Source organism: Pseudochryseolinea flava (genome assembly GCF_003286915.1).
GTDB classification, from domain to species: Bacteria; Bacteroidota; Bacteroidia; order Cytophagales; family Cyclobacteriaceae; genus Ohtaekwangia; species Ohtaekwangia flava.
Map to the genome: position 1 here is coordinate 115,344 of NZ_QMFY01000007.1, position 57,671 is coordinate 173,014.

33 protein-coding genes (2 of these 33 cut by a window edge) are annotated in these 57,671 nt (G+C 44.4%); 22 read left to right on the forward strand and 11 right to left on the reverse strand.

Annotated elements, in window-relative coordinates; all coding sequences use genetic code 11:
* The 12 genes from DQQ10_RS14800 to DQQ10_RS14855 form a co-directional block, all read left to right on the forward strand.
* Positions 1 to 416 carry the final stretch of a TonB-dependent receptor gene (locus DQQ10_RS14800; protein WP_112747664.1) on the forward strand. The gene continues 2,374 nt to the left of window position 1, outside the view, so 416 of the gene's 2,790 nt are visible here — the last part of the coding sequence; the start codon falls outside the window, past its left edge; the stop codon is at positions 414 to 416.
* 64 nt (positions 417 to 480) lie between these two features.
* Complete coding sequence (locus DQQ10_RS14805) at positions 481 to 1,524, forward strand: phytase (RefSeq protein WP_112747665.1); 1,044 nt, start codon at positions 481 to 483, stop codon at positions 1,522 to 1,524.
* Between the two features lie 50 nt (positions 1,525 to 1,574).
* A complete protein-coding gene (locus DQQ10_RS14810; protein ID WP_112747666.1) occupies positions 1,575 to 2,948 on the forward strand; it encodes an alkaline phosphatase PhoX in 1,374 nt (457 codons plus the stop codon).
* A 198-nt stretch (positions 2,949 to 3,146) separates the two neighbouring features.
* Complete coding sequence (locus DQQ10_RS14815; RefSeq protein WP_112747667.1) at positions 3,147 to 5,540, forward strand: serine hydrolase; 2,394 nt, start codon at positions 3,147 to 3,149, stop codon at positions 5,538 to 5,540.
* A gap of 179 nt (positions 5,541 to 5,719) precedes the next feature.
* Positions 5,720 to 6,088 (forward strand): tellurite resistance TerB family protein, encoded by a 369-nt coding sequence (locus tag DQQ10_RS14820; RefSeq protein WP_112747668.1) that lies wholly within the window; start codon positions 5,720 to 5,722, stop codon positions 6,086 to 6,088.
* Positions 6,089 to 6,189: 101 nt separating this feature from the next.
* Positions 6,190 to 9,396, forward strand: a complete 3,207-nt coding sequence (locus DQQ10_RS14825; RefSeq protein WP_112747669.1) for a ligand-binding sensor domain-containing protein — start codon at positions 6,190 to 6,192, stop codon at positions 9,394 to 9,396.
* A gap of 345 nt (positions 9,397 to 9,741) precedes the next feature.
* Entirely contained in the window at positions 9,742 to 10,473 is a 732-nt protein-coding gene (locus DQQ10_RS14830; RefSeq protein WP_112747670.1) for a LytR/AlgR family response regulator transcription factor, read from the forward strand.
* A gap of 259 nt (positions 10,474 to 10,732) precedes the next feature.
* Positions 10,733 to 15,892, forward strand: coding sequence for a glycosyl hydrolase family 18 protein (locus DQQ10_RS14835; protein ID WP_165823941.1), 5,160 nt, complete (start codon positions 10,733 to 10,735; stop codon positions 15,890 to 15,892).
* A gap of 98 nt (positions 15,893 to 15,990) precedes the next feature.
* Positions 15,991 to 19,467, forward strand: a complete 3,477-nt coding sequence (locus DQQ10_RS14840; protein ID WP_112747672.1) for an Ig-like domain-containing protein — start codon at positions 15,991 to 15,993, stop codon at positions 19,465 to 19,467.
* Positions 19,468 to 19,726: 259 nt separating this feature from the next.
* Positions 19,727 to 22,621 carry an Ig-like domain-containing protein gene (locus DQQ10_RS14845; RefSeq protein WP_165823942.1) on the forward strand — a complete coding sequence of 965 codons (2,895 nt, stop codon included), beginning with the start codon at positions 19,727 to 19,729 and terminating at the stop codon, positions 22,619 to 22,621.
* Between the two features lie 218 nt (positions 22,622 to 22,839).
* Positions 22,840 to 25,518: a PQQ-dependent sugar dehydrogenase gene (locus DQQ10_RS14850; RefSeq protein ID WP_112747674.1), complete on the forward strand. Its 2,679-nt coding sequence runs from the start codon at positions 22,840 to 22,842 to the stop codon at positions 25,516 to 25,518.
* Between the two features lie 100 nt (positions 25,519 to 25,618).
* Positions 25,619 to 26,464, forward strand: coding sequence for an SDR family NAD(P)-dependent oxidoreductase (locus DQQ10_RS14855; protein WP_165823943.1), 846 nt, complete (start codon positions 25,619 to 25,621; stop codon positions 26,462 to 26,464).
* Positions 26,465 to 26,484: 20 nt separating this feature from the next.
* On the opposite strand, the gene DQQ10_RS27955 is transcribed toward DQQ10_RS14855, so the two are convergent.
* Positions 26,485 to 26,643 carry a hypothetical protein gene (locus DQQ10_RS27955; RefSeq protein WP_165823944.1) on the reverse strand — a complete coding sequence of 53 codons (159 nt, stop codon included), beginning with the start codon at positions 26,641 to 26,643 and terminating at the stop codon, positions 26,485 to 26,487.
* Positions 26,644 to 26,889: 246 nt separating this feature from the next.
* Here DQQ10_RS27955 and DQQ10_RS14860 point away from each other — a divergent pair, with 246 nt between their 5' ends.
* The 4 genes from DQQ10_RS14860 (at position 26,890) to DQQ10_RS14875 (ending at position 40,125) form a co-directional block, all read left to right on the forward strand.
* Positions 26,890 to 29,511, forward strand: coding sequence for a DUF5916 domain-containing protein (locus DQQ10_RS14860; RefSeq protein ID WP_112747676.1), 2,622 nt, complete (start codon positions 26,890 to 26,892; stop codon positions 29,509 to 29,511).
* A 359-nt stretch (positions 29,512 to 29,870) separates the two neighbouring features.
* Positions 29,871 to 33,422 (forward strand): PKD domain-containing protein, encoded by a 3,552-nt coding sequence (locus DQQ10_RS14865; protein WP_165823945.1) that lies wholly within the window; start codon positions 29,871 to 29,873, stop codon positions 33,420 to 33,422.
* Positions 33,423 to 33,651: 229 nt separating this feature from the next.
* Positions 33,652 to 37,110 (forward strand): glycosyl hydrolase, encoded by a 3,459-nt coding sequence (locus tag DQQ10_RS14870; RefSeq protein WP_112747678.1) that lies wholly within the window; start codon positions 33,652 to 33,654, stop codon positions 37,108 to 37,110.
* Positions 37,111 to 37,215: 105 nt separating this feature from the next.
* Positions 37,216 to 40,125 (forward strand): ligand-binding sensor domain-containing protein, encoded by a 2,910-nt coding sequence (locus DQQ10_RS14875; protein WP_112747679.1) that lies wholly within the window; start codon positions 37,216 to 37,218, stop codon positions 40,123 to 40,125.
* A gap of 18 nt (positions 40,126 to 40,143) precedes the next feature.
* Here DQQ10_RS14875 and DQQ10_RS14880 read toward each other — a convergent pair whose 3' ends face one another.
* Together DQQ10_RS14880 and DQQ10_RS14885 are read right to left on the reverse strand one after the other, a co-directional pair.
* Positions 40,144 to 42,771, reverse strand: coding sequence for an ABC transporter permease (locus tag DQQ10_RS14880; protein WP_112747680.1), 2,628 nt, complete (start codon positions 42,769 to 42,771; stop codon positions 40,144 to 40,146).
* Positions 42,768 to 43,097: a PadR family transcriptional regulator gene (locus DQQ10_RS14885; RefSeq protein ID WP_112747681.1), complete on the reverse strand. Its 330-nt coding sequence runs from the start codon at positions 43,095 to 43,097 to the stop codon at positions 42,768 to 42,770. The genes DQQ10_RS14880 and DQQ10_RS14885 overlap by 4 nt, the downstream gene beginning before the upstream one ends.
* Positions 43,098 to 43,521: 424 nt before the next feature.
* On the opposite strand from DQQ10_RS14885, the gene DQQ10_RS14890 reads away from it, so the two are divergent.
* The 4 genes from DQQ10_RS14890 (at position 43,522) to DQQ10_RS14905 (ending at position 47,572) form a co-directional block, all read left to right on the forward strand.
* Positions 43,522 to 44,385 carry a sigma-70 family RNA polymerase sigma factor gene (locus DQQ10_RS14890; protein WP_112747682.1) on the forward strand — a complete coding sequence of 288 codons (864 nt, stop codon included), beginning with the start codon at positions 43,522 to 43,524 and terminating at the stop codon, positions 44,383 to 44,385.
* A 135-nt stretch (positions 44,386 to 44,520) separates the two neighbouring features.
* Positions 44,521 to 45,615: a saccharopine dehydrogenase family protein gene (locus tag DQQ10_RS14895; RefSeq protein ID WP_112747683.1), complete on the forward strand. Its 1,095-nt coding sequence runs from the start codon at positions 44,521 to 44,523 to the stop codon at positions 45,613 to 45,615.
* A gap of 23 nt (positions 45,616 to 45,638) precedes the next feature.
* Positions 45,639 to 46,022: a hypothetical protein gene (locus DQQ10_RS14900; protein WP_133259659.1), complete on the forward strand. Its 384-nt coding sequence runs from the start codon at positions 45,639 to 45,641 to the stop codon at positions 46,020 to 46,022.
* Between the two features lie 5 nt (positions 46,023 to 46,027).
* Positions 46,028 to 47,572 (forward strand): GMC oxidoreductase, encoded by a 1,545-nt coding sequence (locus tag DQQ10_RS14905; RefSeq protein WP_112747685.1) that lies wholly within the window; start codon positions 46,028 to 46,030, stop codon positions 47,570 to 47,572.
* A gap of 7 nt (positions 47,573 to 47,579) precedes the next feature.
* Here DQQ10_RS14905 and DQQ10_RS14910 read toward each other — a convergent pair whose 3' ends face one another.
* Positions 47,580 to 48,500 (reverse strand): hypothetical protein, encoded by a 921-nt coding sequence (locus DQQ10_RS14910; RefSeq protein ID WP_112747686.1) that lies wholly within the window; start codon positions 48,498 to 48,500, stop codon positions 47,580 to 47,582.
* 125 nt (positions 48,501 to 48,625) lie between these two features.
* On the reverse strand, positions 48,626 to 49,129 hold the full coding sequence (locus DQQ10_RS14915; protein WP_112747687.1) for a hypothetical protein: 504 nt from the start codon (positions 49,127 to 49,129) through the stop codon (positions 48,626 to 48,628).
* A 148-nt stretch (positions 49,130 to 49,277) separates the two neighbouring features.
* Here DQQ10_RS14915 and DQQ10_RS14920 point away from each other — a divergent pair, with 148 nt between their 5' ends.
* A complete protein-coding gene (locus DQQ10_RS14920) occupies positions 49,278 to 50,156 on the forward strand; it encodes a DUF4350 domain-containing protein (protein ID WP_112747688.1) in 879 nt (292 codons plus the stop codon).
* Here the strand turns inward: DQQ10_RS14920 and DQQ10_RS14925 are convergent, their stop codons facing one another.
* From DQQ10_RS14925 to gndA, 6 genes are all read right to left on the reverse strand, one after another.
* Positions 50,157 to 50,777, reverse strand: coding sequence for a DUF5034 domain-containing protein (locus DQQ10_RS14925; RefSeq protein ID WP_112747689.1), 621 nt, complete (start codon positions 50,775 to 50,777; stop codon positions 50,157 to 50,159).
* 59 nt (positions 50,778 to 50,836) lie between these two features.
* Positions 50,837 to 51,634, reverse strand: a complete 798-nt coding sequence (locus DQQ10_RS14930; RefSeq protein WP_112747690.1) for a hypothetical protein — start codon at positions 51,632 to 51,634, stop codon at positions 50,837 to 50,839.
* Entirely contained in the window at positions 51,631 to 52,236 is a 606-nt protein-coding gene (locus DQQ10_RS14935; RefSeq protein WP_112747691.1) for a DUF5034 domain-containing protein, read from the reverse strand. Before DQQ10_RS14935 ends, DQQ10_RS14930 begins: the two co-directional genes overlap by 4 nt.
* A gap of 205 nt (positions 52,237 to 52,441) precedes the next feature.
* Complete coding sequence (gene pgl / locus DQQ10_RS14940) at positions 52,442 to 53,164, reverse strand: 6-phosphogluconolactonase (RefSeq protein ID WP_112747692.1); 723 nt, start codon at positions 53,162 to 53,164, stop codon at positions 52,442 to 52,444.
* Positions 53,164 to 54,687 carry a glucose-6-phosphate dehydrogenase gene (gene zwf / locus DQQ10_RS14945; RefSeq protein ID WP_112747693.1) on the reverse strand — a complete coding sequence of 508 codons (1,524 nt, stop codon included), beginning with the start codon at positions 54,685 to 54,687 and terminating at the stop codon, positions 53,164 to 53,166. Before zwf ends, pgl begins: the two co-directional genes overlap by 1 nt.
* A 46-nt stretch (positions 54,688 to 54,733) precedes the next feature.
* Complete coding sequence (gene gndA, locus DQQ10_RS14950) at positions 54,734 to 56,149, reverse strand: NADP-dependent phosphogluconate dehydrogenase (RefSeq protein WP_112747694.1); 1,416 nt, start codon at positions 56,147 to 56,149, stop codon at positions 54,734 to 54,736.
* 442 nt (positions 56,150 to 56,591) lie between these two features.
* On the opposite strand from gndA, the gene DQQ10_RS14955 reads away from it, so the two are divergent.
* A protein-coding gene (locus tag DQQ10_RS14955) for an XrtN system VIT domain-containing protein (protein WP_112747695.1) crosses the window boundary here: on the forward strand, positions 56,592 to 57,671 show its 5' end (the start). The gene runs 1,479 nt beyond the window's last position; the window shows 1,080 of its 2,559 coding nt (coding positions 1-1,080); its start codon is at positions 56,592 to 56,594; the stop codon falls past the right edge of the window.

Here is a 57,671-nt window from a genome sequence, read left to right on the forward strand (position 1 = left end):
GTATCGGTGTCTATGCGAACTACACGTTCACAAAATCGGAAGCCGAAGAAATTCCCGGGCGTGAAGGTGAAGAACTCGGATTACCCGGCACCGCAAAAAACATGTTGAATACCTCGCTGTCATTCGAATCGAAGAAGCTTGTATTACGCTTATCTCTTAACTACACCAGCGACTACGTTGATGAACTTGGAGAAAAGTCATCCAAGGATCGCTACTACGACAAACAAACTTTCCTCGACTTCAATGGCTCTTATACAGTGGCTCCAAAATGGAGGATTTTCGCAGAAGCAAACAATTTGACAAATCAACCGCTTCGCTACTATCAAGGTGTTCAAGCTAGAACTGCGCAATTGGAATACTACCGTCAGCGATTTACACTGGGTGTGAAATTCGATCTTTTCGATACTAAAGAATAATTGGTTGTTGGGTAACAAGGCCTGTCTGTGGTGGACAGGTCTTTCATTTTTTTAATTCGACCACATGAAAACAAAATATATCATGATTGCGCTTCTGTCAGCAGTGGGATGTAAGCAGTCAACGTCTACAGACAACACAACGATTATAAAACCGGCGATCATTACAGAACCTGTACTTAACGATAGTGATGATCCCGCTATCTGGATTAATAAAGAAAATTTATCCGAGAGTTTAATCATTGGAACTGACAAGGGGGGTGATCAAGGAGAAGGCGCGCTTTATGTTTTCAACCTTGAAGGCAAAATTCTCAAAGACAAAACATTTCCTATTAAACGTGCGAACAATGTCGACATCGCTTACCATGTTAAACTTGGTAACCAATTCGTAGACATTGCTATCTGTACGGAACGAAATACGAACTCCATTCGCGTCTTTAGCCTGCCTGACCTCAGGCCCATTGACAATGGTGGTATTGCAGTGTTTGAAGGAGATTCGTTACGCGCACCCATGGGAATTTCGTTGTATCAAACCCAAGGCACTACGTATGCCATCGTCGGAAGAAAGAATGGAACCAGTGGCACATATCTTTGGCAATATGAGTTACAAGACAGCAGCGGTTTTATCACGGGAAAAGTTGTTCGAAAATTTGGTAATTACAGTGGTAGAAAAGAAATTGAATCAATCGCCGTTGATCATGAGCTCGGGTATGTGTACTATTCAGATGAAGGTGTTGGCGTTCGAAAATATTATGCGCACCCCGACAGTAGCAATATTGAGTTAGCACTCTTTGCAACGACAGGTTTCGCGGCCGATCATGAAGGCATTTCAATTTATCAACTAACGGACAGCACAGGATATATTCTCGTTTCAGATCAACAAGCAAATCATTTTAAAGTGTTCACGCGCGAAGGAACTAATGGCAATCCGCATCAACATGCGTTGATCAAATCACTAGCCTTGTCGACAACAGAGAGTGATGGGAGCGAGGTTACAAGCATTGCTCTACCTGGTTTTGCTCACGGCTTATTTGTGGCGATGTGCGACGACAAGACGTTTCAGATCTATCGCTGGGAAGATTTGGCAGGTGGCGATTTAAAATCGCGGTGAATCAGATGTTTGAAAATCGTATCCTTGTAGCGCACTAACTAAAAATCACTATGCAATCACGAAGACGTTTTATCAAGAATAGCGGTATTGCTACTTTAGGTTTTTTAGGACTTCAACAATGGGCGTATGGCCTGCACGCTGAAACACCTGCAGCTGATGTTGGCTATGGGCCGTTGCTGCAGGATCCAAAGGGTATTATCGATCTTCCAAAAGGCTTTTCCTATAAGATCATTTCAAAGCAAGGCGATAAAATGTCTGATGGATTATTTGTTCCAGGACGTCCTGATGGTATGGGTACGTTTGCCGGTGCTGCAGGAAAGGTGATCGTGATTCGTAATCACGAAAATGACCCAGATAAATTGAAGTATGGCGCATTTGGAAATCAAAACGAACTATTACCAAATGTCGACATCACTAAATTTTACGATGCGGGAAAGAAGAAATATCCATCGCTAGGCGGTACAACGACCTTCATTTATAATCCTAAAACGCAACAGGTTGAGCAGTCATTCTTAAGTCTCGCTGGAACATCGCGGAATTGTGCCGGTGGACCAACGCCGTGGAAAAGTTGGCTCACGTGTGAAGAAACGACCGAAAAAATTGGTGGTTACGATGGATACGCAGAGCGAGATCATGGTTTTGTATTCGACGTACCTGCTACAGAAAAAATTCAGCTTGCGGCACCAACACCCATCAAAGCAATGGGGAGGTTTAATCATGAGGCCGTTGCCGTCGATCCGAAAACGGGTATCGTTTATTTGACAGAAGATATGGGTGACGGCGCAATCTATCGCTTCATCCCAACATCACCTGGAAACCTCTTGCAAGGAGGTCGATTGCAAGCGTTGGCGATTATTGGACAAAAAAGTTGTGACACACGAAACTGGAAATCAAATACGACATCATTTCCGATTGGAAAGACGTTTCAAACTTCGTGGGTCGATTTAGAGGACGTCGAATCTCCCAATGACGATCTACGCTATCAAGCTTATGAAAAAGGTGCGGCACGATTTGCTCGCGGAGAAGGCATGTGGTTCGGAAACAACGAAGTTTACTTTGCATGTACCAATGGCGGAAAGGAAATGAATGGCCAGATCTTTCGCTATAGACCAGGCTTGAATGAAGGGGATGGAAGCAAAGGTGGTGCGCTTGATCTTTTCATTGAAACACCAGATAAAGATGCGTTACAGAATTGCGACAACCTTACCGTCGCGCCATGGGGAGATGTTTTCTTCTGCGAAGATCATCATCATGCAAGGTTAATTGGTGTAACCCCAAGCGGTCAGTTGTATAAGTTTGGAGAAAACGTTGGCTATAAATCAGAATTTGCCGGTGGCGTATTTTCTCCCGATGGCAGTGTGTATTTCGTAAACATTCAAGATCCCGGACTCACCATCGCGATTACAGGCCCCTGGAAGCGATAACATCAGATCGACTTACCTTCGCCTATTGCGCACAAGTTCCCATCGCCAGTGTGATCATTTTTTTTAATGCTGTAATTTTCGGCAAGAATATTCGACTACTTCTTCGTAACTTTTTGGAATAGTATTTGTGTAGACCGAAACGTTGTTGTTGGCTAGTTCAATACGTTATATTCATTTTTAAATCCCCTTTCAACCATCATGAAAAATTTCACTATCCACAAGAGTTTCCTTATGGTCGTCGCATTGCTGATGATCGTCGAGGTCAGCATCGCACAAAAGAAGAAAGACAAGTCGCCATCCAAGGTCATTCTTACCTACAATGAGAAGAGCTTCGGTTCCTTCATGAAAGCGTGGTCAATCTTAGGACCACTTCCCGTGAAAGAAGGAACGGCAAATCCTGATGATGAAACACAACGGAAGTTTTTTGAGGAAGACATGATCCCAACCGTTGGATTAAAAGACGGAAGGCCATTGCCAAGCTTTCAGCATAATGGAAAAACACTCACATGGACTCCTTATGTCTCTCAAGACGACGTTGTAGAATTGGACGTCGTGTATCCGAATACGGACTATGCAGCTGTCTACGCCTGGGCTGAAATTACAAGTGAAGCCGAACGTCAAGTTTTTTTCGGTGTTGGCAGTGATGATGGAATTAAAATCTGGCACAACGAAAAACTCATCCATAACAATTGGATACCCCGCGGCATTACGAAAGACCAAGACTTGGTTGCCGTTAAACTTGTAAAAGGAAGTAATCGCATCCTTCTAAAAGTTCAAGATTTTCAACAAGGATGGGGCTATGCTGTTCGGGTGATGGACAACACCGCATTATCTGAAAAGCTAGTACAAGCTGCACGCAATGGTCAACTCGATGACATTAAGGTACTGATTGAGGCCGGTGTCGATGTTAATGGAAAAGACAAGAATGGTATCACAGCTTACGAAGCAGCAAAAATAGCTGGACGTGATGAGGCGGTTGCAGCTCTTACGGCAAAAGGCGCGCAACAGAAAGTCATGTTAACCGGTGAGCAGCTTGTTGATGCGACCTATAGTCATCTTGCAAAAAAACCTTCACCCGCTACAGTCGTATTGGTTTCACAGAACGGTAAGATTTTATTCCAAAAAGCATACGGCCTAGCCGACGTCGCTAAAAAAACACCTGCAACCCTAACAACTAAATTTCGCATTGGATCGATCACGAAACAGTTTACAGCGTCTGCTATTTTGAAATTGCAAGAAGAAGGAAAGATTAGTGTGAACGACAAGCTCTCCAAATTCTTTCCTGATTTTCCGCGGGCCCACGAAGTAACGATTCATCACCTGCTTACGCATACATCGGGAATTCACAGTTACACGGGTAAATCAGATTTCCTAGATCACGTAACAAAACCTATATCCAACGATGCCTTGCTTGCATACTTCAAAAATGATCCTTATGATTTTAATCCAGGTGATGAATACAGGTATAACAATTCAGGTTACTTTCTATTAGGTTATATCGTTGAAAAAGTGTCCGGCAAAACTTTTGCACAATACCTCGATGATACATTCTTTAAACCACTCGGCATGAAGAATACAGGAATTCACAGCGCTACGCTGAAACTTACTGAAGAGGCGAATGGTCATCAACCGGAAGGTGACGGTTACAAACTTGCTATGAATTGGGATATGTCATGGGCTGGTGGTGCTGGGGCTTTATATTCTACCGTAGGCGACCTTAACCTATGGAACGACGCGCTATTCGGCGGCAAAGTTCTAAAACCGGAGAGTATGAAAGCAGCATTCACCTCGGTTGTGCTCAACAATGGACGAACACCGGATTCCGGAAAATATGGTTATGGATGGGGAATCGCAGAATATCGTGGCACTGAATCTATCGGACACAGCGGCGGACTTCACGGATTCATCTCGCAACTATCACGTCTTCCTGCGCATAACCTCACCGTTGTAATTCTCACCAACACATCGCCTCCCGTTTCCGAATTTAATCCCAGTGTAATTGCTGAATATTTTATTTGGGATAAACTAGGTAAACAAAGTTCGTTTGCGCAGTCCGCATCCACGGGTGATGTTAAAGCTTATGAAGGACGTTACGATTTTGGTAATGGCGCCGTAATGATCATCACATCGAAAGACAACAATTTATTTGCTCAACTGAGTGGTCAACCCAACTTTCCGATTTTTCCACAAGGACAAGATGATTATTTCTGGAAGGTGGTACCAGCGCGAATTAAATTTGTCCGCAACGAAAAGGGAGAAGTTACACATGGTGATTTCGAGCAGAACGGTCAAAAATTAAAAGTCAACAAGTTAAAAGAAGAGACTATCGTGAAAGTAGATCCTGCGATATGGAAGAAGTATGAGGGCAAGTACAAATTTCAAGACCTGATCATCACGATTTCGACCAGTGACGGCAAGCTTCTCGCGCAAGCAACGAATCAGCCAACTTTTGAATTATTACCGGTCTCAGAACTCGACTATGTAGTAAGAGAATTAAATGCCAAACTTTCCTTCGTAAAATCAGAAGAAAAGATCTCACATATTGTTATCGATATGGGAGGGCGCAAATCTGATGCTTTGAGAATGGAGTAGCAATGGCCTATTTTTTAGGAACAAAGAATCCCTGCCAGAACCAGGGATTCTTTTTTTTGCTTTCTCGCAGCCAGAAACGCCCCATATCCGTGCCGTTGTAATTCAATGGCATTTCCATTTTAAAAGTTTTTAACGCTAATATTTATCATTATATTCGATACTGTTAAAAATCCTGACCAATGACCTTAGACCCAATTAAACTCGAACACTTCAGAAATTTAGTGTCGCTTATTGCAGCCGACGGAAAAATTGAAGACGTTGAACGTGTGGCGCTTTCAAAGATCGCATACGAGCGCGGTATCCCGTTAGATCGTTTTACAGTTATGCTTGACAAAGCCGACGAATACAAATATCTAATACCGCAAAATCATCATGATCGCGAAAAACAATTGCAAGAGATGATTGAGGTTGCATTGATCGACGGATATTTTGCACCTGCTGAATTGGAATTAATCACAATGGTTTCCGAAAAACTAGGCGTAGAAAAAACAAGACTCCACGATCTCATTAAAAGCTATCAACCATCCCCGAATGGGCACAGTGTGTGATGTGTGATCAAAAAAAATCCCTCCCTCAAAACTTTCTTTCTCTCTTTTGAACATCATATCAATTTTTATCAAGTATATTTCTCGTCCTAAACCACAGGAGTATGTACTCCTTCCAAAAAGAAATATTCTTTTTCATCCTATGCACTCTATTCTTGAATGCAACTAAGCTCTATTCCCAAGAGCGAGATATTAAGTTTCATCATATCACAGTAGACGAAGGCCTCTCCAGTAACACAGTCAATTGTATTATTCGCGACAGTCGTGGTTTTATTTGGATTGCTAGCGAGAATGGCGTGGGGCGTTACGATGGTTATTCGTTCACCAACTTTCGGCAAGAGAATGATTCCATTACCATCAGCTCGAACATCACGTACGTGATCTTTGAAGACGCTGAAGAACAATTGTGGGTTGGTTCAGAACGTGGATTAGATCTTTACAATCGTGAATTGGATCGTTTTGATAAACATTTTTTTCAGGGCATTCCCGTACGCGCCATATATCAAGATAGAAAAAAACAATTGTGGGTCGGAAGTGACGACGGCCTTTATCTTTTTGACAATGGGAAATTCATCAAGCCATTTAAAGAGATTTTCAATGCGAAAGATTTTATCTACAACACGATACCTTCAATAATCGAAGATCGTCAAGGCAACCTTTGGATAGGCTCGTCGAATGGCGCATACTTATACGAACACAAAACAAAAACCATAAAACATTTTTTGCATTCCAATACTGAGGCACATTCACTCAGTGAAAATAGCACTCGAAAAATTGTTGAAGATAAAAAAGGTCGCATCTGGATTTCAACGTACGGCGGAGGATTAAATCTCTATCAACCGACTACCAATGACTTTAAAGTATTCAAATACGACAGGAGAGATCCAAGAGGAATATCAAGTGACCTCATCCCAACACTTTGGGTAAACGAAGATGGTCGACTATGGATCGGTACTGATGGAAGAGGGATCGATATTTTCGATCCGGAGACAAATACTTTTCACCACGTGGTTCACTCGCCTTATAACTCTAAGAGTCTTAATAACAATGTCATTCGATCAATTAGTAGCGACAAACGCGGCGGTGTTTGGGTTGGCACTTATAATGGTGGTGTTAATTTTTTCAATCAAAATGCAGAGGCATTCTTTCATTACAAAGTGCCAACTATTAACGGCAATAGTTCGATTACCTCATTTGCAGAAGAAAGAAATGGAAATCTGTGGATAGGAACCGATGGCGGCGGGCTTTGTTACTTCAATCGCGTTACAGGTCAATTCGAGAATTATTACCACGAAGAACACAACGTAAACAGTCTTAGCGACAACCGTGTATTATCGTTATTGCTCGATGACGCCGGTACACTTTGGATCGGGACCTACCTTGGCGGCATCTCTCGCTATTTTCCTAAGCAACGGAAATTCATTCGGTATAAAGCTGGAGACGGCTCGGGATTAAGCGACAACATTATTTGGACCCTACTATTGGATCACAAGCGAAGAATTCTTGCGGGCACGAATTGGGGGCTGAACATTTTTGATTCCGAAAAACAAAAGTTCACGTACTTGGACATCAACAATTCTAATCTTAGTAATAATATGATTAGAAGTTTATACGAAGACGACAAACAACGACTGTGGATTGGAACGCAAGCAGGGCTTAATCTACTAGAGAAACCTTACAGCGCATTTGCTGTGATCAAAAGTGATCAGCAACAAGAAAAAGGCTTGAGTAATCATTGGATACGCACCATAAACCAAGATCATGCAGGAAATATTTGGATCGGAACGTTTTCTGGCGGTTTAAATCTCTTCGATGAAGCGTCATCGACATTTCAATCGTTCAGTGAAAGGGATGGTTTGCCTGATAATATTATTTCTGGAATTCTTGGCGACAACAATAACAACTTATGGGTTAGCACGGGTCGAGGGTTAGCATGCATGAATGGAAATAATAAAACCTTCAAGAGCTATACGGTTAGCGATGGGTTACAAGATTATCAATTCAACATTAACGCGTGTTTTAAGACCCAACGCGGCGAGTTTCTATTCGGTGGGAACAACGGTTTTACATTGTTTGTACCGGAAGTAATCAACCAAGTAGATAGCAACCAATATCCGCCGCAAGTAGCCTTTACTGGATTCAAAATATTCAATAAAGAAGTTGTGCCGGGCGGAGAAGGATCGCCATTGAAAATGCAGGTCAACGAGACTGAAAACATTTCGCTCGACTATGATCAGTCCATGTTGACGTTCGAATTTGCTGCACTTAACTTCATTCAACCAGAAAAGAATCAATACGCCTATCGGCTTCATGGCTTTGAAGACGAATGGAATGTTGTTGGCAACCAACGTTCTGCAACGTATACGAATTTAGATCCAGGTAAATACACCTTTCAAGTACGCGCTTCGAATAACGACGGTGTTTGGAACAACGAGGGTACATTACTCAAAATAACAATTCGACCGCCGTTCTGGGGAACATGGTGGTTCAAAACGTTCTTAGCACTGTTGGGTTTCACGGTAGCGCTCACGATCCTCAACATTATTCGTAAGCGTATCAGAGAAAAGATTAAAATCAATAAGCTCATCGCTGAACTTGAATTAAAGGCGCTTATTGCACAAATGAACCCGCATTTCATTTTCAATTGCTTGACATCGATTCAGGAATTGATCGTCGTTGATAAGCAAGAAGAAGCGATGCATTACCTTCATCAGTTCTCAAAACTGCTCCGAACAGTTTTACAATCATCTGACAAAAACTACATTCCACTAGATGAAGAACTCACGCTGCTTGAACTTTATTTAGAGCTGGAGTCGATGCGCTTTGACAAAGAATTTCACTATAAAATCAATGTAGACGATGCTATCGATACAGAAGAGATAGTGATTCCTTCCTTTCTACTTCAACCATTTGTTGAAAATGCGTTGTGGCATGGATTGATGCATAAAAAGGGCGACCGCAATCTTTCTGTTTCTTTTAGACTCGAAAGTGAGAGCATTTTATTGTGTACAATCAACGATAACGGTATTGGTCGAGAAGTGGCATCGAAGATCAAGAAACAACGCGTGAAAACATATCAGTCGATGGGCATCAAGATTATCCGGGAAAGGATGTCATTGATGAAAAAGCAAGATGCAGCATTTGACTTGAGGATCATTGACGAAAAGGACCCGCAGGGCAATGCAGCCGGAACAACTGTTATTGTGAGATTACCGCTCAAGGTATCGCCAGAAGTCAAAGCCGCAGAAATCGAACTTGATGCACTTTCCCGCGAAACGCAAATTTCGCTACAAGATCGCAAGACACCATAGCAAACAGCAATGTGTATTTGTCGTACACGTACCACTTAAACACATCAACATTCGTCAGTACATCATCACTACATCACCAGGCAAACACATCACGAACACATCATAGCGAAGTTGCAATGACGCGCACACGACACACATCTACAAGTCGGCTTCACATTCGACGGGTTATCGAAAAAGAAAAATTTGTTATTGTCATCATCGGTGTGATGCTTCTTTTTTTCCTATCTTGAATAGCTATCAATTGCACGGGAATTGTAATTGAAGTACGCGATACTTGATGAATTCCTCTCTCACTTCAAGTTTCGTCTAGAAAGTTATATACCAACACTTCCACAATAGATTTACATGATCAAGGCACTTATCATCGATGATGAGAGTAAGGCGCGTAACCTTTTGAAGGTAACAATGGAAAAAAACTTTCCTGGCGAATTTATGCTTGAGACGGCACAAGGTTCAGAAGACGGAATAGAAAAGATAAATCAGTTCAAGCCCGACCTACTGTTTTTAGATATCGAAATGCCGAACATGAGCGGCTTTGACCTTCTTGCCGCAACACCTGACCTTGATTGCAAAGTGATCTTCACGACCGCTTACAACCAATACGCTATACGCGCAATCCGGTATAATGCGTTGGACTATTTATTAAAACCGATCAACCCGGTTGAATTGAAAGATGCCATATCGCGTTTTCAGCAGCAAAAAAATAGAAAAGAAGTGTATAGTAAACAGCTTGAGAACTTCTTTTCAAATACAAAGGAAAAAAATCTCGCCATTACGACTTATGATGGGGTCGTGTTTCTTGAAGTCGATAAAATAATTCGATGTGAAGCAGACCTGAACTACACAAAGTTTGTATTGACCGATAACAAAACGTTTCTATCGTCGAAGACGCTAAAAGATTACGAAGACTTATTAACGACGGGAAATAATTTTCTTCGCGTGCACCGATCACATCTCGTTAATCTCGATTTTGTGTTGAAGTTTAGAAATGACGGTGGCCTAATTTTAAAAGACAATTCTACAATCCCCGTATCTCGTCGCCGAAAGGAAGAAGTGATGTCACGTCTTCATACCTGATTATTCCGGTAGTCACACCAGCCTTCATAGTCGACTGACTGTCGTGTATATTTTCTTTACATTTCTGTACGCCATTCATTGCGCCGCTTAATAATTGTAGGCAGCCATTCAATAACTGTTTTTTCTTTCCATTCATCAAATCATAACATTTATATAACAGCAGCGAGTCGCATCGATGAAAACATTGCGACAGCGGTTGTTACCTAAACCCAAAATTATTTTAGCTATGTTTTATTCTACGCTGAATCTAAACAGCTTGATGAGACGGACTCGCGCAGTTGGAATGGTGCTGGTTCTTTTCATGATGCTGATCTTTCAAGCTTCGCTGCGCGCCCAAGTCAACACGGGCGGAACCGCTACTACGGCAAATCACCAAAAGCAAATTGTCGGGTACATTACCAACTGGGATGCATGGAAGGCATCCGCGCACGGTGTACCGAGTGCTGGTGCTTATACACACCTTAATATCGACTACGCTAAGTACACCATTCTTAATTTTTCATTTTTCGGAGTAGCGAAAGATGGATCACTACATGGTGGCGATTATCGAAACAAACAAATTTACCAAGCTGGGCAAGTGCAAGAGCCGGCTCCATTGCTGCACGGAGGAGTATTTGATAGCTGGGACATGCATCTTATTCTTGGCGAGGTGGAATACAAATATGATTTCACAGACCCACGCGTCGCGGCTCAAGGATATGTAGCCGATGGTGCCGGATGGAGAAACACCAATACAACCTTGACAGGCCCGATGCCTATTCCGTTGAAGAAGGATGGTGGCGTGAAAGGACTTATCGAAATGGCACATCAGTATAATGTGAAAGTGATGGCATCAATCGGTGGGTGGAGTATGTGTAAACATTTTCCAGAGATGGCAGCGGACGCAACTAAACGCGCCAAGTTTATTGCGGATTGTCAACGCCTGATGACACTGGGCTTTGACGGTATCGATCTCGATTGGGAGTATCCAGGGCCTTATGAAGGAATGAACTTTACTGGAAGTCAAGCCGACTTTGCAAATTTCACGACGCTCGTTCAGCAAATTAGAAATGCGATCGGTCCAAATAAATTGATCACAGCTGCATTCACAGCATCGCCCGCAAAACTTCAGGGCTTCCAATGGTCAACGTTGTCGAACGTGATGAACTATTTCAACATGATGACTTACGACTTCAACGGAGGATGGTCAAACAAAGCAGGTCACAACTCACCGCTCTACGATTATCCGGGAGCAGAGTATGCGAATTTTAGTTGGGACGCATGCTATCAGGCCTTGGTCGCTCTTGGAGTACCTAGCTCCAAGATCAATATGGGCGCGCCTTTTTATGGGAGAGGCGTGGTGACCAATGGCCCAGCATCGCTTGGCGCACCAACGGCTAAATCACCACGAACCGTTGAGCCAGATGGTCCGATCAGCACAGCAGCGGACTACACCAATTGGTCGGCACACGAAGGCACCCCGTACTATGATTACATCATGAAGAACAAAGCCGGTTGGACCGAAGGTTGGGATGATAACGCAAAAGTGCCGTACCTGACAAAAGGAAATTATTTCTTGAGCTATGATAATGAACAGTCGATTGGACTCAAGGCACAGTACGTTGTAGACAAAGGATTAGCAGGTGTAATCGTATGGACAGTTTATGAAGACCTTGATATCAGCGGGACCTCAACCGATTTTGGACCTAAGCTCAAACGATATTCAAATGTAAAATCACCGCTCATTAATAAGATTAATGCTGTGTTCGCGTCAGGGAATGTAGGCTTGCCAACAGTTTCAATTACCTCGCCATCAAATGGCAGTTTAGTCCCTGTAGCAAGTAACGTGGCCATCAATGCGACGGCGGCCGATCCGGGAGGAAGTGTTGCTAAGGTCGAATTTTTCTTAGATGGCAGTAAAGTAGGAGAGGATACTTCCTCGCCTTATAGCTTTACAATCAACAACATTGTAGCAGGAAGTCATACAGTTCAAGCAAAGGTTACCGACAACGCGGGTAATACTGCAACAGCATCGGTATCAATCACAGCTGGGAGTAATAGCATCCCAGCAGGTTCAATTACTTCACCTGCGAATGGTTCTACTTATAGCACCGGTTCTACAATAACGATCACGGCTTCGGCGTCAGATAGTGATGGAACAATCACCAAAGTTGAATTCTTCCAAGGAACTACGAAGCTCGGCGAAGATACGTCAACTCCATACAGTTATGCGTGGGCAAATGTTGCTGCTGGATCATATGCGTTAACGGTGAAAGCGGTTGACAACGGTGGGGCTATTGGAACATCGTCAGTTGTGAATGTTACGGTGAGTGGTGAAACTTGCACTGCACCCGCTTGGGATGCAGCCGCGCAATATAATGGCAATACACAGGTGTCACGCGGTGGCAACATCTATCAGTCTAAATGGTGGACACAAGGTGACGATCCGCTATTGAAGAGCGGCCCCGATGATGTCTGGAAATTAATTGGTCCATGCGGCGGTGGCAATACGAATCCATCAGCATCGATTAGCACCCCAACCAACAACGCGTCGTTCATTGCACCAGCATCGATCACGATCAACGCTAGCGCTTCAGACAGTGACGGTACCATTTCGAAAGTCGAATTTTTTCAAGGTACAACGAAGCTCGGCGAAGACGCAACGTCTCCCTATTCTTATACTTGGGCAAATGTTGGCGCAGGAAATTACGCACTCACTGCGAAGGCAATTGACAATGCGGGGGGCACAGGCACATCGTCAGTCGTCAATATTTCCGTGACAACCTCTGGAAACCAAAATCCCACAGCAACAATTACATCGCCGGCGAACAACGCATCGTTCACAGCAGGGGCTACTATTAACATCGCTGCCAATGCTGCTGACGCGAACGGGTCCGTAACAAAAGTTGAGTTCTTTCAGGGTACCACGAAACTCGGTGAAGATTCATCATCGCCCTACACCTTTACTTGGGCGAACGTTGCCGCTGGAAGCTACGCACTTACTGTAAAAGCAACTGATAATCAAGGCGCGACCGGTAGCTCATCCGTTGTTAATATTAACGTGACTGGTGGCTCTGATATTTGCGCATCGACAGTTCAATATGTTGAGAACGGTGGATATGTTGCCGGAAGCATAGTCAAAAACTCCGGCGGTCAATATGAATGTAAGGGCTATCCTTATTCCGGATGGTGCAATGGCGCTGCCTGGGCTTACGCGCCAGGTACCGGTGCACACTGGGCCGACGCGTGGATTTTCAAAGCGAGTTGTACTGCAGGTGCGAGAATCGCGCAGACAAGTACAAATCAAGATGCTGCCATTCAAGCCACAAACTTTAAAGTCGTGGGATACATGCCATCATGGGCCGGTACAGCGGGCGAAATTCAATACAACAAACTAACGCACATCAACTATGCGTTCATCAGACCAACTACAACGGGTGGGCTAACAGCGCTCGACAATCCACAGAAACTCCGCGATATCGTTTCGCTTGCGCATGCCAACGGTGTACTCGTGGGTATAGCGGTAGGGGGATGGAGTGAACTTAATAACACTGACTTCCAAACGATGGCCGCCAACGCTGGGTATAGAAGTGCGTTCATCAACAACATCGTTTCGTTTATCAATACGTATGCACTTGACGGCGTTGATATCGATTGGGAATATCCAATCGACGGACAAGATCCTGCGAATTTCTCTACACTCATGAATGAACTTGGCAATGCAATGCATTCAAGAGGAAAGTTTCTAACGGCCGCGGTCTCTGCTCAAGGATATTATGCTAATGGTGTTTTAGCAAGCGTATTTCCAGCTGTCGACTTTCTCAACTTAATGGTGTATGACGGTGGAAGTGGCGCAGACCATTCACCGTATAGCCTCGCCGTTAGCTCATTGGATTATTGGGTAAACTCGCGTGGATTACCGGCATCCAAAGCAGTATTGGGACTTCCATTCTACGCACGCCCATCATGGAAACCATTCAGACAATTGGTTGCTGAAGGTGCTAATCCGAATTCAGACATTTACAACGGCGACTACTACAACGGTATCGCTACGATTAAAGCAAAAACAAACCTTGCCTTTGATAGAAATCTTGGTGGCGTGATGATGTGGGAGTTGTCGCAAGATGCAGTTGGAGCAAATTCACTGATCTCTGCCATCAAGCAAGTGATTGACGAAAGAACAGGAACACCACAGACGCAATCACCTTATGGTGGAACAGTGAGAAGCATTCCAGGAACAATCGAAGCAGAGCATTATGATATTGGTGGTGAAGGTGTCGCTTACCATGATCTCACGACCGGCAATGCGGGTACGGCACTCCGTTCCGACAATGTAGACATCGAGGCGTCAACCGACACCGGTGCAGGACATAATGTTGGATGGATTCAAGCAGGAGAGTGGTTAGAATACACCGTTAACGTGACGACAGCAGGTACGCAAAACATTCAAGTTCGTGTTGCATCAACCAGCGCTGGAAAAACTTTCCACCTTGAACTTGATGGTGCTAACATTTCAGGAACGCTTACTGTGCCTAACACCGGTGGATGGCAGACATGGGCGACGGTTACGGCTACAACGCCATCGCTATCCGCTGGCCAGAAAATATTACGAATTGTGATGGATGCTGGAGATTTTAACATCAACAAATTAATCTTCACGACTACAGGCGGCAATCCTCCACCAACTGTAAGTTTGACAGCACCAGTGAATGGTACAACGTACACCGCACCTGCAACAGTAGGGCTTGCAGCAAATGCCTCAGACAATGGCGCTGTGACAAAAGTTGAATTCTTCCAAGGGTCTACTAAACTTGGTGAAGATACTTCATCACCGTATACCTTTAACTGGACAAACGTCGCAGCAGGAACATATACACTGACAGCACGCGCAACGGATAATCTAGGCGCACAAACTACTTCGGGTTCTGTTTCAATCACGGTAAATCCAACGGGTGGGGGATCTTGTGCAACAACACCGCAGTATGTTGAGAACGGCGGGTACATCGCCGGAAGCCTCGTCAAAAATGCGGGAGGACAGTACGAATGCAAAGGATACCCTTATACAGGATGGTGTAATGGCGCAGCGTGGGCATATGCTCCTGGCACTGGATTGTATTGGGCCGACGCTTGGATCTTCAAGACTACTTGTACAACAGGACGCGCCTCGACAAGTGAGATCGCTGATGATAGTGGTGTAGACGTATATCCTAACCCTGGTACGCATGGTGTTGCTAAAATTACGATCACCTTTAGTGCTGACCCTGGCAACATAAAGATCCATCTTCAATCACTCAACGGCGTGTCAGTATACAACAACGACTATGGTGTTGTGCGCGATCGAAAAGCGGAGATCGAGATACCAAATCTTGCACAAGGAATGTACTTGATCAGGATAAGCAGTGGCGGAAAAACATATACGAAGAAATACCTAATCCAATAACCTAAACCAAACCCAGAGAAGGGAGGCGCAATGTCTCTCTTCTCTTTTTTCAATTGATTTACCTAACACCTAAACATGAGTCATAATTACCCAACTGTATGAAAGCAAAATTACTAACGTTAATGTGTTGTATGCTGATAACCTTCGGGCTAAGCGCACAATACAATTTTCCTTCTTGCTGGACCCCATGGACAGCAAACGCAAATGGATGGCCGCAAGGCACTCAAGTGTCTCACAAGAGCGGAAATTGGCAAGCCAAATGGTCTACGATCGCCGAGCCTGGTAGCAATGGCGATTGGACACTGGTCAGCAAGTGTGGTGATGGTGGCATAGGTCCAGATTACACCGGAGCGCAAAAAGTAATTGGCTACCTTCCATATTGGGTACCGGACTTTGACTTCGTGAACTACGACTACGGAAACGTAACACACATCAATATCGCATTCAACCTCTTCAAACAAAATAACAACAATTATAACAGTGCAGACTTTGCATCTATCGAATGGGGTGCTTTTCACAACAGGAAAGTAGACTCACTTCTCTTCGACTTAGGTGTACTTGCAAAAGCGCACGCAAAAGGAACGAAGGTAAGTGTTGCCATCGGTGGCGCCACTGATTTTGCATTCCTGTGGCTGATGCAGCGCTACTATAATGATGATGCAAAGCTTGAACAAATCGCCACATTCATTACGAACTACGTAAATACGAAAGGAATTGATGGCGTCGATCTTGATCTTGAATGTTGGTGGCCAGACGCGACCATTGCAGGTACAACAGAACAGGGTGGTCGCGTGCGTGGCGATAAGTGGGGCGGTCCTGATGCTGGTCCACACCCTGCTGGAACAGGTCTTGCAAAGCTTGCACAAAAGCTACGCGCAAAAATGCCAACTAAAATTCTATCGGCAGCCGTATTCGGAACTTCGTATTACGGAAACAACTATGATGACGCCCTCGCGCAATATCTCGACTACATTGGTTTGATGACGTATGACTTCACGGGATCATGGAATACATCTCCTGTCGGTCCTCATGCATCGTTATACAAAGTTCCACTCGGAACATACCAAGGACAATCTGCTGACAATCCAATCTACTCAGCAGAAGATGCGTTAGAATATTGGATGGGTATGGCACCTGCAGCGTGGAATCATGATGGTGGATTTAATGTACCGAAGGCAAAACTATGCATCGGCGTACCATTCTACGGCTACGATATGGCTACACGCAAACCGAATAATGCCAATGGCTTTATGGCTCCGAAATGGAAAGAGATTGTAGCAGAATTTCCAAATGCGGCAACCAGTTACGATCCCGCAGACACTCGACAACTAGGAGGTTATGTTGGCGCCAATGGCAAGAAGATCTACTTCGAAACACCGAAAGGCGCAGCAGAAAAAATTAAATACACTAAACGCTTCGGCCACCAGGGATTGATCATTTGGGAACTCACGGGAGATGTTGATTACAACAGTAGCAGCAGCATCTTGAAAGCTATCAAGAATGCCAATACAGACAATCCGCTACCTGTCGTAAACCTTACGGCACCGGCAAACAATGCCACGTTCACACCTGGCGCAAACGTAAACATCACTGCGACCGCTACCGACAATGGATCAGTAACGAAAGTAGAATTTTTCCAGGGTACCACTAAACTTGGCGAAGATCTCACTTCACCATATTCATTCGCATGGAACAATGTAGCCGCAGGAACGTACCAGCTCACGGCGAAAGCAACTGACAACCAAAATGCAAGCGCAACATCGAGCATTGTTCGTATTACTGTTGGAAACGCGGCGCCCACAGCAGCCATCACTACGCCTGCAAATAATAGCAGCATCTCAACAGGAACTACCGTGACGATCACGGCAACTGCAACCGACAGCGATGGTACAATTTCAAAAGTTGAATTTTTCACCGGCACGACCAAACTTGGTGAAGATACTAGTTCTCCTTATACGTTTGCTTGGACTCCAACTGCAGGAAGCTACCAACTCACTGCAAAGGCCACAGACAACGGAGGAGCTACTGGTACGTCATCAATAATAAATGTTAGCGTCGGAAATGCCGCACCTATAACAAGCATTACATCACCTGCAAACAACGCAACATTCGCTGCAAACTCAACGATTGCCATCACTGCATCCGCGACAGATAGTGATGGAACGATTTCAAAAGTGGAATTCTTCCAAGGCACAACAAAACTCGGTGAAGACACTTCGTCTCCATACACTTTCTCATGGGCAAATGTTGCCGTTGGTAACTACGCCCTTACAGCGAAAGCAACAGATAACGGTGGCGCAGTAACAACATCGGCAATTGTTAATATCTCGGTGACAGCTGCGTGTACCGCGCCGGAATGGAATGCACAAAGTCAATACAATGGCAACGCAGAAGTTGCTCGAAACGGAAATAGATACCAAGCTAAATGGTGGACACAAGGACAAGATCCATTGCTAAACAGTGGCCCCGATGACGTTTGGAGACTCCTTGGCCCATGTGGTCCTGGTGGTAACATCAGTCCGACAGCGACTATTACCAGTCCGACAAATAACGCATCGTTTACCGCACCAGCATCAATTACAATTAATGCGACCGCATCCGATACAGATGGCACCATTGCTAAAGTTGAATTCTTCCAAGGCAGCACGAAACTTGGTGAAGACACTTCATCACCTTATAGTTACACATGGGCGAACGTCGCGGCGGGAACATACACATTCACCGCTAAGTCTACAGACAACGGTGGGGCTACTGGAACATCATCTATCATCAGCATTACGGTAAGTCCTGCTGGAAATCAACTACCGAATGTGTCAATCACGGCACCCGCAAATAACGCGACCTTTACTGCACCCGCTTCGGTGGCCATTACAGCAAGCGCTACAGACACCGATGGCACAATCAGTAAAGTAGAATTCTTCCAGGGCGCAACCAAGCTTGGCGAAGACACTTCTTCACCCTATAGCTATACTTGGACTGGCGTCACCGCAGGCACGTATTCGCTTACCGCTAAAGCAACAGACAATGTTGGTGGTACCAAAACATCTGCTGCAGTAAGTATCACCATAAGCGGTGGTGGTGATAATTGCGTCACCGTTGCCCAGTACATTGAGAATGGTGGATATGTAGCTGGAAGTATCGTAAAAAATGCTGGCAACCGCTACGAATGTAAGCCACATCCATATACAGGATGGTGTAACGGTGCCGCTTGGGCGTATGCTCCTGGTGTCGGCGCGCATTGGTCTGATGCATGGACACTTGTTGGCAGCTGTACATCAGGTGCAAGACAAAGCGTATCGGAAGAAGTTGCATTGACCGACGACGACGGCATGTCGATGTATCCTAATCCAGGGAAATCAAATTCATCATCATTTAATTTGACATTCAGCGCAGATCCGGGTCCGTTAAACATCGAATTAAAAGATATCAATGGACGTCGTATCATCGCACGTCAAGGCGCAAAAGCAACGAAGAACGTTATTGCCGTTGAGACGCCAACGCTTTCACCAGGTGTGTACCTCATCCGTGTACAGGGTGAGCACAAAGCATGGCTTAGAAAATATTTGGTTCAATAGTTAATCATAGAGGCTGGAAGATCACGCGTGTCCGTCGTGGTCTCCGGCTTTTTCTTTTCGAGATATTCCTACAGTTACAGGGTGCTACCGCTACGAAAAGAAAACGCAGCACTAGTAATCTCATTTTCAATTCAGCACACATTTATTTTGTGCGAAACGCTCACGATTTATTTCAACTCAAGAAACCGACGTTAACCAACAGAAAATGTCGGCACATGTTCGAACAAAATCATTATTCAATAAGCACAACACCCAAAATATGAAAACCCTTACTACAAAATTATCACGGTGGCTCTTGATGACTTTGACTGTTATCATGACCGCTCTACTTCCGCATCTTGCTTCGGCGCAATTGGGATCGAAAGTGGTCGTCGGATACTTTCACAATTGGAACAACGCGCAAGCACCATACCATCGCCTCCGTGATGTGAATTCGAAGTACAATGTAATCAACATTGCATTTGCTACACCCGTATCTCACGGTGATATGAATATGACATTCGTTCCAACGCAACAATCAAAAGCGGAATTCATCGCCGATATTCGCGCGCTACAATCACAAGGGCGTCGCGTGCAGATTTCCATCGGAGGCGCTGATGCGCCGGTAGAATTAAAAACTGCCAATGATCGTAATAATTTCGTGGCAACGATGAAGACGATTATCGATGAATATGGATTCGATGGCTTTGACATCGACCTCGAAGGAACATCTGTTATTCTGGATGCCGGTGATAACAACTTCAAAACTCCAACAACGTCGAAAATCGCGAACTTGATTTCAGCATCGCGAGAGCTGACAAATTACTACCGTGGCCAAGGAAAGAATTTCTGGCTGACTGCAGCCCCTGAAGTTCAATATGTGCAAGGCGGATACGCAAATTATGGTACCGCATTCGGCGGCTATCTGCCAGTACTCTACGGAATCAGAGATCTTCTCACATTCGTTCACGTCCAGTACTACAACACTGGGACGCAAGTAGCACTTGATGAAAAAATCTACGCGCAATCAACGTCAGACTTCATCGTATCCATGACAGAAATGTTGTTACGTGGTTTCCCTGTCGGAAGAAACACAGGCAACATGTTTCCTGCATTGCGCCAAGATCAAGTAGCTTTCGGTTTACCTGCGACGGGTACAGGAGCGGCTCCCGCCGGCGGATATGTAACACCTGCTAATATCAACAGAGCACTAGACTATCTAACAAAAGGAATTTCGTACGGCGGTCAATATGTGACCATCGGAACGTACCCGAATATCCGAGGCATCATGACTTGGTCAATCAATTGGGACAAAACATTGAACGATGCATGGGTAAATAATGCTTACGCTTATTTCAGTAACACAGGAGGGAATATTTCGCCAAGCACAAGCATCAGCAGTCCGACCAACAACGCAACGTTTACACCCGGATCAACCATCGCCATCACTGCAACCGCTGTTGACTCCGATGGTACGATCAGCAAAGTTGAGTTTTACCAAGGCACCACAAAACTGGGAGAGGACACGTCGTCGCCTTATACTTTTAACTGGACAAATGTTGCGGCGGGATCATACGCTTTAACAACAAAAGCTACTGACAATTTAGGTGCGACGGGTACCTCAACCGTTGTGAATGTCGGCGTAGGCAATGCAAATCCTACCACATCAATAACATCACCGGCGAACAATACAACATTTACGCCTGGCACCAGCATTACGATCTCGGCTTCTGCTTCCGACCAGGATGGAACGATTAGTAAAGTAGAATTTTTTCAAGGTGCAACGAAGCTTGGTGAAGATACATCTTCGCCGTATTCATTCACTTGGAATAATGTGAGCGCTGGCAATTACACGCTGACAACGAAGGCAACAGACAATGCAGGTGGCACAGGCACATCTCAGGGTATCACCGTTTCCGTTTCCGCGGGTTGTAATGTCGCCGCGTGGAATGCAGCAACACAGTACAATGGAACCGCGCGTGTGTCGCGTTCAGGAAACATCTATGAAGCAAAATGGTGGACGCAAGGAGATGACCCATTGTTAAAAAGCGGTCCTGATGATGTGTGGAAATTAATTGGCCCATGTGGTAACAATGCTTCGCCTACGGCGTCAATCACTGCACCTGCAAATGGAGTTCAACTCACAGCACCTGCATGCGTAACGATTAACGTAACAGCTTCGGATAGTGATGGGGCTGTAGCAAAAGTAGAATTCTATCAAGGTAACACGAAGTTAGGTGAAGATACAACAACACCCTATAGCTTTAGCTGGTGCAACGTTGCCGCTGGAAACTATGCACTCACCGCTCGTGCAGTTGACAATCTTAATGCAACGGGAACCTCCGGTGTGATCAATATTGCAGTGAACAATGGAGGAAACGTAAGTCCGACAACATCCCTTACGTCGCCAGCGAACAATGCGACGTTCACCGCTGGAACCGCGATCGCACTTGCCGCGACGGCAAATGATACTGACGGAACAATCGTAAAAGTTGAATTCTTCGCTGGTGGAACAAAGCTCGGCGAAGATCTTTCTGCGCCGTACACCTTTAGCTGGACCAATGCAGCCGTTGGAACTTACAATCTCACATCGCGCGCCACCGACAACGCTGGGGCTACTGGCACCTCTGCCATTATAACGATCTCAGTTTCGACAACTGATAACTGCACTACTACGCCTCAATACGTCGAGAACGGTGGATACATTGCAGGAAGTATTGTAAAAAATGCGGGGAGTCGATACGAATGTAAGCCGCATCCTTTTACAGGCTGGTGTAACGGCGCAGCGTGGGCATATGCTCCGGGAACTGGTCTCTATTGGAGTGATGCTTGGATCTTGAAAGGAACGTGTAGTGGCGCAAGATCAGCTACTTCGGAACAGGTACTTCTTCAGGAGCAACCAAGCGAAGCATTCGATGCCGATGGATTGACTATGTATCCTAATCCATCAGTCGCTGGACAAGAAACTACCATCACGTTTACGTTCTTAGATGATCCAGGCATGATCGACTTTAGCCTTCGTGATGCTAACGGTGTGTCTGTGATGCAAATTGAAAACAAAGTCGTGAACCGGAATACATTTAGAACAACAATTTCCGGTTTGCCTGCAGGTGTATACATCATTCGCATTCGTAACGCTAAACGATCTTGGGTGAAGAAATACCTCGTTCAATAGTTTGCTTTCATGTACGCAAATTAGAAAGCTGTCTCAAACGAGGCAGCTTTTTTCATATAACCAAACGGACAAGAACTACTTAGGTATGTTAAATGCGAGAACAAAAAGCCTCATGCACCTCGGCGACGAAATCGGTCGATCACTGAACTGTACCTGCAAATGAGAACGGCCTTTGTTAAATTATAGGATACAAAGAATAATCATAACAATCTCCTCTCATGAAAAAACTGTACTCACCAAGGGTGAAGCATACCATCGGCATGCTTTGCCTATTCTTTTCCATGGCGACGGCCTATGCTCAAAATCTTCCTGCTGGCTTTAGTCGCGTAGCTGTAGCAAGCGGTATCAGCAGTCCCACGGTCATGGCATTCGCACCCGACGGAAGAATATTCGTTGCCCAACAAAACGGCGTGCTACGGATAATCAAAAATGGAACGTTGCTTACAACACCTTTCCTTTCACTAAGCGTAAACGCAAGCGGCGAGCGCGGCCTTATTGGTATCGTGCTTGATCCAAATTTTTCGACAAACAATTTTATCTACTTGTACTATACCGTATCATCGGGCACGCACAATAGGATTAGTCGTTTTACAGCCAACGGAGATGTCGTTGTACCAGGAAGCGAAGTCGTTGTATTGAATCTGGATCCACTCAGCAGTGCAACCAACCACAACGGAGGGGCTATGCATTTTAAGAACGGATTGTTGTATGTTGCCATTGGTGAAAATGCCAATGGATCTCATGCTCAAAATTTGGATACGTATCACGGAAAAGTTTTACGAATCAATCCCAACGGGTCTATTCCCCCCGGGAACCCTTTTACAACGGGAAGTGAACAACGTAGACGGGTTTGGGCTTACGGACTTCGTAATCCATATACATTCGATATTCAACCTGGAACGGGCCGTGTATTCCTGAACGATGTTGGCCAAGGGACATGGGAAGAAATTAATGACGCTACTTCCGGCGGACTAAACTTTGGCTGGCCAAGCGCTGAGGGTAATAGCACCAATCCTGCGTTTACGAATCCTGTCTATGCGTATCAACACGGAAGCGGAGATGGTCGTGGATGTGCCATTACCGGAGGTGTATTCTTTAACCCATCGAGCACGAATTATCCCACACAGTATGCAGGACGATACTTCTATCAAGACCTATGTAATCAATGGATCAATATGCTTGATCTTTCCACAACACCGGCTACCAGATTACCGTTTGCCACAAGTGTAGGAGGAAGCATTCTCAGCTTAGATGTAGGAACCGATGGTAACTTGTATTTTCTCGATAGAAACGGCGGGCACCTTTATAAAATCATTTACACGGTAAACAACGCTCCAACAATTGTAAATCATCCATCCAACACGACTGTTACCGCAGGGCAACCTGCCACATTCTCTGTTACAGCCACGGGTACCGCACCGCTCTCTTACCAATGGCAAAAGAATAATGTAAACATTTCCGGAGCAACGAATTCGTCTTTTACTATCACATCAACACAAGCCGCGGATGCTGGAAATTATCGTGTGTTAGTTTTAAACACAGCAGGCTCGGCTACAAGTAACAACGCGACGCTCACCGTCAACACATTCAATGCACCCCCCACAGCGCAGATCAATACACCAGTAGCCGGTACGTTGTATCGCGGTGGCGATGTCGTTAGTTTTTCCGGCGACGCGACCGATCCAGAGACAGGAACACTCCCGGCAAGTGCATTTACATGGTCCGTGACTTTTCATCACGACACGCACACCCATGATGGCCCGCCGATAGCCAGTGGTGTGAAGAGCGGCACGTTTACCATCCCAAACGCAGGGGAGACATCCGACAATGTTTTCTACAGGATCTACCTCATTGTGGAAGATGCTCAGGCACTAAGAGATACCGTCTATAGAGACGTGACACCACGCAAAACCACAATGTCATTTGCCACGCAACCTGCTGGGCTACAAGTCAGGCTTGATGGACAACCCCTCAATACACCAAGTTCTGTCGTCGGTGTTGAGTCAATACAGAGAACCATCGGCGTTGTAGAACCACAAACATTAAACGGTACCACTTACGTTTTCGATCGTTGGCTTCATGGTGGAAATGCATCACAAACAATCTCCACACCAATCAACGATGTTAGCTACACTGCAGTTTATAAAGTCTCAGGACTGCGTGCGCCGGAAAATCCAAGCAATACCGTGAACGGATTGACATATGACTATTATGAAGGAAGTTGGACTGCATTGCCAGACTTTCAAACACTCTCTGCTGTTGAACGTGGTCCAATTGCCAATGTCAATCTGTGGCCAAAAAATAGAGATGATGACTATGCATTTCGTTGGACAGGTTTCATCGATATACCAGCAGATGGAACGTGGACATTTTATACCAGTTCTGATGAGGGAAGCCAACTGTTCATTGGCTCTACGCTTGTTGTGAATAATGATGGATTGCATACACTTCGTGAAGCATCCGGAAGTATAGCGCTTGCGCGCGGTAAACATGCATTGACAGTAACGTTCTTTGAACAACTTGGAACAGCGAGCATCATCACGCGCTACGCTGGACCAGGTGTAGGGAAAAGAGTCATCCCGAATAGCGCATACCATAGACTCGCTAGCGCAACGGCATCATCGTTAGTAGAAAATTCCAACGACGCTATCCAAATTTATCCTATTCCTGCGCAACGTGACGTAACCGTTTCACTTGAAGCAACTGTTGGTGAGGAGATTTCCATCTCATTAATCAATTTACAGGGACAGCTAATATTCCAAAAGAAATTCTCCGCGAACGCCAACGGACCAAACGCGTTCACACTAGACATTGATGAGGTTCCTGCGAATCTATATCGCATTCAAATCCAGCAAGGTGAATTTTTGTATAGTCGCAATTTCGCGATTCGTCGGTAAGAAAAAACAATTCTTTCTCTCAAGGCCAGCCCAGCAAAAAGTTTGTGCGCTGGCCTTGTCTTTTGCACCCGTGCAGGCACGTGTTTTTCGAAACTCAAGTATGCGATTGATAACACTCTATTTTGTACTGATTTGTCTTTCAAGACCACATGCGTTTTGCCAGGAAAAAACGCATAGTACTGAACCTTACGCACTGGTGGCCGGAGGTAGCAAAGGTATTGAACACGCCATCGCCGAGGCACTCGCAAAACGAAAATTCAACCTTATACTTGTCGCGCGCCATTTGGATGCGTTGGAAAATGCAGCGCATCAACTTGAAGAGCGTTACGGCGTTGATGTGGAAATTCTCCAATACGACTTAAGCGAAGAAACATCGGCGGAAAAAATATCCACTTGGTGCATCGAACGTAAGATCCCATTGAAAGTGCTTTGTAATGTTGCAGGATACGGCGGCGTGAACGACTACCTCTCACTCCCGCTGGACACACTTCGTTACATGGTTAATCTCAATCTCGAATCGTGCATGGCACTCACACAATTATTACTTCCACTGCTGTCGCAAAATAAGCCGGCGTACGTTTTAAATGTATCAAGCATGGCCGGATTTGCACCGATCCCCTCAAAGAACATGTACTCCGCGACTAAATCGGCCGTGGTATTTTTTAGCTATTCTCTGAGAAATCAGCTTCGTAAAAAAGACATCAGCGTGAGTTGTCTTGCTCCCGGACCGGTGTACACAAAACCAAGCATAAAAAAAGACACGGAGTCAAAACTTGGCTGGCTCGGTAAAAAAATGGCAGTCCGTCCTCAGCGCGTTGGTGAAGTCTCTGTTAAACGAATGTTAAAAGGACGCATGCTGATAATTCCAGGCACACTTGCAAAAACAACATCGGTGCTCATCCGAGTTTTACCACGAGATGGGCCGCCGGTATTTATCATCAAGTAGGAAGTGATAAGTAGCGTTCTCTATTTTTTAATATCACCTAAAAGCGTAAATAAAATCCGTTCACTGAAATAACGTTTAGCACTCTTTAACGCCTGCGATAATTTAAATGTCTTTGTTTGTTTTTCATTCCATAATTCAGCGGGGGCGGAGATGAGCGTTTTAACTTGTGTTGAATTCATAAGACATGGATTTAAGCACCGACAACGAAAAATTAATGCCTACTAGTTCCATCTTGTACTGAGAATTTGAATCATCAAACCAAGTAAAATATTTTTTTTCGACAATATCCTGAACACAACGTGGCTATGGGCAACCAATCAAATAATAAAACCACCTATGTAAACGTTTTCAAAATCAATCTATAAAATTTGTAGTCTTGTAACCGACCTTAAAACCGGCGTATTGAAGTGCACAAGGTCAACCCCATGAAAGCATCGCTGCTCACATTTTTACTTTTGTCCTGTCATTTTTTTGCTTTTGCACAGACAGATTCAGTCCGTAGTTATACCACACGTCAACTAATAGGTGACGCTCCAAAGATCGATGGTTTTATTAATGATCCTGCCTGGGATCAAGTGCCATGGTCAACGGAAGATTTTATCCAACGTGAACCCGCAGCGGGAAAAGCTCCATCGGTCCAAACGCGATTTAAAATCTTGTATGATGCGAAGAATTTATACGTGGCGTTTAAGAACCTAGATCCTGAACCTGCTAAGATTGTAAAACGGATGTCACGGCGTGATGGCTTTGATGGCGACTTTGTCGAAATCAACATCGATAGCTACTTCGATAAACGCACAGCGTTCTCTTTTACTTCTTCTGTCTCTGGCGTGAAAGGTGACGAATACGTTTCAAACGACGGAAATGATTGGGATGCGAGTTGGGATCCCATATGGTATATGAAAACGTCAATTAACGAAGAGGGATGGATCGCTGAGCTTCGAATCCCATTAAGTCAACTTCGCTTCGCTGACAAGGAAGAACATACCTGGGGAATAAACATTACACGTCACTTCTTCAGAAACCAAGAGCGATCTAACTGGCAGTACATTGCACCTGATGCACCAGGTTGGGTTCATTTGTTTGGTGAGCTTCGCGGAATCAAAGGCATAAAGCCGCAGAAACAATTGGAGGTACAACCGTATATTGTTGCAAAAACTGAAACGTTTCAAAAGGAAGAAGGTAATCCGTATGTGACTGGAAAATCATCACGACTTGATGCGGGCCTCGATGCAAAAATTGGTATCACCAGCGATATTACATTAGACCTAACAGTCAATCCAGACTTTGGACAAGTCGAGGCTGACCCATCGCAAGTAAATCTATCCGCCTTTAGATTATTTTTTCAAGAGCAACGACCTTTCTTTATTGAAGGAAGTAACACACTAAATTTTCCGATCACAGATTTTGATAGCAACAACTTATTTTATTCGAGACGCGTGGGACGGCAGCCGCAAAATACACCGGATACCGATCCTGATGGCGATGACCATGTAAATGAGTATGTGAAAAAGAATAATCACACTACCATTTTGGGCGCAGCCAAGCTCACCGGAAAAAACAAGCATGGATTTTCGTGGGGAATTTTGGAGTCGGTTACAGCGAAAGAAACGACTGAGATCGACAGCTTAGGTTCAAAACGGAACGAGACAATCGAACCACTCACCAACTACTTCGTCGCACGCGCGCAGCAAGACATCAATCAAGGTAATACCATCGTTGGTGGAATGTTTACCGCCACGAATCGCGACATTCAAGATCCACAATTGCTTTGGCTTCATAAGCAGGCTTATTCAGGCGGCGCAGATTTTATTCATCATTGGCGAGATCGAAAGTATTATGTGAGCTTGAAAACTTTATTTAGTCACGTGAAAGGAGATCCGCAGGCAATCACGGCAACGCAACACGCATCGGAACGTTACTTTCAACGTCCCGACAATAAACACGCAAATGTAGATAGCTCACGCACGTCATTATCAGGAACAGGCGGTACTTTTGTTGGCGGAAGAAAAAGTGGAAGTTTCGTCTATGAAATCGGTTACACTTGGATGTCGCCCCAACTTGAATTGAATGACATCGGATTTCTTTCTCAAACAAATACAATGGGCCAGTGGATTTGGGTCCAATATCGGAAGCTCACACCATTCTCCATCTTCAGAGCTTTCCGGCAAAATTTTACGCAATACCAAAATTGGGATTTCGACGGCGAAAGTATGAATCGCGGTTACGAAATTTTCACACGCGCAGAATTTAAAAACTTTTGGATTGCTGGGCTCGGTGGAAATTATGAAACCCATGCCGTGTCGAACGCTGACTTACGCGGTGGACCTGCAATTCATTATCCAGGAACGCTGTCTTTTTGGACATGGGTAATGACTGACAACCGGAAGAAATTTCAGGTGTTTCTTAACCCACAATACAATGTCGGCTTCGATAACTATAAACGATCCATTACGCTAGATCTGGAATTCAATTTCAGGCCAACTAATGCCTTGGCAATTTCTATCGCGCCAAGTTTTCAAAAGAACAATAACAAATTGCAATATGTGAGTACGGTATCATCCACCGGTGCAGATAGGCATATCGTTGGCGAAATCGATCAAACCATTGCACGCGTTTCTTTGCGCATGACGTACATGATTACGCCAAACCTATCTATCCAATATTGGGGGCAACCCTTTGGCACATCCGGTAAATATTCCAATTTCAAAAAGATTACAGATGCTGATGCGAATGAATACGATCACCGATACAGCTTGATTGGTAATGATAAAATTCAATTGAATGAAGAGAGCTACGTGGTGGACGATGAAAATGGAAACTTCGAATTTGAGAATCCCAACTTCAACTTTGGGCAATTCAGGTCTAACATGGTGTTGCGATGGGAGTACATTCCAGGATCAACGTTGTTCTTAGTCTGGACACAGGAAATGAATGGTGCATTTTATGATACAACAACAGACCGTCACCGTCGTTATAGTTTTGATTTCCAGGATCGAGCACACAACATATTCTTGCTAAAGTATACCTACCGGTTCATTCTATAATACTTTGACTTGCAAATTAGGCCGAACAAAATACCTGAATTTTACCCCTTAAATGTTGTTCTTAGGTCGATGCGCAATCGTTTTCTGCTATTTCAAATTTTGCAACGAATAGATCCTTTATTGCAGCGTAATTCAATGAAATTAAGATTGAGTAGTGTTATTCATAAAATGCAGTAGTGCAAACGTAGTCGCAACGTAGCAAGATGCAGTCCCTTTTTTTCGTGCGGGGATTTTGGTAAGACAAATTTGGTAATGACATCCAGCAGGCCCTAAAGCATGATGGAGTCAAACCTAATAACCAAACTAAACCCAAACGCAAAATGATGCATTTCCAACGACTGTGTCAGAAAGCCTTGACCATGATCGCAATCACCCTGGTGATTCATGCGCAAGCCCAGACCTTAATCTGGCGTGATGAATTCAACAAAACAAAACTCGACGACGAAAAATGGACAAGGGAAGTCGGCGGTAGCGGATTCGGTAACGGAGAGCTTCAATACTATACCTCTGGTGAATCGAATGTTTTTATCGGCTCAAAAACCAACGCGTCCGACACTGGCTACCTCGTGATCGAAGCAAGAAGAGAGAACTATGGTATCGCTCCGGAAAACAGACAGTTCACGTCTGGTCGAATCAACACGTCCGGAAAATTCAATTTTAAGTATGGAACGATAGAAGCAAGGATGAAGCTTCCTAATCTGCAAAACGGTTTATGGCCCGCGTTCTGGATGCTTGGTGCGAATTATCCTTCAGTAGGATGGCCGCGCTCTGGCGAGATCGATATTCTAGAAGCAGGATTCAGAGACGACTGGCAAAACAATGTCGCCAATAGAAAGAACAACACCACCGTGCATTGGTTTCAAGATAATTTTCAAGAGATAGATCCCAATGCCCCAGGAAATGGCTGGTGGGGAAACGCTTCCGCCACAAACAGCATCACCATACCAGGAAACTTTAACGATAGCTTCCATAATTTCAAAATTGTATGGACGCCAACGAACATTATCGGATATGTCGACAATGTGCAATATTATAATTTTGCAATTCCGGCGAATGATGCCAACATTACTGAATTCAACAATCCGTTTTATTTTATCCTCAACCTTGCTGTTGGAGGATCAAACTTTGTAGGTATAACTGATCCGGCTCAGATAACGGCACCGCTACCCGCACAATTCCAAATCGACTACATCCGCGTTTATTCAAATACTAACACGGAGTTTTTTACAACACAAAATCTTCCTCGTCAAACAGGAACGTTTGGTGTGTTTACAGAAACGAAACCTGTCAACGGCTCTCTCGGGACTGCACCAAATATAGAAGTATGGAACAACCTCGCTGCAGCATCGACTACCGCTTTTGAAGGATCCAATGTTTTGTCGTTTACAGCAAACCCTGGAAACTGGTTCGGCATGGCCATTCCAACGGGTGCAACGAACATTAAAAACATGCAAAACTTTGTCGATGGCACACTTCGCTTTCACATGAAAACCACTTCTGCGTGGCCATTCTCTATTGGCGTCATTAGCACGATCAATGGCAACGCACAGGGCGGAACACAACAAAAGACTGTTCGTCTCGATCCTGCTGCAGGAAATCAATACGGACTTGTGCGCGATGGCGCTTGGCATGAAGTCGTTATTCCTTTGACCGCATTTGGAAACGTTGAGTTCCGTTCCATCAGCAACATGTTTTACATTGTTGGCGACAGTCCATCTTCACCAGTAACGTTTGCTATCGATAATGTTTATTGGCAAGATGGAACGAAGATCACACCACAGAACGGTGACTATGTTCTGTATAGCGATACCAAAACGGGTGTTGATAAATTCGATCAAGGTGTTGATGGTAACTTTTTTGTGTGGGAAGCAACCCTCACGCCACAAGCAACAACTCCTGCCGAAGGCAGCAACGCGCTTTCATTCGTGAATGCAAACAAAGGATGGTTTGGCGCCGCGTTCACAGCAAGCGCTATGCATAATTTAACGGCGTATAAAAACCCGAACGGAAAGCTTGTCTTCTCAATGAAAACATCTGACACGACAACACCTTTTTATATTGGTATGAAGAGTGGAACACGCGATGGAGAAGGGCAGAAGTGGATTTCCTTTGCACCAGGAACAACACCGTACGGCTTTCAACGGAACGGCACATGGCAAGTCGTGCAAATTCCTATGAGTGACTTTTCTGACGCGGTAAACTTGATGGAGGTAAATCAATTGTTCCAAATCCTTGGAACAGGAAACATCACAAACATTGCGATTGACAACATATACTTTACTGGAGGAAGCATCGCTGAACCTGATGGCAATGCTGCACCTGTGGTAAATGCAGGTGTTGACAAAAACGTTTCACTCCCAGCCAATAGCGTCATACTTAACGGTACGGCTACTGACTCCGATGGTACGATCGCGAGTTACACATGGACGCGACTGAGTGGTCCTAACTCGCCAACGCTCACAGGGGCAAATACTGCAAACCTCACCGCGAGTGGACTTGTTGCAGGAACTTATGTGTTCCGCCTGACAGCAACGGATAACCAAGGTGCTTCATCATTCGACGATGCGACGGTAACCGTAACATCAAATACGCCGCCGACAGCGAATGCAGGAACGGACAGAGCACTTACATTACCAACAAACAGTGTCGTCATTAATGGAACCGGCACTGATACAAATGGAACAATTACAGGCTATGCATGGACAATTATTAGTGGTCCAATCACACCTGCGCTTACCAATGCGAATACAGCGAATGTCACAGCAAGCAACCTAATTCAAGGTACTTATGTATTGCGACTTACAGTTACAGATAACGGCGGTCTTACAGGCACCGACGATGTGAATGTAGTTGTGAGCGGAAATTCTGGACACACAATCCCGGGCATTGTCCAGGCAGAAAGTTATTCAGCAATGAGTGGCGTTCAAACAGAAGCAACGGGCGATACCGGTGGCGGTACGAACGTGGGCTGGATTGAAACGGGGGACTACATGGACTATGCGGTTAACGTTGCCTCAGCGGGTAGCTATACCGTTAGATTCCGCGTTGCTGCACCGGCTACCGGAGGACAAATTCAATTGCGTTCTGGAACGACGGTGCTTGCCAGTTCAACCATAACCACCGCGACCGGCGGTTGGCAGACGTGGGCTACGTTGTCCACAACTGCCACCCTTGCGGCAGGAACCCAAACATTGCGCGTTTATGCAGCTGTTGGTGGATTCAATTTAAACTGGATTGAATTCGCGACTTCGACACCTGTGACAAACCTCGCATTAAACAAGTCCGTTGAAGTTTCTTCAACAGAAAATGCCGGGACACCTGGATCGGCCGCAGTCGATGGAAATGCTGCAACACGTTGGAGCAGTACATTCAGCGATCCGCAATGGATCTACGTGGATTTAGGCGCAACATATAATATCTCACGTGTGAAAATTACGTGGGAAACAGCATCGTCAAAAGACTATCAAGTTCAACTTTCTGCAAACACATCGTCATGGCCGACAGTACTGAAGACTGTTGCTGGGAATACAACACTTGTAAACGACCACACCGGTCTTTCAGGAAGCGGGCGTTACCTGCGCATCTATTCAACAGCGCGAAATACAGCATATGGCGTTTCCATTTTTGAACTTGAAGTTTATGGCGCATCGGGCGCACGTATCGCCACAGCAGAATACGATTCAGAAGAAGATAACATCACACTGTATCCTAATCCTGCGCGCAACATTGTTCACGTTGAAGGCGCAACCAACGGAACCCCTGTACGCGCATTCAACACTGCGGGTAGCAGAACCTTTTCATACATTGTTACTGAAGGTACTATCGATATCAGCAACCTTCCTTCAGGTGCTTACATTCTTGATTTCAACAATGGCATCAAAACCATTCGCAAGAAATTGATTAAGCAATAAGTTTTTAAAACCAATCCAATACCCAAGGCCAGCCAAGGAATCAGAGGTTCTTCTCTGATTCCTCCAGGCTGCGCATTGGAAACTTACGCTCATACGACATAAACGTAGAGCATCCTTACCTCGCTAAAATTAACGCTTGCCCCAACGACAGGGCTCAACGGCTGGTGGAACGCGTACGTCCAAGCTTTTATGATTGACTTCATGACTCTTACAATCAAACCAAACAAATATGAAAAGATCAATTCTTTATCTCCTGATCCCACTGCTATTGGGATCTGCTAGTTCCCTCGCGCAATCTGTCGTGCCCGTCGGCGCAGGCAGTTATGCATCATATCCGCCAACGCACGAAATGGATGGTGTGTTTACGAACATCGCTCAAAATGCGGAGATCGATGTGATGCCTGGCGATACACGAGCGATCCCGACTAACGATTGGTGGACGAATTTAATCTATGACGAAGGTGATCAAATAGGAGGACAACTATGGGCGATGCCACTTGTTGTAGATCCAACTCCCGATGGGCTGAACATCTTCAATCCCTTCAAATGGAATCCGGAAGGAACAAATCTCGGTGTAGATTATCCAGTTGTACTAAAAGGTTCGGGATTTGCCGCCACTAAATCTGTTGTAACGAACTGGTCCGATTGGTCCGTAGATGCGAGACTATTTCAAGACATCAACAACAAGTACATCAACTTTACATTGGCGCATGGTATCCCGTTTCTGTACACAAATGCGATTGGGTTCACGCCACAGATCGAATGCTATCACGGTGCCGCTTATTTAAACTCGTCGGGTACGCCCGTTGCATTTCCTTTCACGGGTGAATATTTTGTCATTCGCTATTGGGACACGTTCTATGGCGTGCATTTACCACCGGGCAGCACAGTCACACAAGGTGGCCCAACCGGAAACTTACTAACCGTTAATTTCGCTTCGGGTCAGAATTACCTCGTCTTCTCTGCATTACCCAACGCAGCCGCAGCAGCAACGGTACATCAATATGCATACGTTAAGCCAACAAACACAACAGTAAGCTACAACTACAACACCGCTGCAGGATCAATGACAACAACGTGGTCGTTAACAACAACAAACTTGCGCGGCGCAGCACAAACGAATGTCATCCAAGGATTCCTTCCGCATCAATACAGAACCGCCACATCATCGAATGTTGCCTACAATGGAATTACATTTAGTCAGTCACGTGGTCTTTTGCGAATGGCTACAGGAAATAACTTCTCATTCACGTATAAATTCAACGGGATACTGCCACATTACAAAGCACCACAGACAATCGCCGGTGAGACGACGCCTTATAATGCGACGCGCATGGCGACGTTGATTTCAAACTACACAACGGAAATTCAAAAGACCACGCCCTATGGCGCTGCAGACACTTACTGGGGCGGAAAAGATTTGGTACGGCTCGCGAAATACATGTTGATGGCCAAAGAGACTAATCATCCGCAGTACACAACGCTACTTACTATCTTAAAAAATTCATTAACAAATTGGTTCACATACACGCCAGGAGAAACGGAACGCTATTTTGCGTGGTACCCTAAATGGAAAGCGCTCATCGGCTTCAACGAAAGTTATTACTCTGGCGTATTCACCGATAATCATTTTCACTATGGATACTTCATCCAAGCCGCAGCATTGGTCGGCATGGCAGATCCAGCGTTCGTCAACCAATATTCTGCGATCTTAACAATGATTGCAAAACAATATGCTAACTGGGACAGGGCCGATGGAAATTTTCCATTCATGAGAACATTTGATCCGTGGATGGGGCACTCATACGCCGGCGGTGTATCCTCGCCAACGGGAAACAATCAAGAGTCAACCTCAGAGGCGATGCAATCGTGGCACGCGCTGTTTTTCTTGGGAGCACAGCTGGGGAATAATGGCATGCGAGATGCAGGGGCATTCGGCTACATGTATGAATCCAAAGCGACACTTGAATATTGGTTCAATGTGAACAATGATGTTTGGCCAGCATCTTACAACAGTGCACGCGATGTCGTCGGTATTCTGTGGCCTGGAGGTTATGTGTATGGAACATATTTTGGAATCGATCCGCAGTGGATTCACGGTATTCAAATGCTGCCCACGAGTCCAGGCTTTCATTATTTCAATCAGGGATTTACCAAATCACAGGCCAACGCATACTACGATCGCCTCATGGCTGAACTACTTTCTTTCAACACTGCACAGGGAAATACCGCGAGAACAGATGGTGGCGTTGTGACAGAAGCGGAGATCGGACATGATTGGGCAAACGTGCTCCTCGGTTATCGCATGATGTTTGATCCACAATACGTGACAGGAAAGTTGAATCAATATTGGAATTCGACAGATCAGGAAGAGCGAGATGTTGTTTTATATCCTTATGAAGGTGGTACGACGTACTACTATGCACATGCGCTGCAAAATTTAGGGGAGTATCAAACAACATATCATATGTCGATACCAACAAGTGCTGCTTACTTTAATGCTGCAACAGGACAAACAAATTATGTCGTGTATAACCCATCATCGTCGGCACAAACATGTATTGTCTATAACAACGGAGCGCAAGTCACTTCTTTCCAAGTGCCGGCGAACACATTGTATAGTTCGTTAGGAGGCACACCGCCTAATCCTTATACAGCCATTCCAGCAACATTGCAAGCGGAAAGTTATGCCGCGATGAATGGCGTTCAAACGGAAGCTACTACTGACGCTGGTGGTGGGCAAAATGTTGGATGGATCGATGCGGGTGATTGGATGGACTTCAACGTGAACGCAACATCCGCGGGTAGCTATACCGTTGGTTTTCGCGTAGCTGCACCAGCAACAGGTGGACAAGTTCAATTGCGTGCAGGCGCGACCGTATTGGCAACAGCAAATATTCCAGCAACAGGTGGTTGGCAAACATGGACAACCGTAAATACCGCCGTGAATTTGCCCGCTGGCAATCAAACGTTGCGAGTGCATGTGGTTACAGGAGGCTGGAATTTAAATTGGCTACACTTCGGAACGTCCGCACCAGTAGTAAACCTGGCGCTTAATAAACCAACAACTGTGTTGTCGACGGAAAATGCTGGTATGCCCGGATCGGCTGCCGTTGACGGTGACCCCGCCACGCGTTGGAGTAGTGCGTTCAGTGATCCGCAGTGGATATACGTAGACCTTGGTGCTACATACAGCATCAGTCGGGTAAAGATTACATGGGAAACAGCATCATCAAAAGATTACCAGGTGCAACTTTCAACCAGTACATCGTCTTGGCCAACGGTGTTAAAAAATGTGACCGGAAACACTACACTCGTAAATGATCACACTGGATTATCGGGGGCTGGCCGATACTTAAGAATTTACTCGACTGCGCGTAATACAGTGTATGGTATCTCGATTTTTGAACTTGAAGTTTACGGCAACACAGGTGCACGATTAGCAACACAGGAGGATAATGCTGGAGAGCAACTGGCCATGTATCCTTTGCCCGTGAAAGACAAACTCTTCGTTATCGGCGCTGATAAAGGCACAGAATTTATTATTCGGAACACAGCAGGCACACTCGCGATGAAAGGAAAAATTACCGACGATTACATCGAAGCTGGGTTACTCACACGCGGCATTTACATCATTGATGTAACCGTAAACAATAGATTGATTCGTAGGAAAATCATAAAAGAATAACGATCCGGAACTAACATTGGAGGGGATGCACAAACATCCCCTTCATTTTTTTACTACTTTACAAAATAGTATCTTGGAGGTTCGTCTCGCGAGAGAAACCCAACCATGAGTACCTTCTTGATTCGACACACCATAATCACATTTCTTATTTCCCTGGCCGTCCACGCTGGTGCGCAAATTCGTTTCGAAGGCATTCCTTACATTACAAACTATACACGCCAAGATTACAACTCATCGCCGTTTAACTGGGGAATCGTTCAAGACGCGCGCGGCATTATCTACGCAGCGAACAACTACCATCTTATGGAATTTGATGGAAATAATTGGCGTGTTAATCCTTTGCCTAACCGTACCGTTGTAAGATCGCTCGCCGTGGACAGCAAAGGTGTTGTATACGTCGGGGGGCAAGCTGATTTCGGGTATCTTAAACCCAATGCAAAAGGGGAGATGGTTTTTATCTCGCTCAAGTCAAAAATTCAACCGGAGCATCAAACCTTCGCTGACGTTTGGAAAATTTGTGTTACCGACATCGGCATTGCTTTCTGCACTTCTGCCGGCATATACTACTTACAGAATGATACGATTAAATTTTACAAGACTTCTGATAGAGTTGGGTTGGTATCTTTCTTCTATATCAGTCAAAGGCTATTTGCATGTTTCGGCGGCGAGGGGATTTTTGAATTAAAAAATCAAGAACTCGTATTCATTCCCAATAGCCAACAAATCGCCGCGCATCTCATCACAGGAATGCTCCCGGGCCCAGGAAATACAATTCTTTGTGTAACGCAAGAACATGGCATCTTTAGTTACGATGGCTATAGTCACTTTCAGTTGTGGACGCCACTCTCTCAAGATTTCTTACGCGGCAATAAAATCTCTTGCGCAGCGGCCATTTCTAAAGGATACGTGTTGGGTTCATCGCACAATGGGCTACTCATTTTAGACAAAGAAGGCAGGCCGGTGATGCACCTCAACAAAAAGAAAGGATTACAAAATGATGGTATCGAATACATCTATCCCGACAACAATGGCAACTTATGGTTGGCGCTTCGTGATGGGATTGATTATGTTGAGATCAATTCGCCCTTTACCATATTCAACTCCAAAAGCGGCATCTCCGGATCGGGCTTCACTTCTCTTCTACAAAATGACAAACTTTACCTCGGCACGAGTGAGGGCCTCTATGTAAAAACATGGGGTTCCAGAAAAGATCCATTAAGAGAATCACCTTTCCAAATCGTTGAAGGTTCCCAAGGGCAGACGTATAATTTACAGCACATCCAATCGATGTTACTGCTAACGCACAATCTGGGGCCATTCATTGTCAACAACAACAATGTAAAAAAACTCTCCTCACAAACTGGAGCCTGGTTGTTCCTGCCCGTACCGGGGCACCCAACATATTTGTTATGCGGAACCTATACCGGTCTAGATCTGTACAAACTTGAAAATGGAACGCCGGTATTTCAATGGAAAGTGAAAGGATTTGAGCAATCGGCTCGTGTAATGGAACTTGATGACGAAGGAAATATTTGGATAGCGCATGGTTACATCGGCCTATATAAAATCAAACTTTCTGAAGATCTGCGAGAAGCGGAGAGCACGGAATTCTACAACTCTAAGAGTGGCTTTCCATCCGATGTTTTTATAAATGTTTTTAAAGTAAACAATGAACTTGTTTTTCCGGGAGAACGCGGTGTTTTTAGATATAACAAAGAAAAGAATGTATTCGAGCCGCATGAGCAATACAACAATTTGTTGACAAAAACGAATCACACGCGTAAACTCGTAGAAGATGGCGAAGGGAATATCTGGTTCTCCAGTGCGGACGAGATGGGCGTACTCAAGAAACGGAATGGCGGTACAAATTACGAAATCACAAAAACGATATTTAACAAACTTCAAAGGCGTTTGGTTGGCGGATTTGAACACATTGCCTCGTACGATGATCACAACGTTATCATTGGTACCGACGACGGCTTTGTACACTTTGATCCATCACACAACTTTAACAATGATCACACCTTCTCCACAGTATTGCGAAAAGTAGAAATAACGGGAGAGCAAGATTCTTTATTATCCGGTGGCAGCTATTCAGCTTTCACGATGATGATAGGACATCAACAACCCGACAGTCTGCACCCTGTATTACCCTATGACCTAAACGCCTTACGATTTACGTTTTCCGCTACCTCATACGAAGATGCATCACGCGTTCAGTATCAATTTAAACTTGATGGCTACGAAACCAATTGGTCCGCCTGGACGCGATTGACCAGTAAGGAATACACCAACTTAAAAGAGGGCGACTACACGTTCTATGTAAAAAGTAAAGACATTTACAACCGCGAAGGTTCTATCTCAACATTTAAATTCACCGTGTTGCCTCCTTGGTATCGATCGTATGTCGCTTATGGCCTATATATCTTTTTAATATTACTGCTACTTTATTTTGTTAGCCGTTTCACAAAAGTGCAACAGCAAAAGACAATGCGTCTAAAAGAAATTCAACATCAAGAAGAGGTATTGAAAGCGGAAAAAGAAATCATCAAGCTCAATAACGAAAAACTAGAAAACGAACTTCAACATAAAAATAAAGAGTTAGCATCGTCAGCGATGCACATTGTGCACAACGTTGAGACTATTCAAAAAATAAAGACAGCGCTACTCGCAGCGATCGAAGCTGTCCAGGATAATGATGCAAAGTCGCACATGCGTAAAGTGCTGCGCTCAATTGCAAATGAAATAAGCTTGGAAAACAACTGGGAGCAATTTGAGCTACACTTCAATCAAATTCATCAGAATTTTCTGGTGCGGCTCCGAAAAGAATTTCCGGAGCTCACACACAATGACATCAAATTAATTTCCTACCTCAAGCTAAATCTCTCCAGTAAAGAGATTGCGCCATTGCTGAATCTTTCCGTTCGTGGTGTAGAAGCAAGTCGCTATAGAATCAGAAAGAAAATGAACCTGAATCCTTCCATCAATTTGACTGAGTTCATCTTGCGTTACTGATTGTCACACCCGGGATTCCTACTCATACCGCAAGGTGTCCACCGGTTTACTCCGTGCAGCGCGAATTGTTTGCGATAGCACTGTAACCCCACCGAGCACGACCATCACGATTAAACTTATAACAATCTCGACAATACCGACACGAATTGGATAGGCCGTTTGCAACCCAAGTAACACCTTATCGAATATAAGGTACGTAATGGGTATGGCTATTATCGATGCTACTAACATTAATTTCATAAAACCTTTCGATAAAAGGTATAATACTTCGCCATCGGTAGCACCCATTACTTTGCGCACGCCGACTTCTTTCGTGCGCGTCTCAACAGTATACACGACCATTCCAAGGAGTCCGAGACAAGAAATGGAGATTGCCAACAGGCCTAAGAACCCGCATATTTTGATCATGGAGAAATAGAAACTGTATGCATCCGCAAGTTCATCATCGAAGAAACGCGCCATAAATTTTTCCTCTGTCTTGAACGTATTCCAAATCGCCTGCATTTCATCGAACGACGCGGTAATATCAGTGCTACTAACTTTCAGATTCGCGTACTGAAAAAGAGTAGGATCATACTGAAAATAGAAACTACCTATCGATTCTCGCAGACTAGCGTAATGGAAATTCTTCAAGACACCGATGATTTTCTTCTCCTTACCGTCAACACCTGTAAAAGTCACTCCAGGCGCCGCAGACGGGTCTGCGATACGAAATGTTTTCAAAAATTCTTCATTCACGATAACATTTTGTTCTTGGACAGATTCAGCATCTGCAAAAGTTTTCCCCGCCAAGAGTGATAGTTCCATGTTCTGAATAAAATACTGATCCACCGACATAGAAGAAACTTCAACGGAGTCGGATGCATCTCTGCGCACCCATTCATTCGCAGTTGCAGCCGTTCCCAAAATCCCCGATGACATTGACACGGACTCGATCGATGATAATCGGGAAAATTCATTCTTGAATATCTGAGGGTCAACATCTTTAAGTTCAACATCGATAATATTCGATTGGTTGAATCCAAAATTATGATTTAGCGAAGCGCGATATTGATTCAAAACAATTACAACGGACATAATAAAACCGAGAGAAATGGCGAACTGGGAAACAATCAGAATTTTCCGCAGCCGCGTACCAGAGAGCGCTTTAAAAGGTAAGTTGCTCTTGAAAGCATTGACTGGATTTATCTTCGAAAAATAAACTGCTGGCACAATTCCAGCCGCAAATCCGACTACAATGGCAAACACAACAAAGCATAGTCCAGTGATGAAATCGGGTTCAAGGCTAATACCATCGGCGTTGGCAAGCATGGAAATGAATTCACCTTTGATCAACACAAAAATTAAAAACGCACCACCTAACGACAACAGACTTACGACCACCGTTTCTACAATAAACTGCATAAAAATCTGACCTCGCATTCCCCCGACGACTTTTCGAAGCCCGATTTCCTTTGAACGTTTCAACGCGCGAGACATCGAAATGCTAGCGTAGTTAAAGCATGCTGGCAAAAGAATCATTAATGTTAAGATCCCAAATATTGCAAATGACGAATAATCCCACTCCGGTCCAATGCTATTTACCAGATCATTGCCAGGTACAATGTTATGGAGTGCTTGCACTTGAAACGAGGCCGTAAAAGTTTTGCGATCTTTATAATGTTTGTTTGCCAACGACGATAGATATCCGTTGATATTTTCCAAGCGTGTTTCATCTTCGCATATAAAGTAATTGTAGTTGTTTCTAAACTCTTTCCAAATCTCCGAAGGCGGATGAACACGCTGATATGCAAGCAACGACTCATAAGGCGCTACCATTTCAAAATACAGATGGGAATTCTTCGGATGATCCTTCAGAATAGCGGTCACTTCAAATTGCCCGAACTCGCCTATAGTTATACTTTCGCCAATGGGATCTTTATCGCCAAACATTTTTATCGCCGCCGACTCCGTCAGTATAACGCTGTTCATTTCCGACAAGCAACTCTGCGCATTACCCTTTAACAATGGAAAAGTAAACACTTGGAGAAAGGAGGGATCTGCAAAGTATCCTGATAGGGGAATTGTCTTATTGTCAACAGTGGCATCTCCAGCAAATGTTTTATTAATTCTGACCACTTCACCAATACCGGCCAGATCATGCTTCAGCAGATCTCCGATAGGCGCCGGAGAGGATGCATGTTCCAAATTACGCTGCGAATCATCAGTGCTCGAAATTACACGATAGATACTGCCGCCATTTTTGTGAAAATTATCGTAGCGGAATATATAAGAAAGCATGGCCACCAACAGTAGGCAGATTGACATTCCAATGGACAGTCCGAGTACGTTGATGCTCGTGAAAAATTTTTGTTTGGAAAGGGTACGCACCGCGATTTTGAAGTAGTTCTGAAGCATAGCCATAGAGTTGTTTTGTGAATAAGGATGGTAGGCAGCGTTTGACTTCCTTTTTTTAACGCTATAAGAAAGCATAAGCGATACGGCATCACGGCAGTAATGCCATTTCGCACGTGCCAAGCTCATGCGTTTTAAATTATCGTAAAAGATTTCATCAAGATCACCATGAAGGTCTTCGATCATCGCGCGTTCACAATACCAGAGAAAGACCTTCTCAACCAGGGGCGGTGGGTGCGAGGCTGATTTCATTTCGCGAGATCGAGGTTAGCCTTCGATATATTCCATAGTTCGTCCCGAAGTGTTTTTACTTCGTGCAGCGCTACTTTGCCGTCGTGCGTTACCTCAAAAAAACGCTTCCTCCGTCCGCCGCGTTCTTGTGTAGGATCGCCCAACCACGATTTCAGATAGCCCTTTTCCTCTAACCTTGAAATCGTGGAATGGAGTGCGCCGATACTAATACTCCGGTCGGCCCGTTGTTCGATGTCTCCCTTGATGGAAACACCATAGGCGTCTTCACCAAGACTGGCCACCGTAAGTAAAACGAGTTCTTCAAATTCTCCGAGGTATCCTTTCATCCGGTGTATGAGTTTAAGTTCATTAAACTACAAATGAAGACAATATGTTTCTACTTTTAAGAACTAATTTAAGAAAACTTAAACGATATTTGCTCCGTATAACTATAAAGAGTTCAAAATCAATGTAATCGACTTAATATTGAAATGATCGATAAAGCTACTGGAGCGAGACTCGTGAAATGGTAACGAGTCGGAGAGGCGTCAAAAAATACGTCAAATTTGCGTTTGTGGCGACATTTTCTGATGAAAACCAATTTTAAAATCCCTATCTTTGAAAAATTTTACGATCATAGAAGTCCTGAGAAACATTATTTCCTCTCTTGATGTTAGTTATCCGGTCAACGCCGGTAAGGACAATCATCCTATTATTTTCGTATTTTCATTACCGGTTAAACTCAAACAAGTTTAAAAGCTTTTTATACGCATGAGACAGTTAAAGATCAGTAAGCAAATCACCAACCGCGAGAGCCAGTCACTCGACAAGTATTTACAAGAGATTGGTAAGGTGGATTTGATCACTTCCGATATGGAAGTTGAATTGGCGAAGAGAATTAGAGAGGGTGATCAGTTGGCGCTAGAGAAACTTACGAAGGCTAACTTGCGATTTGTGGTGTCTGTTGCAAAGCAGTACCAGAACAATGGCTTGACACTTGGTGATCTTATCAACGAAGGAAATCTTGGTTTGATTAAGGCGGCACAACGTTTCGATGAGACCCGCGGATTTAAATTCATCTCGTACGCCGTATGGTGGATTCGTCAGTCGATCATGCAAGCGCTTGCTGAACAGTCACGTATCGTCCGCCTTCCTTTGAACAGGGTAGGTTCTCTCAATAAAATTTCTAAGACTTTTTCTGACCTCGAGCAAAAGTTTCAACGCGAACCTTCGCAAGAAGAACTTGCAGAAGTACTTGAGATTTCTGCTGAAGAAGTTGCAGACACAATGAAAATTTCGGGCCGCCATGTATCGATGGATGCACCGTTTGCGAACGGAGAGGAGAACAACCTTTTGGACGTACTTTCTGACGAAAGCGAAGAAACACCTGATTCAGGGTTGATTATGGATTCACTTCGTCGCGAGGTCCAGCGCGCGCTTGCTACACTCACGCAACGTGAAGCTGACGTTATCGCTTTGTACTTCGGCTTGAACGGTGAGCAGGCAATGACGCTAGAAGAGATCGGTGAAAAATTCCGTCTCACGCGTGAACGTGTACGCCAGATCAAAGAGAAAGCAACCCGCAGATTGCGTCATAGCTCAAGAAGCAAAACATTGAAGTCTTTCCTCGGATAATAACTTCATTCAAATAAAAAAAAACGGCGCTCTCGGGTGCCGTTTTTTTTTGTTTTACAGAATCGAATCATACGCTCACGCACGCTAAACTTCGTAGCTAGAAAAAAAATACTATCTTCATTGGATCAACACGTTATGTCAGATCCAAAAAACACTATTCTCGTCTATGGTTCTTATGGCTACACGGGGAGACTCATTGTAAAACAGTGTCGTCAAAAAGATCTTCAAGTTATTCTCGCGGGCAGAAATAGAGAAGCATTGGCCCAACAAAGCGCCGATACCGGATTTCCCTTCGAGGCCGTTGAGATCGACAACAAACAAGCGCTTGAGCAATTACTTCAGAAGGTGAGTGTCGTCATTCACTGTGGTGGCCCATTTCAATTCACAGCGTCGAAGATGGTTCATGCATGTCTTCGTACGGGAACTCATTACACCGACATTACAGGCGAATACCAAGTCTTCGAAGAACTACAGCGATATGATGACGATGCACGTCGTTCGATTCTAACAATTTTACCCGGTGTCGGCTTCGATGTTGTTCCTTCCGACTGTCTTGCGCTGCATTTAAAGAAGCGACTTCCAGATGCGACTCATCTTCAACTCGCCTTTCTAAATTCTGCTGGTGGTGGTCTATCGCGGGGGACAAACAAAACCATGATCGAAGGTCTTGGAAGAGGTAGTGTGATTCGAACCGGCGGAATTCTCACAACGGTCCCGCTAGGCGCCAAGACAATGCATATTGACTTTGGCAGGATATCGTCGCATGCATTAAATATCCCTTGGGGCGACATTGCAACTGCATGGTGTAGCACAAAAATCCCCAACATCGAAGTCTACATCGGTGCGAAACGTTCGTTGATTAGAAATGCTAAGCTGAGCAAATATTTTAATTGGATACTGCGGCATCGAAGCGTTAAGAACTATTTACTTAAAAAGCTCGATCAGAAGCCTGATGGCCCAACGGAAGAGAGACGTTTAAAAGGGACAGCGCTCTTGTGGGGAAAAGCCTGGAATAACAACGGTCAAAGTGTGATTACACGCATTGAAGTTCCGAATGGTTATACCCTCACAGCAATCACAAGTGTGCTGATCGCGGAGAAAATTCTCGCCGGAAATTTTAAGCCAGGATTTCAAACGCCCGCAACTGCCTACGGAGCAGATCTAATCCTCGAAGTAGAGGGGTGCGTTTGGCGTGACGAGGCCACGTTAGCAAAAGTAAAAAGCTACTAGTATTCAAGGATAAATCAGGAAATATGCGTCGTCGCGAGTTCATACGATCATCAATTCTTACCACGCTTGCGCTTAGTTTCAACGGATGCAGCCAAAGGCCAAAGGGCCCCAACGCATTCTATTTTCCTGTCGTCATGAGTTCTTGCGCCGATGAAGATAGTTTAATGAATATTGGTAAGGCTTATCGCGCACAGTACAACAATGAGCAGTCGGAAGAGAGTCTCATCGATGCATTGACGCAGAACAACATGCATTTACTGCACGAAAGTGATGGTACAAAGATTACCCACTATCTTGAACAACGAATTCAAAATGATTTTGAAAAGAATGAGATCGTTATTGTTGATGGCTGGATTTTATCACGCACAGAAGCCAGACAGTGTGCATTATTTTCGATCATATCTTGACGACCATGCATAGTGATGCTCGAAAATTAGAAGACAACACCACAATAGAAGGCGATGTGTGCATTATTGGTGCCGGCGCCGCGGGAATCAGCTTTGCCATGCAATGGATCGGTAAACCTTTTCGTGTCATACTTCTTGAGGGCGGTGGATTTGAGCCCGAAAACGAGATGCAAGATCTGTTTAAGGGAAGCTCAACAGGCCAACGATACTATCCGCTACAATCCTCGCGGCTCCACTATTTCGGCGGCACGACGGGACACTGGGCGGGGTTCTGTTCCGATTTCGACCCTGTAGACTTTAAAACAAGAAGTTGGGTTCCTCATAGCGGTTGGCCAATTGATAGGTCTACGCTCGATCCATATTACGAAAGAGCACACACCATTCTTGAGCTCGGACCTTACCGATACGATTTACCCTACTGGCAAGCGCAAGATCAAACGAAGAAACCTCTTCCTTTTGATGACACTGTGCTTTGGAACAAAGTATGGCAGTTTAGCCCTCCAACGCGTTTTTCTACGCGGTACAGAGACACTATTGTTAACGCACCTAACATTCACCTTTACACCTACACAAACGCGACAGAATTAACGCTGCACGATGACGATCGATCCATTAAAGAAGTTGTTGTAAAAAATTTAGCAGGTAAATCGCACGTGGTACGCGCACGTTATTATGTTCTAGCTTGCTGCGCGATACAAAATGCACGACTACTGTTAGCAAGTAATGAACGCGCCGCGAACGGTATAGGAAACGACCACGATCAAGTTGGAAGGAATTTCATGGAACACCTTGAGGTTAATTCCGGCGAATTACTACTCAAAGAAGCGATGTCACTGCCACTCTATATGTGGGATCCCTTCGTGACACGCATGCGCGCAGAGGTGGCTTTTAGAGAGCGCGTTCAACAAGCGCATCAATTGTTAAATGGGACAATATCGTTAAGTCCCTATACTGGTAAGGATCCAGAGGCTTACATCGATACGTTTTCCGATGATGCCGTAGAGCAAGTGAAACGTTGGGATGAATATGAAAAGCAACCAAAGAAAAAGAGAACGCCAAAGGCAGGCTTCTATAAACGCTTTAATCTATTCACCAGAATCGAGCAATCTCCGAATCCCAATTCGCGCATCACTTTAGCACATGAACGGGATGCACTGGGAATGCCACGAGCATCACTGCATTGGGCGCTACAACCAATAGAAAAAAGGAGCATTCGTACGATGTATCATCTCTTCGGACAACAAGTTGGCTTATCAAACATTGGTCGTGTGCGCGTGATGGAATGGCTGCGGGATACAGATGATAATCATTGGCCTTCAATTGTTGGTGGAGGTTGGCATCATATGGGAACTACACGGATGCATGACGATCCTAAGCAAGGTGCTGTTGATGTCAATTGCAAAATACATGGATTAGAAAATGCTTTTGTTGCTGGTTCATCGTGCTTTACGACAGCCGCCGCCGTCAATCCCACGCTTACCTTAATTTCACTGACACTACGTTTATCAGATCATATTGAGAAGATCATAACAGATAAACCAGTGATGTAGCAACGGCTTACTGCCAGTTCAACATCACATCGTCACCATTCGCGCGCAAGTATTTTCCCGTGGCTAGTGTAATCTCCGCCTTACCGTTGCAAGCGCTATGGAAATCAAGTAGGATAGTGCCAAGATCAAGGACGGAGCCAGCTTTAAAATTCTGAACAAAAGCACTTCCACTGATAGGGTTCGATTGACACTCGTTGTAGTTGAATTTCGTTTTGATCATGGCATGATAAAGCACGCCGCCACTTTTACTGTTAACCGTTGCAATTTGTCCACCGCCATTTACAGTAACATCATCATCATAAAAATTTATCGGCGAGTCACGCTGATCCACACTGATATGCCAAACGTTTTGAGTGACAGCGACGAACACATCATCCGACTGTTCTTCTTCCAGTCGCTCAAGTTCAAGATCAAATTTTCCTTTTGATAAATTGATACTTAGTAGCGTATCAGAGCCTTCGCCTATCACGATATCTTGCTCTGCAAAAAGGGTGATAATTCTATCATTTTCTTCATCGTAGAAAAATGGCACCGTATGAATCCCATACAACTTATACTGCGCGGACAGGATATCGATATCACCAAAAATAATAGACATTACACCACCTTGATTTCCGTTCCAAAGCGCCGCGATAGCAATATCACCTACAGCATTGTTGAAGGGCATTGGATGTGAAGCGTTAGCCGACACATAAATAACCCCCGCACCAGCGTAGCCTTCTCGGGTATCGGCATCAAAACTTATGTATGATGGAAGTTCGTAGCCTTTAAACGCCGCATTCGCAATTGACGCACAATATGCAATTGCAGCTGATGACTTAAAGCCGTGTTCCAATGGTTCGAGCTCTGGTGATTGCTTTAAATCTTCCACCACACCACATGACACCGCAATCAGTAACAAAAACGCATATCCAATAGGTCGTTTCATAACATGAATTTACCGATAATTCATGTATTTATTCCTGATTAAGCCAATCTGTAACCTTTAAAAAACTGCCGAATCAAGTGATCTTTCATGCACCAGATTCGGCAGTATATAAGAGCTAGTTCTTGCTACTTCAACTCAATGAATTGACTTACTTTAAATTCGCCGCGAATCCACATTGCTCGATCAATGCACAGGCTATAGGAACGCTCTCCCGCGGTGAATACAATCGTAAGCTTCGCTGCGTCAATCGACTTCGTTGGCTCGGCATCGAGCGATGCTTGTACAAATTTAATCGACTTCCAATCGATACCTGCGACTTTTCCATTCATGATCACATCTTGAAATGATTCGAACGTAGCGCGATCAAGTTCATCAAAATGGTCAGCGAAATCTTTCTTTGCTGCATCCAGATTGCTTCCGTACCAAGTGCTGTTCAAGCCCATGATCGTATGAAAATCAACCAGGTTAGGAAAAAGTGCCACATACGCTGCCGCTGATTCATGTTTAAAAGCATCAATCACTTGCAACGCAGTTTTCTCAGCGGCAAATTTTGTATCACGGTTCCGCGATGTTGTAAATGACGATAGCAGTAAAGCCGATGTTGCCAGGACAATAAGTGAAGTTTTCATTTTCGGATTCTTATTTTATACCGACCTTTTACGGTACCCACCAGGAGGAAAGCCTACGCTAAACGGAGCATGGCGTACGTAAAACACAAAACCACATTATCGTGGTGGTGTGACTTTAATTTTTACATCGATGTGATTATCTTTTATCATGAAAATACTTCTCACCACGATCGCCACTATACTTTCAACAGTGACTTTGGCCCAGCAAGTTGCAGATACGCTGTTTAAGCCAGTGCTGAGTAAACCAATGTACAGCAAGGGAAATGGTCCATCAGTTTATATTGATGAAGCACACAACAATTTCCACACGCGTGACGGAAGGTATAAACCTTTCACGTATGTGCTTGAGGCCGATGGGTATGTTGTCGATAAAAACACAAAGCCGTTTAGTTCGGAGTCGTTTGCAAAAGGTGGGATACTCGTAATCGCTAATGCGCTGCATGAATCGAATACTACTCGTTGGACATTGCCCACGCCATCCGCGTTTACAGACGAGGAGATTACTACAATCAATCGTTGGGTAAAAGAGGGCGGATCACTTTTCTTGATTGCTGATCACATGCCTTTCCCAGGTGCCGCTGAAAAATTAGCGGCGTCATTCGGATTCAAATTTGTAAATGGTTTTGCAGTCGGGAACGACATTTTCAAAGTAGGAGCGGGATTACATCGAAACATCATCACTGCCGGGCGTGAGTCATCAGAAGCGCTTGAATCAGTCAAAACATTTACGGGTTCAGCATTTGAAATTCCAAACGGCGCCGTACCGATACTTTCGCTGAATGAAAATTACAAAATTAAGAGTCCCGAAACCGCCTGGGAGTTTAACAAGCGCACGATCGTGACCTCTGGCAAAGACCTGCATCAGGGCGCGTATCTTGAATACGGACAAGGGAAAGTGATTGTGTTTGGTGAAGCTGCGATGTTTACGGCGCAGCTTCAAGGAAAGAACAAGATGGGGATGAATTCAAAAGATGCTTCACAGAACCTGCAGCTACTTTTAAACATTCTGCATTGGCTCAGTATGTGACTAATCAACTAGGTCTATTTCGTCCACTGTTTTTTCAACTACACGCCCATCGCTAAAAGTCACCTGAACTTTGAATTGGTTGCTAGTATTTGACTCGGGCGCAGTCGCCAAGTATAAATCCACATCTTCATTAAGTTGATCGACGAGGTAAATTGTTTTGTTGCCAAACTGATCTAAAAACTTTGTAAGTGTCATTGCGTTAGCGCCGTTGCCAACACGAAAATAATTCGACACATCGCTGCCTGCAGAATGTGTGTCATCAAAGTCGTTTACCGTAAATACCTTAATTGATGCGATGGACTCAATACCAACATACTCGTTAGGTGGGCAATCTGTTGCGTACAAGGGAGAAAATACCGAAAATTTGACTGGTCCCGTAATGCGGGCAACCATCTCACGCTGTATCGCCAATCGGATTCCATAAGCATGTTTACTAACGTCACCTTCCAGCACAACACTTGGCTGCGTTCCACTGTAGTCGAGGTTTTTAACCTCAAGCAACTTATGTGTGTATTGATATGTGTTTCCGAAATCGCCATCACAGTCTCCAGTAGAACAAGCGATGAGAACTTCAAACATGTAGGGAAGAAGGAGGAGTAAGAGGATCTTTTTAAACTTCATAACCGGTTTTTAAAGAATAGACGGAGCAGGTGTGCTGAATGTTGGAAACAAATAATAAATTATTCACTCCTAAATTCCTTAAATTTCTGCAGCACAATAATCACGCCTGCAGCTGCATTGATACTGACGATACTTCTTTTATAATCTACCGTACGTGAACTCATCTCACCATTACTCGCTTGTCGTACATCTTCGTTTATTGTTAAGTTAGGACGGAAATAACTTCCAGACAAGTCGACATTTAGATACAAACGCGGCCGTAACTTATAACCAGTCGAGATCCCCGCGAGGACGGTGAAGGAATTCGTGGCTACATTGCTTCGTTTGTATGACACCGTATAAAATTCATGGGAGTCCTTTTCTTTCAGTACAACCGATGCGTTCTGGATGTCGAAAGTCGAGACACCTACGGAAAGTCTTGGATTTAAAAACCATCGAGTTGTTTCATATCTATAAACTCCACCGAGCATAACTCTTGCGACGCTTTTCATATTAGCATACCAGACCTCGCCCCCCGAACCTGCGACAAAAAAACGATCAACTCCAAATTGTTCTCGTACCTGTTCTTGGAATTTCGGCGCGTTGATATTGACTTTGTCAACGAACGCAATTTGAGCATCGAATTGAATACCGAAACGTCGATTAAAATACAGTGAGCCGGATAGCGCTTGCCAGTAGAAGTTCAAATCTTTGTAACCAATTAGCGCATCTGAAGCATCACCCTTAAACAGTTTCTTAATAGGAATTATTGCACCCACCGCTGGATTAATAGTGATCTTCGATTGATAATTATGATCTTGGGCAAACATTATCGAAGTGCACGACAGGAGCATGAGTATGAAAGTAATCGTCTTCATTCGACAAGTTCGATTTCGTTCGTAGTTCCTTCAAAATTACGACCATCGCTTATCGTGACTTCTAGTTTAAACTGATACGTACCTGGTTCAGGCTGCGTCATCAGTAAAAGATTGATTTCATGGGCTTGAATCGGCCCATTTAAATTGAGCGTTTGGTGTCCATACATGTTCACATAATCGTCGAGTGCTGTAAACGCACCTGTTAATCCGACTTTGAAATAGTCCGACACATCGCTACCTGCTCCATGCTCTTCATCAAAATTTACCAACGAAACGACTTTGATTGACGTAATCGAATCTTTTGCAATGTATTCATTCTCAATGCAATCACTCGCATAAAGTTTCGTAGAAAAAGACAAGCCTGGTTCGTGCAGTATGGCGGCAATCGCATCGCGGCTAATGGATAATCGAATGCCGTAAGCACTCCTTTTCACTTCACCTGAGGTGACGACGGCTTTGGCACCGCTGTTATCGAGGTTGGCTACTTGAAGATCTTTGTGAACATATTGATATGTTTCAACGTCGCATCCCATGGAACAGGAACTGGCTACGTCGAGCAGGAACGGCACTGCTAAGACAAGAAGGACTTTCCTAAATTTCATAATCGGGGTCGGTTTATTTAAACTTGACACCTGCAAAGGCGCAAACGTTGGAATGACCAAAAATATATAAATACTAAAACGACTGCCTTTGAATGGAAAAGTGAATCGGTTTAACTATTCCGCAAAATTCCCGCGTCCGAATAAAACACAAAAAAAGTCATCGCTGTTTCAGACAACGATGACTCTATTTTCAGACTACTTTGCACTATTGAATATTCTTCGCTGCAGGTTCATCCATATACCATTCCAATTTCCCGGCAATCGGTTTGATTAGCTGTGCTGGGTATTGTGTGATATTGACCGCACCTTTTAACACTTGCTCAACTGCCGGAGCTTTACCTGCGCCAAACAATAAGAAAGCAATATGATGTGCTTGATTAATCAGCGGTGCTGTTAATGTGATACGATTCATTTTTACCTTCTCGATGTACAGGCTTTTTACCAACGCCTGCTGCTCTTGAAGAACTGAAGTACCAGGGAAGAGTGACGCGGTATGTGCATCGTCACCCAAGCCAAGAATTATCAAGTCAAACTTTACGGGCGCGGTACCGAAATATTCTTTGATTGCTGTTTCATACGCAGACGCACTAGCTTCTGGTGACAGCGTTGTGTCCATGATGAAAACTTGGTTCGCCGGAATTTTCAGTGGATCAAATAGCGTCTGTTTCGCCATTAAGTAGTTACTATCCGGATGATCCGCTGGAACATAGCGTTCGTCGCCAAAGAAGAAAAACACTTTGGACCATTCAATCTTATTTCGATAATCGTCGCTCGTGAGCAATTCATGAAGGCGCTTGGGAGAACTTCCACCTGAAAGCACCAATGAAAATCTTCCATGCTTTGCAATTGATTCTTGCGCACGTGTAACAACCAAATCGGCAGACGCAGCAACGAGACTGTCGACATCTTTGAAAATATGAATGCTCATTAGTGTTTCGGCTTGCTAGTTTGAGGAAGTGTAAACCAATGAAATCCATCTCTGGCGAGAAGCGCATCCGCAGATTCTGGTCCCCATGAATCCGCTGAGTAATTCGGGAAGCTTGTTGATTTTTTCGTTGCCCATGCATTGATGATTGGCATCAACAATTCCCAGGCTGCTTCAACTTGATCACCGCGCATGAAATGTGTTTGATCTCCGAGCATCGTGTCGAGTAGGAGTGTCTCATAAGCTTCCGGCGTCTCGGTGGTGTACGTTCCCTTGTAATCAAAGATCATATCCACTGGGTTCAATATCATATCGAGTCCTGGGCGCTTTGCTTGCATCTTCAAACGAATACTCATCTCTGGCTGAATACTAATGATGAGTTTGTTCTGTTGCCATCCTTCGCTCGACCCAGTCGGGAATATTTGGTGAGGAACATCTTTAAATTGAATGGTAATTACCGAAGAGGATTGGTGCATTCTCTTTCCTGTTCTCAAATAGAATGGAACACCATGCCATCTCCAATTATCGATGAAGAACTTGATGGCCGCAAAGGTTTCTGTATTTGATTCTTTCTTCACACCTTTTTCTTCACGATAACCAGGTACTTCTTGTCCTTGCATCCAGCCCTTGCTGTATTGTCCACGCACGGCATTCTTTTGAACATCTTCAGGCGAAAATTTCCGCATCGAATTCAACACATCTACTTTACGGTTGCGAACGTCATCTGCACCGAAGTTTACCGGCGCTTCCATCGCCACAAGACACAACAATTGGAGAATGTGATTCTGAACCATGTCGCGCAATGCTCCCGAGTCGTCATAATAACCACCGCGGTCACCAACGCCGAGTTGCTCGGTAACAGAAATTTGTACGTGCTCAATATAGTTTCGATTCCAGATTGGCTCGAGTATAGAATTCGCAAAACGGAACGCGAGGATGTTCTGAACAGTCTCTTTTCCGAGATAGTGATCGATACGGTAAATCTGTTTCTCTGTGAAGATGCCGCTTAATAATTTGTTAAGTTCTTTCGCTGACTCCAAGTCATGTCCGAATGGCTTTTCAAACACAATCCTGGATTTGGTTGGATTCGCTGTCAACTTATAGGCCGCCAAATTCTCAGCAATCGTTGCAAAGAAACGAGGTGCTACCGCAAGATAGAATATTACATTGGGTTCAGTTCCTGCAACCTGTGCAAATGACTGAACACGTTCGTACATCTCCTTGTAGGTTTTGGGATCCTGAACGTCTGAAACATGGAAATGGATGTGCTGAGAGAAGGAATCCCACTGCTTCGCTTCGCCGCTTCTGGAAAATTTATTCACATCCGTTAAAAGCTCACCACGAAATTTTTCGTCCGTAAACTGGGTGCGTCCCATTGCTACGATCTGAAAGTTCTCCGGCATCCAGCCTTCAAGAAACAAATTGTAAAGGGCAGGGATTAATTTTCTCGATGTGAGATCACCTGTTCCTCCAAAAATAAAAAATATGGTGGGACCTGATTGGGTTAGGTCTTTCGTTGTGGTCATCGTTAAACGCGATTTAGTATTTGGTAGTTATTTGGTTTGGTCTACGCTATTTGGCAGTCCATGGTGTATGGAACACGCCTTCTTTATCAACACGCTCATAAGTATGCGCTCCGAAATAATCGCGCTGTGCTTGGATCATGTTCGATGGCATATGTTCGCTGCGGATTGCGTCGAAGTAGCTCAATGATGCTGCATGCGCAGGAATTGAGATACCGGCAGCAACCGCTGTGGAGACGATCTTCCGTGTGCCCGCGATAGCACCGTTAACTTTGTCCGCAATGCCACTGTCGAGCAGCATGTGCGGTAACGCTCTGTTCTTCTTAAATGCTTGATGGATATCTTCCAAAAACGTCGATCTGATAATGCAACCACCACGCCAGATCAACGCAATCTCATCAAGCTTGAGGTCGTAGTTAAATTCTTTCGATGCCTGTGAAAGCATGTGCATACCTTGCGCATAGGCAATGATCGTCGAGAAATATAACGACTCTTCAAGCGCATTGATGAATGGTTGCTGATCGCCGTCAACCTTCTGCTTGCTATCCTTGTAGATCGATGAAGCTGTTACACGAATTGATTTATATTTAGAAAGGTCGCGCATAGAAACAGCGGTATCGATGGCTGTTATCGGCAATTGAAGATCCATCGCTACTTGTGATGTCCACTTACCAGTTCCTTTCGAGCGGGCCTCATCTTTGATAAGATCAAGCAACAATGTTGTCGAGCCTGGTTCTTTATAAGCAAAGATGTCACGTGTAATTTCTACAAGAAATGATTGTTGACGTCCTTCATTCCACTGCTTAAATATTTGATGCATCTGGTCGCCGCTCAGACCAAGTCCTTTGCGCATGAACTCATACGTCTCGGCGATCAACTGCATGATCGCATACTCGATACCATTGTGCACCATCTTCACAAAATTGCCTGAAGCTCCAGGCCCAATATATGTTACACATGGTTCACCTTTAACTTTTGCAGCGATTGCTTCAAAAATCGGTTTAACAACTTTGTAGGCTTCTTGATCACCACCAGGCATTAAGCTTGGGCCATTGCGAGCACCTTCTTCTCCACCGGAGACACCCATTCCAAAAAAGTGCAGTCCTTTTGACTTCAACGACTCGGCGCGGCGATTTGTATCCGTGAAATATGAATTACCGCCGTCAATAATCAGATCACCTTTATCGAGTAGGGGAGTGATCTCTTCGATAACACTGTCAACAATTTTCCCCGCAGGCACAAGAAGCATCACGGCACGCGGTTTCTGCAAGCTGTTGATAAATTCTGAAAGGCCGCTAAATGCTTTTACTTCACCTTTCACTTTTTCCTTTCCGAGGGCTTCCACTTTTGCAGCATCCTTGTCGTATCCTGCTACCTTAAATCCATGATCGGCCATGTTCAACAAAAGATTTCTTCCCATCACACCAAGTCCGATCATCCCCAGTTCGTAATTCTCGCTTTGCATTTTTACTAATTAAGACGGTTAGTTTTAAGAAAATATTAAAGTTCTACGTAATTGTTGTGGTCAACTGACTCAAAACAGGCCGAAGATAATACAAGTTCGGCTTTATCCATTATTTGTTTCGCAAATCGTGGCCCGTTAGGAATTCAACACGCAGTAATCGGAGGGATCACCAATGCTTATTTGGTAAGTAAATTACGTAGGAATCGCCGCCGTTGGTAACGATCTCATTGTTGAGGTGCATTAAAATGGATTAACTTTTATTTTCAAAGTACTTTCGTTTTTGTAACTTTACCGCATGGTAGTCCGTTAACTTCCTCAAATTTCAATGAGATCAAATTTCTACACACATTCCTTATCGCTTTCAATGAAAGCATTTAAAGCCAGTGTGCAAAAAAATTTGCTCATTAACTTTGCAGTTAAAAGTACTTTTAATTAACCGATTATGTTTACCGAAGAAGCCCCAACGAAAGAACTCCCGTCACCGCACGAAACCCTTCACAAAAAAAATGAAAACCAAATTCCGTACTACCTCGGCTATGGACTCTTAGCAATCTCCGCCGCAGTATATCTCATTACCGAACTCTTTGGCCTTCGTAGAAGCGACGATGGCCTCACTCTTTTCGTCGCGCATTATGCATTGGCATTAGCGTTCACATTTATCTTACTACACCACAAAAAAATTGGGATTCGAAAATCATGGTATCGAACAAACATTCACCTTACCATCATCCTATTAAACTTATTTTTAGTGAGCGCATATAGCCTCAACCGCGTCATGGATGTTTTCCAAGATTCATCCGACTGGCTTTGCGTCGCCATCCTCATCACTTCCACCACTGCACTTGCCTTTCGATTTTACCCACAACTTCCATCATTCGTCAAAGGCATCGGTAAGGCAATTCTCGGTTTCGCAATTGTACTCTATACATACATGATCTTTTATGTCGCGCCGTTCTACGCTTTCGGTGCCATCGGAACAATTTTGCTCGCGGTTGGCTTCCACATCTTCGTACCGTTGCTCATGGTCACCAGTTTAATCGCACTACTCTACAAGATTCATCATGATCACGACCGCTCTGTATACTGGGCTATTATCGGCGGATCGCTAACCACTATCTACACTATTTTCTTTGCACTTGAATGGCGAAATCGTATTCAACGCATCGAGCACTATTCATACAACAGCGTCCTCGACGACAACACCGAACTCCCTCATTGGATCACCATCGCCGAAAACATCGAAGATGATTGGATCACCCGAACTATTCTCAAAGGAACACTTCGCTATACACTTTATAATCCAAATCAATGGCATTTCATTCCTAACCGTTTGGCTTGGGATGAAAAAAGAATTCACGATCCTTTAGTGTTTATCGGAAGTCTTTTCGGCGAGGTTAACTTAACTGAGGAAGATCGCATTAAAATACTCCATACGATCTCAGAGCGTCGTCACAAATCCGAGGAACGCCTATGGAGCGGAGACAATCTTGTAACCGCTCACATCATCAACGACATTGATATC

What these genes read in the sequence shown, in the direction of transcription:
- DQQ10_RS14810 (WP_112747666.1), top strand. Translation starts at nt 1,575, where the DNA reads ATGCAATCACGAAGACGTTTTATCAAGAATAGCGGTATTGCTACTTTA.
- DQQ10_RS14820 (WP_112747668.1), top strand. Translation starts at nt 5,720, where the DNA reads ATGACCTTAGACCCAATTAAACTCGAACACTTCAGAAATTTAGTGTCG.
- DQQ10_RS14805 (WP_112747665.1), top strand. Translation starts at nt 481, where the DNA reads ATGAAAACAAAATATATCATGATTGCGCTTCTGTCAGCAGTGGGATGT.
- DQQ10_RS14880 (WP_112747680.1), bottom strand. Translation starts at nt 42,771, where the DNA reads ATGAAATCAGCCTCGCACCCACCGCCCCTGGTTGAGAAGGTCTTTCTC.
- DQQ10_RS14825 (WP_112747669.1), top strand. Translation starts at nt 6,190, where the DNA reads ATGTACTCCTTCCAAAAAGAAATATTCTTTTTCATCCTATGCACTCTA.
- DQQ10_RS14860 (WP_112747676.1), top strand. Translation starts at nt 26,890, where the DNA reads ATGAAAGCATCGCTGCTCACATTTTTACTTTTGTCCTGTCATTTTTTT.
- DQQ10_RS14885 (WP_112747681.1), bottom strand. Translation starts at nt 43,097, where the DNA reads ATGAAAGGATACCTCGGAGAATTTGAAGAACTCGTTTTACTTACGGTG.
- pgl (WP_112747692.1), bottom strand. Translation starts at nt 53,164, where the DNA reads ATGAGCATTCATATTTTCAAAGATGTCGACAGTCTCGTTGCTGCGTCT.
- DQQ10_RS14835 (WP_165823941.1), top strand. Translation starts at nt 10,733, where the DNA reads ATGAGACGGACTCGCGCAGTTGGAATGGTGCTGGTTCTTTTCATGATG.
- DQQ10_RS14855 (WP_165823943.1), top strand. Translation starts at nt 25,619, where the DNA reads ATGCGATTGATAACACTCTATTTTGTACTGATTTGTCTTTCAAGACCA.
- DQQ10_RS14830 (WP_112747670.1), top strand. Translation starts at nt 9,742, where the DNA reads ATGATCAAGGCACTTATCATCGATGATGAGAGTAAGGCGCGTAACCTT.
- DQQ10_RS14905 (WP_112747685.1), top strand. Translation starts at nt 46,028, where the DNA reads ATGCATAGTGATGCTCGAAAATTAGAAGACAACACCACAATAGAAGGC.
- DQQ10_RS14935 (WP_112747691.1), bottom strand. Translation starts at nt 52,236, where the DNA reads ATGAAATTTAGGAAAGTCCTTCTTGTCTTAGCAGTGCCGTTCCTGCTC.
- DQQ10_RS14900 (WP_133259659.1), top strand. Translation starts at nt 45,639, where the DNA reads ATGCGTCGTCGCGAGTTCATACGATCATCAATTCTTACCACGCTTGCG.
- DQQ10_RS14930 (WP_112747690.1), bottom strand. Translation starts at nt 51,634, where the DNA reads ATGAAGACGATTACTTTCATACTCATGCTCCTGTCGTGCACTTCGATA.
- DQQ10_RS14895 (WP_112747683.1), top strand. Translation starts at nt 44,521, where the DNA reads ATGTCAGATCCAAAAAACACTATTCTCGTCTATGGTTCTTATGGCTAC.
- DQQ10_RS14920 (WP_112747688.1), top strand. Translation starts at nt 49,278, where the DNA reads ATGAAAATACTTCTCACCACGATCGCCACTATACTTTCAACAGTGACT.
- DQQ10_RS14915 (WP_112747687.1), bottom strand. Translation starts at nt 49,129, where the DNA reads ATGAAAACTTCACTTATTGTCCTGGCAACATCGGCTTTACTGCTATCG.
- DQQ10_RS14875 (WP_112747679.1), top strand. Translation starts at nt 37,216, where the DNA reads ATGAGTACCTTCTTGATTCGACACACCATAATCACATTTCTTATTTCC.
- gndA (WP_112747694.1), bottom strand. Translation starts at nt 56,149, where the DNA reads ATGCAAAGCGAGAATTACGAACTGGGGATGATCGGACTTGGTGTGATG.
- DQQ10_RS14890 (WP_112747682.1), top strand. Translation starts at nt 43,522, where the DNA reads ATGAGACAGTTAAAGATCAGTAAGCAAATCACCAACCGCGAGAGCCAG.
- DQQ10_RS14870 (WP_112747678.1), top strand. Translation starts at nt 33,652, where the DNA reads ATGAAAAGATCAATTCTTTATCTCCTGATCCCACTGCTATTGGGATCT.
- zwf (WP_112747693.1), bottom strand. Translation starts at nt 54,687, where the DNA reads ATGACCACAACGAAAGACCTAACCCAATCAGGTCCCACCATATTTTTT.
- DQQ10_RS14840 (WP_112747672.1), top strand. Translation starts at nt 15,991, where the DNA reads ATGAAAGCAAAATTACTAACGTTAATGTGTTGTATGCTGATAACCTTC.
- DQQ10_RS14925 (WP_112747689.1), bottom strand. Translation starts at nt 50,777, where the DNA reads ATGAAGTTTAAAAAGATCCTCTTACTCCTCCTTCTTCCCTACATGTTT.
- DQQ10_RS14815 (WP_112747667.1), top strand. Translation starts at nt 3,147, where the DNA reads ATGAAAAATTTCACTATCCACAAGAGTTTCCTTATGGTCGTCGCATTG.
- DQQ10_RS14910 (WP_112747686.1), bottom strand. Translation starts at nt 48,500, where the DNA reads ATGAAACGACCTATTGGATATGCGTTTTTGTTACTGATTGCGGTGTCA.
- DQQ10_RS14865 (WP_165823945.1), top strand. Translation starts at nt 29,871, where the DNA reads ATGATCGCAATCACCCTGGTGATTCATGCGCAAGCCCAGACCTTAATC.
- DQQ10_RS14850 (WP_112747674.1), top strand. Translation starts at nt 22,840, where the DNA reads ATGAAAAAACTGTACTCACCAAGGGTGAAGCATACCATCGGCATGCTT.
- DQQ10_RS14845 (WP_165823942.1), top strand. Translation starts at nt 19,727, where the DNA reads ATGAAAACCCTTACTACAAAATTATCACGGTGGCTCTTGATGACTTTG.
- DQQ10_RS27955 (WP_165823944.1), bottom strand. Translation starts at nt 26,643, where the DNA reads ATGAATTCAACACAAGTTAAAACGCTCATCTCCGCCCCCGCTGAATTA.